The organism is Pseudomonas maumuensis (genome assembly GCF_019139675.1).
Classification (GTDB): Bacteria; Pseudomonadota; Gammaproteobacteria; order Pseudomonadales; family Pseudomonadaceae; genus Aquipseudomonas; species Aquipseudomonas maumuensis.
On sequence record NZ_CP077077.1, the window covers coordinates 5,699,131 to 5,756,801 of the forward strand.

The 57,671-nt window shown below is 58.0% G+C and carries 42 protein-coding genes and 1 pseudogene (2 of these 43 only partly in view); 6 read left to right on the forward strand and 37 right to left on the reverse strand.

What is annotated here, in order from left to right:
- Positions 1–519, forward strand: partial view of a cardiolipin synthase gene (gene cls, locus KSS90_RS25290; protein ID WP_217867722.1) — the 3' portion only. The gene continues 921 nt to the left of window position 1, outside the view; only the last 519 of its 1,440 coding nucleotides appear in the window; its start codon lies off the left edge, out of view; it ends in the stop codon at positions 517–519.
- A gap of 39 nt (positions 520–558) precedes the next feature.
- On the opposite strand, the gene cfaB is transcribed toward cls, so the two are convergent.
- Entirely contained in the window at positions 559–1,743 is a 1,185-nt protein-coding gene (cfaB, locus tag KSS90_RS25295) for a C17 cyclopropane fatty acid synthase CfaB (RefSeq protein ID WP_217867723.1), read from the reverse strand.
- A gap of 215 nt (positions 1,744–1,958) precedes the next feature.
- Between cfaB and lpdA the strand changes: the two genes are divergently transcribed.
- Entirely contained in the window at positions 1,959–3,359 is a 1,401-nt protein-coding gene (gene lpdA, locus KSS90_RS25300) for a dihydrolipoyl dehydrogenase (RefSeq protein ID WP_217867724.1), read from the forward strand.
- 35 nt (positions 3,360–3,394) lie between these two features.
- Here the strand turns inward: lpdA and hcnC are convergent, their stop codons facing one another.
- The 7 genes from hcnC to KSS90_RS25340 form a co-directional block, all read right to left on the reverse strand.
- Positions 3,395–4,645, reverse strand: a complete 1,251-nt coding sequence (gene hcnC / locus KSS90_RS25305; RefSeq protein WP_217867725.1) for a cyanide-forming glycine dehydrogenase subunit HcnC — start codon at positions 4,643–4,645, stop codon at positions 3,395–3,397.
- A gap of 2 nt (positions 4,646–4,647) precedes the next feature.
- Positions 4,648–6,042, reverse strand: a complete 1,395-nt coding sequence (gene hcnB, locus KSS90_RS25310) for a cyanide-forming glycine dehydrogenase subunit HcnB (protein ID WP_217867726.1) — start codon at positions 6,040–6,042, stop codon at positions 4,648–4,650.
- Positions 6,039–6,353, reverse strand: a complete 315-nt coding sequence (hcnA, locus tag KSS90_RS25315; RefSeq protein ID WP_217867727.1) for a cyanide-forming glycine dehydrogenase subunit HcnA — start codon at positions 6,351–6,353, stop codon at positions 6,039–6,041. Before hcnA ends, hcnB begins: the two co-directional genes overlap by 4 nt.
- A gap of 212 nt (positions 6,354–6,565) precedes the next feature.
- Entirely contained in the window at positions 6,566–9,547 is a 2,982-nt protein-coding gene (locus KSS90_RS25320) for an autotransporter serine protease (protein ID WP_225933208.1), read from the reverse strand.
- A gap of 167 nt (positions 9,548–9,714) precedes the next feature.
- On the reverse strand, positions 9,715–12,714 hold the full coding sequence (eprS, locus tag KSS90_RS25325) for an autotransporter serine peptidase EprS (RefSeq protein ID WP_217867729.1): 3,000 nt from the start codon (positions 12,712–12,714) through the stop codon (positions 9,715–9,717).
- Between the two features lie 1,097 nt (positions 12,715–13,811).
- On the reverse strand, positions 13,812–14,660 hold the full coding sequence (locus tag KSS90_RS25335; protein WP_217867730.1) for an HNH endonuclease: 849 nt from the start codon (positions 14,658–14,660) through the stop codon (positions 13,812–13,814).
- Positions 14,657–16,159 carry an AAA family ATPase gene (locus KSS90_RS25340; protein ID WP_225933112.1) on the reverse strand — a complete coding sequence of 501 codons (1,503 nt, stop codon included), beginning with the start codon at positions 16,157–16,159 and terminating at the stop codon, positions 14,657–14,659. Before KSS90_RS25340 ends, KSS90_RS25335 begins: the two co-directional genes overlap by 4 nt.
- A gap of 1,437 nt (positions 16,160–17,596) precedes the next feature.
- On the opposite strand from KSS90_RS25340, the gene KSS90_RS25345 reads away from it, so the two are divergent.
- The gene (locus tag KSS90_RS25345; RefSeq protein WP_217867731.1) at positions 17,597–18,568 is read left to right on the forward strand and encodes a hypothetical protein; all 972 of its coding nucleotides are present in this window, start codon (positions 17,597–17,599) and stop codon (positions 18,566–18,568) included.
- Positions 18,569–18,814: 246 nt separating this feature from the next.
- Here KSS90_RS25345 and KSS90_RS25350 read toward each other — a convergent pair whose 3' ends face one another.
- From KSS90_RS25350 to KSS90_RS25360, 3 genes are all read right to left on the reverse strand, one after another.
- Positions 18,815–19,588 carry a helix-turn-helix domain-containing protein gene (locus KSS90_RS25350; RefSeq protein WP_217867732.1) on the reverse strand — a complete coding sequence of 258 codons (774 nt, stop codon included), beginning with the start codon at positions 19,586–19,588 and terminating at the stop codon, positions 18,815–18,817.
- Between the two features lie 874 nt (positions 19,589–20,462).
- Complete coding sequence (locus KSS90_RS25355; protein WP_217867733.1) at positions 20,463–21,734, reverse strand: abortive infection family protein; 1,272 nt, start codon at positions 21,732–21,734, stop codon at positions 20,463–20,465.
- 124 nt (positions 21,735–21,858) lie between these two features.
- The gene (locus KSS90_RS25360; protein ID WP_217867734.1) at positions 21,859–22,182 is read right to left on the reverse strand and encodes a hypothetical protein; all 324 of its coding nucleotides are present in this window, start codon (positions 22,180–22,182) and stop codon (positions 21,859–21,861) included.
- Positions 22,183–22,443: 261 nt separating this feature from the next.
- Here KSS90_RS25360 and iteA point away from each other — a divergent pair, with 261 nt between their 5' ends.
- Together iteA and iteS are read left to right on the forward strand one after the other, a co-directional pair.
- A complete protein-coding gene (gene iteA, locus KSS90_RS25365) occupies positions 22,444–23,622 on the forward strand; it encodes an anti-phage ATPase IteA (protein WP_217867735.1) in 1,179 nt (392 codons plus the stop codon).
- A complete protein-coding gene (gene iteS, locus KSS90_RS25370; protein WP_217867736.1) occupies positions 23,573–25,846 on the forward strand; it encodes a S8 family anti-phage peptidase IteS in 2,274 nt (757 codons plus the stop codon). The genes iteA and iteS overlap by 50 nt, the downstream gene beginning before the upstream one ends.
- A gap of 191 nt (positions 25,847–26,037) precedes the next feature.
- On the opposite strand, the pseudogene KSS90_RS25375 reads toward iteS, so the two are convergent.
- The 6 genes and pseudogenes from KSS90_RS25375 to KSS90_RS25400 all read right to left on the reverse strand — a co-directional run.
- Positions 26,038–26,169, reverse strand: a pseudogene (locus tag KSS90_RS25375) (exodeoxyribonuclease III); the annotation flags it as partial.
- Between the two features lie 95 nt (positions 26,170–26,264).
- Entirely contained in the window at positions 26,265–27,890 is a 1,626-nt protein-coding gene (locus KSS90_RS25380; RefSeq protein WP_217867737.1) for a UvrD-helicase domain-containing protein, read from the reverse strand.
- The gene (locus KSS90_RS25385; RefSeq protein WP_217867738.1) at positions 27,890–29,611 is read right to left on the reverse strand and encodes an ATP-dependent nuclease; all 1,722 of its coding nucleotides are present in this window, start codon (positions 29,609–29,611) and stop codon (positions 27,890–27,892) included. Before KSS90_RS25385 ends, KSS90_RS25380 begins: the two co-directional genes overlap by 1 nt.
- Before the next feature lie 481 nt (positions 29,612–30,092).
- On the reverse strand, positions 30,093–31,436 hold the full coding sequence (locus KSS90_RS25390; RefSeq protein WP_217867739.1) for an ATP-binding protein: 1,344 nt from the start codon (positions 31,434–31,436) through the stop codon (positions 30,093–30,095).
- On the reverse strand, positions 31,433–33,442 hold the full coding sequence (locus KSS90_RS25650) for a TnsB C-terminal domain-containing protein (RefSeq protein WP_225933114.1): 2,010 nt from the start codon (positions 33,440–33,442) through the stop codon (positions 31,433–31,435). Before KSS90_RS25650 ends, KSS90_RS25390 begins: the two co-directional genes overlap by 4 nt.
- A complete protein-coding gene (locus KSS90_RS25400; RefSeq protein WP_225933115.1) occupies positions 33,439–34,398 on the reverse strand; it encodes a PDDEXK family nuclease in 960 nt (319 codons plus the stop codon). The genes KSS90_RS25650 and KSS90_RS25400 overlap by 4 nt, the downstream gene beginning before the upstream one ends.
- A 604-nt stretch (positions 34,399–35,002) precedes the next feature.
- Here KSS90_RS25400 and KSS90_RS25405 point away from each other — a divergent pair.
- The gene (locus KSS90_RS25405; protein WP_217867740.1) at positions 35,003–36,631 is read left to right on the forward strand and encodes a TnsD family Tn7-like transposition protein; all 1,629 of its coding nucleotides are present in this window, start codon (positions 35,003–35,005) and stop codon (positions 36,629–36,631) included.
- Positions 36,632–36,642: 11 nt separating this feature from the next.
- Here KSS90_RS25405 and KSS90_RS25410 read toward each other — a convergent pair whose 3' ends face one another.
- From KSS90_RS25410 to yidC, 20 genes are all read right to left on the reverse strand, one after another.
- The gene (locus KSS90_RS25410; RefSeq protein ID WP_217867741.1) at positions 36,643–37,035 is read right to left on the reverse strand and encodes an antitoxin Xre-like helix-turn-helix domain-containing protein; all 393 of its coding nucleotides are present in this window, start codon (positions 37,033–37,035) and stop codon (positions 36,643–36,645) included.
- A gap of 53 nt (positions 37,036–37,088) precedes the next feature.
- The gene (locus KSS90_RS25415; protein WP_217867742.1) at positions 37,089–38,228 is read right to left on the reverse strand and encodes a TniQ family protein; all 1,140 of its coding nucleotides are present in this window, start codon (positions 38,226–38,228) and stop codon (positions 37,089–37,091) included.
- A 154-nt stretch (positions 38,229–38,382) separates the two neighbouring features.
- Complete coding sequence (gene glmS, locus KSS90_RS25420; protein WP_217867743.1) at positions 38,383–40,218, reverse strand: glutamine--fructose-6-phosphate transaminase (isomerizing); 1,836 nt, start codon at positions 40,216–40,218, stop codon at positions 38,383–38,385.
- Between the two features lie 12 nt (positions 40,219–40,230).
- Positions 40,231–40,998 (reverse strand): DeoR/GlpR family DNA-binding transcription regulator, encoded by a 768-nt coding sequence (locus tag KSS90_RS25425; RefSeq protein ID WP_217867744.1) that lies wholly within the window; start codon positions 40,996–40,998, stop codon positions 40,231–40,233.
- A 142-nt stretch (positions 40,999–41,140) separates the two neighbouring features.
- Positions 41,141–42,508 carry a bifunctional UDP-N-acetylglucosamine diphosphorylase/glucosamine-1-phosphate N-acetyltransferase GlmU gene (gene glmU, locus KSS90_RS25430; RefSeq protein WP_217867745.1) on the reverse strand — a complete coding sequence of 456 codons (1,368 nt, stop codon included), beginning with the start codon at positions 42,506–42,508 and terminating at the stop codon, positions 41,141–41,143.
- Between the two features lie 120 nt (positions 42,509–42,628).
- Positions 42,629–43,048 (reverse strand): F0F1 ATP synthase subunit epsilon, encoded by a 420-nt coding sequence (locus KSS90_RS25435; protein ID WP_028690018.1) that lies wholly within the window; start codon positions 43,046–43,048, stop codon positions 42,629–42,631.
- Positions 43,049–43,092: 44 nt separating this feature from the next.
- Positions 43,093–44,469, reverse strand: coding sequence for a F0F1 ATP synthase subunit beta (atpD, locus tag KSS90_RS25440; RefSeq protein WP_023628563.1), 1,377 nt, complete (start codon positions 44,467–44,469; stop codon positions 43,093–43,095).
- Between the two features lie 27 nt (positions 44,470–44,496).
- Positions 44,497–45,357 carry a F0F1 ATP synthase subunit gamma gene (gene atpG / locus KSS90_RS25445; RefSeq protein WP_023628562.1) on the reverse strand — a complete coding sequence of 287 codons (861 nt, stop codon included), beginning with the start codon at positions 45,355–45,357 and terminating at the stop codon, positions 44,497–44,499.
- A 48-nt stretch (positions 45,358–45,405) separates the two neighbouring features.
- On the reverse strand, positions 45,406–46,950 hold the full coding sequence (gene atpA, locus KSS90_RS25450) for a F0F1 ATP synthase subunit alpha (RefSeq protein WP_217867746.1): 1,545 nt from the start codon (positions 46,948–46,950) through the stop codon (positions 45,406–45,408).
- A 21-nt stretch (positions 46,951–46,971) separates the two neighbouring features.
- Entirely contained in the window at positions 46,972–47,508 is a 537-nt protein-coding gene (locus KSS90_RS25455) for a F0F1 ATP synthase subunit delta (protein WP_023628561.1), read from the reverse strand.
- A gap of 12 nt (positions 47,509–47,520) precedes the next feature.
- The gene (locus KSS90_RS25460; protein ID WP_102683388.1) at positions 47,521–47,991 is read right to left on the reverse strand and encodes a F0F1 ATP synthase subunit B; all 471 of its coding nucleotides are present in this window, start codon (positions 47,989–47,991) and stop codon (positions 47,521–47,523) included.
- Positions 47,992–48,049: 58 nt separating this feature from the next.
- The gene (atpE, locus tag KSS90_RS25465; protein ID WP_003097235.1) at positions 48,050–48,307 is read right to left on the reverse strand and encodes a F0F1 ATP synthase subunit C; all 258 of its coding nucleotides are present in this window, start codon (positions 48,305–48,307) and stop codon (positions 48,050–48,052) included.
- 144 nt (positions 48,308–48,451) lie between these two features.
- Positions 48,452–49,321 carry a F0F1 ATP synthase subunit A gene (atpB, locus tag KSS90_RS25470; RefSeq protein ID WP_023628560.1) on the reverse strand — a complete coding sequence of 290 codons (870 nt, stop codon included), beginning with the start codon at positions 49,319–49,321 and terminating at the stop codon, positions 48,452–48,454.
- Positions 49,322–49,337: 16 nt separating this feature from the next.
- The gene (locus tag KSS90_RS25475) at positions 49,338–49,745 is read right to left on the reverse strand and encodes a F0F1 ATP synthase subunit I (protein ID WP_011536507.1); all 408 of its coding nucleotides are present in this window, start codon (positions 49,743–49,745) and stop codon (positions 49,338–49,340) included.
- A 149-nt stretch (positions 49,746–49,894) separates the two neighbouring features.
- Positions 49,895–50,767, reverse strand: coding sequence for a ParB/RepB/Spo0J family partition protein (locus tag KSS90_RS25480; RefSeq protein WP_023628559.1), 873 nt, complete (start codon positions 50,765–50,767; stop codon positions 49,895–49,897).
- Positions 50,768–50,776: 9 nt separating this feature from the next.
- On the reverse strand, positions 50,777–51,568 hold the full coding sequence (locus tag KSS90_RS25485) for a ParA family protein (RefSeq protein ID WP_011536509.1): 792 nt from the start codon (positions 51,566–51,568) through the stop codon (positions 50,777–50,779).
- An 18-nt stretch (positions 51,569–51,586) separates the two neighbouring features.
- Complete coding sequence (rsmG, locus tag KSS90_RS25490; RefSeq protein ID WP_217867747.1) at positions 51,587–52,237, reverse strand: 16S rRNA (guanine(527)-N(7))-methyltransferase RsmG; 651 nt, start codon at positions 52,235–52,237, stop codon at positions 51,587–51,589.
- A complete protein-coding gene (gene mnmG, locus KSS90_RS25495; protein WP_217867748.1) occupies positions 52,234–54,126 on the reverse strand; it encodes a tRNA uridine-5-carboxymethylaminomethyl(34) synthesis enzyme MnmG in 1,893 nt (630 codons plus the stop codon). Before mnmG ends, rsmG begins: the two co-directional genes overlap by 4 nt.
- A gap of 537 nt (positions 54,127–54,663) precedes the next feature.
- On the reverse strand, positions 54,664–56,037 hold the full coding sequence (gene mnmE / locus KSS90_RS25500) for a tRNA uridine-5-carboxymethylaminomethyl(34) synthesis GTPase MnmE (protein WP_217867749.1): 1,374 nt from the start codon (positions 56,035–56,037) through the stop codon (positions 54,664–54,666).
- Between the two features lie 83 nt (positions 56,038–56,120).
- On the reverse strand, positions 56,121–57,671 hold the 3' portion of the coding sequence (gene yidC / locus KSS90_RS25505) for a membrane protein insertase YidC (protein ID WP_217867750.1). It continues 132 nt past the right edge of the window; only the last 1,551 of its 1,683 coding nucleotides appear in the window; its start codon lies off the right edge, out of view; it ends in the stop codon at positions 56,121–56,123.

Below are 57,671 nucleotides of genomic sequence, written 5' to 3' on the forward strand. Positions count from 1 at the left end.
CCGGCCGACCCCCAGGAAACCTGCGCGCTGTTCTTCCTTGAGGCGATTCACTCGGCGAGCAGCCGGGTATGGATCACCAGCCCCTACTTCATTCCCGACGAAGCCATCTTCGCCGCCCTGCGCCTGGCGGTACTGAGGGGCGTCGATGTGCGCATCCTGATTCCCTCACGCCCCGACCACCGCATTGTCTACGCCGCCTCCAGCCTGTTCGCCTTCGAAGCGGTTCGCGCCGGAGTGCGCATGTTCCGCTATCAGCCAGGGTTCCTGCATCAGAAAGTCGTGCTGGTAGACGACGAGGTCAGCGCCATCGGTAGCGCCAACCTCGACAATCGTTCGTTCCGGCTGAATTTCGAGATCACCTTGCTCACGGTGGATCGTGCCTTTGCCGATCAGGTCGAGCTCATGCTGGTGAATGATTTCGAGCAGGCCAGGGAGATTACCGCTGAAGACAGCCGCGACACCCATCGTCTGCAACAGCTGGGAATGCGCATCGCACGCCTGATTTCACCGATCCTCTAGCGCACAGCGGCGTGCCGGACGAGCACGCCGCTGTACAGGTCAGCGATACAGATCCTCACGGGTCCACGGCAGGTCGTGGTGACCGTCGACGTAAGGCTTCACGGCAAGAATCTGATGGAGGTTGATCCAGCCCTTGCTGAAGGCATAGGCACAACCGGCCAGGTACAGGCGCCAGATACGCAAGGTCTTCTCCGGCACCAGCGCGGCGGCGCGATGCAGCTGGTTCTCGAGGTTCTCGCTCCAGTGGTTGAGGGTCTTGGCGTAGTGCAGGCGCAGGCTCTCGATGTCGACCACCTCCAGCCCCGCTTCGCAAATCCGCGCAGTGATCATCGAGATATGCGGCAGCTCGCCATGGGGGAACACATAACGATCGATGAAGTCGCCCGCGCCGCGGCCGACGGGGCGGCCATCGACATGCTTGGCAGTGATGCCATGGTTCATCACCAGGCCGCCTTCGCGCACCGCACCGAACAACCGTTGGCAGTACAGCTCGAGGTTGGCGTGGCCAACATGCTCGAACATGCCGACGCTGACCACCTTGTCGAAGCGACCATCCTGGGGCAGGTCACGGTAGTCGAGGATCTGCAGGTCGACCTTGTCAGCCAGGCCCTCCTCCTTGACCCGCTGGCGGCCCAGCTTCAGCTGCTCCTTGCTCAGTGTGATGCCAAACACCTTGGCGCCATACTCACGGGCGGCGAAGCGCGCCAGCCCGCCCCAGCCACAACCGACATCCAGCAGGTAATCCCCAGCCTGCAGGCGCAGCTTGCGGCACAGGTGGTCGAACTTGTCCTGCTGGGCCTGGGCCAGGGTGTTGTCCGGCTCCTTGAAGTAGGCACAGGAATAGACCATGTCCGGGTCGAGCCACAGTTGGTAGAACTCGTTGGACAGATCGTAGTGATAGGAAATGGCTTCGGCATCGGTGGACTTATCATGGGCCGTGCGTGCCGGCACAGCCTCATCTTCATCCTTGAGCAAGGCATCGCTGAGTTCGTCGCAAACCCGGATGACTTCGCCGATATCACCTTCCAGCTCCAGCTTGCCCTCGACGAAGGCTGATCCCAGCTCGTTGAGGTTGGGATGGGTGAGCTGGGTAATGAGCTGGGGCTCCTTGACCAGGATGGTGACCTGCGGGCTCGGCCCCAGATCGAACTGGTTTCCGTCCCACAGCTTGACGCGCAAAGGTAAGTGCAAGCTCTGCAACGCAGGTGGAAGTTGCGCAAGCATTCATGACCCTCCCTTTCGTTGATACGGGACGCCACGCCTTAATGTGTCGGACGTCACCGCATCAGGGTAGTTCATTCGTACGAAGTTTCCGGTAATCACGACCATAGTCTAGAACTATCTGGCTCGGCCCATTCAGCGGATTGTATACAATCCTGCTCGCTCAGATTAACCTTGTGCCCTCTTCGCTTCCTCACACTCTCGGAGTAACGAAACCCATGAAATCCTATGACGTGGTGATCATCGGCGGCGGCCCCGGCGGCTACAACGCAGCGATCCGCGCGGGCCAGCTGGGCTTGAGCGTGGCCTGTGTCGAGGGTCGCTCGACCTTGGGCGGCACCTGCCTGAACGTCGGCTGCATGCCCTCCAAGGCATTGCTGCACGCTTCCGAGCTGTATGAGGCGGCCAGTGGCGATGAGTTCGCCCACCTGGGGATCGAGGTCAAGCCGACCCTCAACCTGGGCCAGATGATGAAGCAGAAAGATGAAAGCGTGACTGGCCTGACCAAGGGCATCGAATACCTGTTCCGCAAGAACAAGGTCGACTGGATCAAAGGCTGGGGCCGCCTGGACGGGGTCGGCAAGGTGATCGTCAAGGCCGAGGACGGCAGCGAAACCACCCTGCAGGCCAAGGACATCGTCATCGCCACCGGCTCGGAGCCCACGCCGCTGCCTGGCGTGACCATCGACAACCAGCGCATCATCGACTCCACCGGTGCCCTGTCGCTGCCCCAGGTGCCCAAGCACCTGATCGTCATCGGCGCCGGGGTGATCGGCCTGGAGCTGGGTTCGGTATGGCGTCGCCTGGGTGCCGAAGTGACGGTGATCGAATACCTGGACCGCATCTGCCCTGGCACCGACGAAGAAACCGCCAAGACCCTGCAGAAAGCCTTGGCCAAGCAAGGCATGACCTTCAAGCTCGGCAGCAAGGTGACCCAGGCCACGGCCGCTGCCGACGGCGTCACACTGACCCTGGAACCCGCCGCCGGTGGTACCGCCGAAACCCTGCAGGCCGACTATGTGCTGGTAGCCATCGGCCGCCGTCCTTTTACCCAGGGCCTGAATCTGCAAAGCGCCGGGCTGCAAACCGACAAGCGCGGCATGCTCGTCAACGACCATCACCGCAGCGCGGTGCCTGGCATCTGGGTGATCGGCGATGTCACCTCTGGCCCGATGCTGGCGCACAAGGCCGAGGACGAGGCGGTGTCGTGCATCGAGCGCATCGCCGGCAAGGCCCATGAGGTCAACTACAACCTCATCCCAGGCGTTATCTACACCCGCCCGGAACTGGCCAGCGTCGGCAAGACCGAAGAGCAGCTCAAGGCCGAAGGGCGTGCCTACAAGGTCGGCAAGTTCCCCTTCAGCGCCAACAGCCGCGCCAAGATCAACCACGAGACCGAGGGCTTCGCCAAGGTCATCGCCGACGCCGTCACCGACGAGGTGCTGGGCGTCCACCTGGTTGGCCCGAGCGTGAGCGAGATGATCGGCGAGTTCTGCGTGGCGATGGAGTTCTCGGCCTCGGCCGAGGACATCGCCCTCACCTGCCACCCGCACCCGACCCGCTCCGAGGCCCTGCGCCAGGCGGCGATGAATGTGGACGGGATGGCGATGCAGATCTGACTTCTGCGGGGGCCGCTTTGCGGCCCCCGCATCCATCAACCGTGCGCCAACTGTTTATCCACACCTGCGTGGAACCGCGAAGCCAGGAATGGTGTGATATCCAACGGCAGCGCCTCATTGTGGACAACCTTGTCCAGCAGCACCCCAGTAATCGCCGAGGTCAGAATCCCGGTACGGAAATGTCCACAGGCGTTGAAGTACCCTTGGACATTATCCACAGGCCCGAGAATCGGCAGCTCGTCCGGTGACCCAGGCCGCAGGCCAGCCCAGGTGCGCTTGAGGTTCACCTGCGCCAGCTGTGGCACACAGCGGATCGCCCCTTGCACCAAGCCGTTGATCTCCGGGAAGGTATTGCTGACATCGAAGCCCTTCTCCTCGGTGGTACTGCCGATCAGGATCTCGCCGTTGTCCTTCTGCGCCATGTAGCAATCGCTGGTGGTGATGCAGCCATCGAGCAGCTTGGGCAGACGCTCGGTCAGCACGATCTGGCCTTTCACCGGCTTGACCGGAATGCTCTCCCCGGTTGCCCACTCGCTCAGTTCCGCCGCCCAGGCGCCAGCGGCATTGATCAATGTGCCGCAATGGAACTCACCGGCCTCGGCGGTTCGCACACCCTTGATCCGTGAACCTTCATGCAGCACACCGGTGATGTTCACGTTCGGGTACAGGTCGACGCCGTTCTGCCGCGCCGCCTCCATGAACGCATCGCCCAGGCGGAACGGGCTGACCTGGTGATCGCAGAGAAACTCCAGCGCGCCATTGGCCTTGAGCGTCACCGCCGGCTCCGAAGCGCGCAGCGCGTCGCGGTCGAGCCAGCGCACCTGGTCGGCCAGGTGCGGGATCTGCTTGACGATGTGCTCGGCGTACAGCTGGTCTTCTTCATCCTGGATGATGTACTTGAGCCCAGTGCGCTCGAACTTGAAATCCATGCCGTGGCGTTCGATCAGTTCCTGGTGCAGCTGTGGATAAATCGCATTGGACTGCAAGGCGAAGTCGAAGAAGCATTCCGGCAGGATATGCGGCGTGCTCGAATCGACCACCACCGCCGCGCCATTGGCCTCGCGCTTGCTGCGCGAGGACATCATGCGAAAGAAGATCACCCCGCAACCCAGACCCACCGATTCGCCGATGGCCCATAGGCCGCCGGCCGAGGCGCGGGTGGCGTTGCCCGGGCGCTTGCAGTCGATCAGGGCGATCTTCAGGTTGCGGCGCTTGGACAGCTGGTAGGCGCAGGACGCGCCGATAACCCCACCACCGGCGATGATGATGTCGTAGTGCTTGTTCATGTTCAGGCCTCCGTGCCGAGTTGTTCGAATGCGGAAAACGGGATCGGGTCCACCGGGAAGCGCGGGCGCAGCCAGCCCACGTCCTTGCGCCCGGTGGCGCTGCGCAGGCGGTCGCTGCAGTAACCGACGCACATGCGCCCCTGGCAATCGCCCATGCTCACCCGGGTGCGCATCTTCAGGCTGGCCATGTCCTGCACACCCTGCTCGAGGGCCAGGTCGATCTGGTCGCGGGTGACATGCTCGCAGCGGCAGATGACCGTGTCGGCCCGGGGCAGCTCGATCTGCGCCGCGCCGCGCGCGGTGTAGCGTTCCACCCCGGAGCGGAAGCGCTTGATCGCCGCCAGCTTGCCCAGGTAGCGCTCCCGGCGCTCGATCGCCTGCTCGGCGTCGAGCTTGCCCAACTGGTGGAGCATCGAAACCGCGGCGATGCGCCCGGTCAGCATGGCCGCCTCGCCGCCGCGGATCCCGGCCATGTCGCCCGCCAGGTGAATGTTCGGCTGGCTGCTTTGCTGCCACACGTTGCATTCGGCACGCAGGTAGCCGTCCTCGCTGAAGCCATGGGCCAGGCCCAGTTGCTGGCTGAGCTGGGTACGCGGGATGAAGCCATAGCCCACTGCCAGCGTGCGCACCTGCTCGCGCTGGACACGGCTCATGTCCGGCTGCCAGTCCTGGGTATAGGGTGCGACCTCGACTTCCTGCAACTCGCCCTCACCCGTGGCGCCCACCACGCCCCAGCCGTAATGCATGGGGATGCCGTTGAGCTTCATGTAGGCGAGCATGCTCAGGCCATCGAGGAACAGCTGCGGCTTGTTCATCAGCGCCAGGCTTTCCTTGGCGATGCGGTTGAACGAGCAGGCCTCGTACACCCCCGCCACCTTGGCACCGGCGGCGTGCAGCTGGCAGGCGACCAGTGGCAGCAAAGGCCCGGTACCCGCAATCAGGGTACTGCCCAGTGGCTTGACCACACCGCTCTTGATCTGCAGTTGCAAACCACCGAGCAGGATCACGCCCGGCAAGGTCCAGCCAGGGAACGGCACGTTGCGTTCATGGCAACCGGCGGCCAGCAGCAGGTGGGAATAGTCGATCTCGTGCAGGCGCTCGTCGCCATCGAGGACCATCAGCCGCTGGTCGTCACCGCCCACCACGCGATGGTTCAGGCGCAGGTCGATGCGCTCGGCGCAGGCGGCAAAGTCTTCGTGCAGCTTGGTCAGGGCCTTGGTGTAGCGCGGGCCCAGGTAGCCCAAGTCGACGCCGGCGCGCAACGGGCCACGATAGACCACGCCACCGGGGCGCGAGGCCTCGTCGAACAGCAGGCAATCCACGCCATGTTCGGCCAGCTCGATGGCCGCGCCCATGCCGGCCGAGCCGCCACCGACGATCACAGGACGAAGGCTCATGGATGGGCCTCCTCATGCATGCGGTTGACCTCGGTCTCGATGTGCATGCCCGGTTTGACGATGGTCTGGCAGGCGCGACGCTTGGGACGACCGTCGATCTGCACCAGGCAGCAATGGCAGATACCCATACCGCAGTAGGCACCGCTGAGCTGGCCATGATCGTTACGCGCCAGCTGGCGTAGGCCAACGGCGTTGAGCACGCTGAGTACGGTTTCGCCGGCACTGGCGACCGCAGGCAGGCCATTGACCAGGAGGGTCATTTCATCGCCTTCCAATGGCTGGATATCGTGCTTTCGTTGCAGCGTCTGCATTTCCTGTCGTCCTTGATGACTGATGGGTCGGGGGACGTTAGGGCAAACTCGGGGAGAAAACATTGATCCATGCCAGACGCTGGTTGTAGAAACGTCCTACAACGACGAACTGCTACGGATTTCACATTGCGCCGAAAATGCTTATCTGCAGAACTTAAAAGCCCCCGCTAATGCAGGGGCCTTTTTGACTACAAAGCACTGAGACCTTAGCGTTAGAACGCCCAATCCAGGGTCAAGCCGACCCCGTGGCTCTTGTCGCGACTACCCAGCAGTCCGTTGTAGTCCAGGTTGACCCGGGCCTGGCGACCCAGGGCGATCCCCACCCGCGCACCGACCACCGCCGCATCACGATCCAGTGACAGCGCCTGAACCTTGTAGGTATCGCCCTGGCCCGCGAACGCCAAATGCTGGTCGGCCCCGGTGGAATTCAGGTTGTGCTGCCAGCCCAGAGTGGCGGCAAGCTCAACCGCCTGGCCGCTGGACAACTGCAGTTGCTTGCCGGCCCGCATGCCCAAGGTCGAGAGCCAGGCATCGCGGTTATCCTGCCCGCCCTTGAGCGCGGCAGCGCCGCCATGCTCCCTGAAGCTGTCGCTGGCGATATGCACGTAGGCCAGATTGGCGAACGGCTCCAGCGCCACGCTCGGCAGTTCGACCTTCCAGGCCGCCTCGCCGAACACCTGGGTGCTCTGGGCGTCGCGCTTGCTCTTCTGGCGATCGCTGACCTCGTTGTACTGCAGTTCGCGCTTGGTCTCGATACGGTGCCAGCTGTGGCTGGCGCCCACGCTCAGGCGCAGCTGCTCCAGTTCCTTGCCGGCATAGGCACCCAAGTGGTAGCTGTCGACGCTGGCCGAGGAATGACGGCCATCGCCCATGCTCAGCGAACTGTCGCTGTAGCCAGTGAAGATGCCGACACGGGTGTCTTCACTCATCTGCCCGTCGATCCCCAGCAGCATGCCGCCAATCGAACTGCTATAGCGCGCATGTCCGGAATCACCATCGGCCTTGCCCCAGGCGCCCAGGGCCTTGACCCACAGGCCGTTGTCCTGGCCTTCCACAGCCTGCAGCCGGGTACGCTCGCCCACGGCGTCGCGCAACTGGCGGCTGTCGCTGAGCAGCAAGTTACCCACCGCCGGGTGGATTTCGCCGGACAGTTGGTCGAACGCCTGCTGGGCGCTGGCGGCATCGGCCGACAACAGCAGGCTCTCGTAGACCGGGTTGCCCGCGCCGAGCCGATCGGCCGCCGCGGCCACCGAACGCTGGTTGGCGGTCAGGCCGACACTGGCGAACGAGGTGGCATTACGCTGCACCGCCAGCCGCACCCCACTGCCGCTATACGCCAAGCCACCACCGAGGAACAGCGCGTTGGACTGCACTTGGGCAAAACTGCCTTGCACGCCGCCTGCGGCATCCACGATGTCGAACTGCCGCCCGACCAGGCTGGTGGCCTGCTGGGACTGCAGCGAAACGCCAGGGTTCTGCAGGTCCAGGGCCAGGTTGGCACCGCCCACGGCTATCTGGCCATCGCTGACCAGACGATCGCTGCCGGTGCTGTCCACCTCCACCGCATAGGTCGAGCCTGGCTGGAAGGTCACGTCGGAAGCCACGCGCAAGGTGCCGATGGAGTTGCCGGGCGCCACCACACCGCCGCGGTTGACCACCAGCGCGCCGATCCGGCCATTGCCGCCCAGCACGCCGCCGTCGTTGACCGTCACGGTCGATTGCAGCGAACCATTGACCGCCAGCCGCCCCTGGTTGACCAGCGTCGGCCCGGCATAGGTGTTGTTACCGCTGAGCACCAGGGTGCCGATGCCCTGCTTGGTCAGGCCGCCATGCCCGGAGATATCGTTGCTCCACAAATCCAGCACGCAGCTCAGATCGTTGCAGCGCCTTTCGGTAGGCCTGCCAGCATCCACCAGGGCGCCGACACCCGGCAGATCAGCGACGAACTGGCTCGGGCCGTAGCCGCCGGCGATCCGCAACTCCTCGGGAATGTCCTGCTCGGTAACCAACATGCCGGGGCCGCGGATACCCTTGTCCAGGTTGATCATGCCCCAGCCATACAAGGAATCGATGCCCGGCGCGCCCATGTCGGTGGCGGTGGTGCGCAGCACGCTGGCGATCTGCGCACCGCTCATGTACGGGAAGCGCTCCATCAGCACCGCCGCTGCGCCGGCGGCATGGGGCGCGGCCATGGAGGTACCGTTCTTGTTGGCGTAACCCTGGGTCAGGTCCGCCAGGCTGGTACCGCCAATCACCGCGCTGTAGATGCGGGTGCCGGGGGCCGATACGCAGAAGCTTGCGGTATAGCCGCAGCGCGAAGAGAACGTGCTGATCACGTACGGGTTGGCGCTGCTGGTGTCGGGGTTCTGCTGCAACGCCGCCACGGTCATCCAGTTGGGGGCGATCTCCGGTACGAAATAGCCCAGCCCGGCAATCGCATCGGGGTTGTTCAGGTTGTAGTCGTTGCCGGCGGCGAAGATCGTCAGGACCCCGCTGCGGGCAGCGGCGATGGCCCCGTCATAGGCGCCACCGGGCAAGGTGCCCAGCAACGGCTGGATCTGCGCGAACTGTGCCCGGGCATCGTCCACGGTGAAATGCGGGAAGTCCGGATTGCGCCCGCCCTTGGCGAAGCGGTCGGTGATGCCGATGCCCCAGCTGTTGTTGATGATTCGTGCGCCGCTGGCCACCAGGCTGTCCCAGCCGGCCTTGTACACCGCGCCATCGTTGCCCAGGACGATGCCATCCTCGGGGCCGGGGTCGCCGTTGTCGGCGCTGATGATCTGCGCATCGAAGGCCACGCCATGCATCTCCACGCCGTCACGGTTGCCGGCGGCGATCCCGCCGACGTGGGTGCCATGGGAGCCGAGCTTGCCATCCGAACCTACCGAAGGGCTGCCGTCGTAGCGGAAGGCATCGCCGGCTTTCACCGGAATGTAGGGGTCGGTGTATTGGCGGATGCCGCTGGTGACCAGGGTCACGATCTTGTCCTTGCCGGCGAACTCAGGGTGCGCGGCGTACACCGGCTGGTCGAAGATCCCCAGCTTCACCCCCTTGCCGCTGTAGCCGGCGGCATAGGCGCTGTCGGCGTGGATCGCCCCGAGCCCCCAGTCGGCCTTGAATTCGCTGCTGCGCCAGCTGCTGGCGTCGCCGAGGCGGCCACTCTCCACATAGGGTGCGGCCTGGGCCGTGCCCATCAACGCCACCCAGCCCACCAATACCCGCCCCAGCGGCGCCAGGGCCCAGCCCTGCCCAAGTGCGCTGTCATCCTGTCTGACTCGCTTCACTACGACCTTCCTTAGTTGTATGGATTGAATACCGCGTTGGTCGAACTCCGTATTGCAGCAACTGGCGCCACGACACCTCAGAAACGCCATTGCAGGTTGAGCCCCGCGCCATGCTGTTGTTCACGACTGGCCAGGCGCCCCTGGTAGTCCAGGCTCAGGTCCAGGTCGCGGGTCAGGCCCACCCGTGCCTGGAGCCCGACCAGCGCGGCATCGCGCAAGGCCGGCGCCGTCTCCACCCGGAACGGCAGGTCACTGCCGGCAAAGGCCAGGTGCTCGCGGTCCTGGGTTCCGCTCAGCCGGTGCTGCCAGCCCAGGCTTGCCGCCAGTTGCAGGTCCTGCTGCGGGCCCACTTGCCATTGCTGGCGCCCACGCAGGCCCAAGGTGCTCAACCAGGCATCACGTTGCTCGTCGCCCGCCTGCAACGCTGCGGCATCGCCCTTCTCATGGAAGCCATCACGGTCCAGATGCTGGTAGGTCAGGTTGGCGAACGGCTCCAGTTGCACCGCCGGCAACGCCAGGAGATAGGCCGCCTCGGCAAACAGCTGCTGGCTGCGGGCATCGATCCGCGCGCGCTGGCGGCCGGACACCTCGGCATAGGCCAAGTCGCGACGAACTTCGGCGCGGTGCCAGCTGTAGCTGCCGCCCAGGCTCAAGCGCAACTGGTCGACGTCGTGGCGGACATAGGCGCCCAGGTGGTAGCTGTCGACCGTGGCCCGGGAGTGGCTGCCGCCCATGCCCAGGGAGCTGTCGCTGTAGCCGGCGGCCAGGCCGGCGCGGGTCTGCTCGTCGAAGTCCCGGTCCAGGCCCAGCAGCATGCCGCCCAGGGAGCTGGTATAGGACTCGCTGCCCTGCACGCCCTCGATGCGCCCCCAACTGCCCAGGCCTTTGAGCCAGAGCTGGGTCGAGTCTGTCTCGCGCGCCGTCGTGCCAGGCGCATTGGCAGGCAGTGCGGCGCCTTGCACACGCTCGCCCAAGGCATCACGCAACACCGAGCCCTGGCTGAGCAGCATCGAGTCCAACGCCGGGTAGATCTCTCCGGCGAGCTGGCGCAGGCCGTCCCGGGCCTGGTCCGCCGAGGTCGAGAGCAGCAGGCTTTCATACACCGGATTGCCCGGCCCCAGGCGCTCAACGGCGGCGCCGCTGGCGAGCTGGTTGGGCGTGACAGCGATGCTGTCGAACGTCGCCGCGCTGCGCGTCACGTCCAACTGCACACCGTTGGCCGAATAGTCGAGCACGGTCCCAAGGAACAGGTAGCCGGGCTGGACCTGGGCGAAGCGCCCATCGACGCCGCCTGCCGCCTGCAGGATGTCGAACTGGCGCCCCACCAGGCTGGTGACCGGGCCACCGGCGAGCAGGTTCGGCCGGGCCTGGGGCACCAGACTGAGATTGGCGCCAGCGACGCTGGCCTGGCCATCCACCACGAGTCGGTCGCTGGCCGTGGGCGACAGCTCCACCTGATAGGTCGAACCCGGCTGCAAGTCCAGGTTGCCGGCGACATTCAAGGTGCCGATGGAGTTACCCGGGGCCACCACGCCCCCAGCGTTGGCAATCAGGGCACCGACCCGGCCATTGCCGCCCACTGTACCGCCAGCATTGACCGTCACCGCTGATTGCAGGCTGCCGTTGACCGCCAGCAACCCGCCATCGACGCGGGTCGGGCCGCGGTAGCTGCTGTCACCCGTGAGCACCAACCAGCCGGCCCCGGACTTGACCAGGCTGCCTTGGTAAACCCGCTGCGCAGCCGCTGCGTCACGGGCCATGCCCAGGGCATAGTCGCTGCGGTCCTGCTGGCTGGCGCCAGCTGCCAGGCCATGCTCCCAGCCGCGATCCTTGAGGGTCTGCTGCCAGGCCTGACGTTCCGCGACGTCCTCGGCCTGACGCTGCACCAGCGCCTGGTCGGAGATACCGTTGCTCCAGGTATCGCCCTGCCCACGCTCCAGGTTGACGTTGAACTCCCCCAACAACTGCCCTGGGCCGTGCAGGGCCCGGCCCAGGTCCGGAACGCCCCAGCCCACCCGCTCGCTGGGTGCCTGGGTCGGCGAGCCATCGAGCTGGCGCGATGTGGTCAGCAGCACTTGCAAGGCCTGCTGGTTGTTCAGATAGGGATAACGCTCCATGACCACAGCCAAGGCCCCGGTAGCATGGGGCGCGGCCATCGAGGTGCCGTTGTAGGTGGCATAGCCGCCACCGGGCACGGTACTGGTGATTGCCGCCCCGGGGGTCGCCAGGCACCAGTATTTGGCGATGCCGCACTGGTTGTATTTCTGCTGGTTGTTCTTGTCCAGGCCCGACACCGCCAGCCAGTGCCCTTCCAGTTCCGGCTGGAAGTACGGCAGCGCCGAGCGCACGCTGGCATTGGCATAACCGCTGTTGCCGGCGCTGAACACATTGATCACACCCCGACGCGCCACATCGCCAGCGGCATCGAGCCAGGTGGCCTGCTGGAAATGCTGGGCGTAGGCCGCGCGCAGGTCGCCGAGGGTCTGGTAGCTGACATCCTTGGGCTGGCTGCCCCAGCTGTTGTTGATCGCCCGCGCCCCGGCATCCACCAGGGCATCGTAGACCGCCTTGAAATACCGCGGATCGGGATCGGTGCCGAACAGGAACTTGTCATTCTTGTTGGTGTTGCCCACGTATACCTGGGCATTGAAGGCCACGCCGTGCATGCCCACGCCATCACGGGCCGCACCCATGGTGCCGGTGACATGGGTACCGTGGCTGTCGTTGGCGCCATTGAGCACCCCGGACACACTGAACGGAGTACCGTCGAGGTACTGGCCGGTTGCGGTGACCGCGTGGAAACGCCCGGGGCTGGCTTCGGGATGGGCGGGATCGAATCCCGAGTCCAGGGCGCCGATGCTGACCCCGGCACCGGTGAACCCGGCGGCATAGGCCTGGCTCGCCTGCATGCGCTCCAGGCCCCAGTCCTGCAGGTATTCGACCGACCGCCAGCTGGCAGGGTCGCCCAGGCGGCCAGTGTCCTGATAGGCCGCCGCAGCCGACAGCGGCAGGCCGGTGGCAAATGCCAGGCACAGCGTACCCGTCAGCGTCTTGAGCTGATCACATCTCACATCCATGTCGATGACTTCTCTTGTTCTTGTTGTCGGATCGCCCATCCTGGGTCGACCAGTGTGTTGCTGCATCGCTAGGCCGCAAGGCACGGCCACATTAAGCACCAGAAGGATATGACGTTTCACGCATACACGATGCGCCAGTGCTGCATATCCAATATGCGTTTTTACCTGCTCGGACAGGTTGCGGGGAGACGTTGAAAGGAAGGAAGACAGCATAAAGGGAGGGCGCCTGTGCGGCGTCCTCCTGATCTTGAAGATGAAAAACGGTCTCAATACGCCCCGGCTTTCGCGGGCTGTAGCCGTGCTTGAATAAAGCGCAAATCTGTCACAACACCCAAAAAATGGCCTTTCGGCTCCATGCTCTAAAGAATTAAAACTGTCTCAGCCAGGAGCCACGCGGCTTTGAAGCGGATTCGATGATCCTGCTCGCAGCGCATCCTGCAGGCGATAGAATCTTCTGTGAGGGAAACCGGAATACGTACACATCCTCCCCGACAGGCGGTCCCAACCTGAAGCGAGTGACAGTTGGTTGCTGGTCAAAGCGGCCTCCCCCTAAGGTGGCTTGCTACGGCGACCTCGTTAGACACCTACCACGTAATTTCACTGAGCCGAATGCCCCGATGGACGCGGCATGATCCTCTTAGTTTGAGGAGAGCCTCATCACTTCAGGCGAGGAGAAGATCCTCGTGACTGCCAGGCGGATGCTTATCCAACATGGTTTCGAAACCGCTAGCACGGCCGTCAACCCCGGAAATCATTTGCTGCCAGGGATTCTCATATTGTTGTTTGCCTCTCGGTATCGATGCGTTTCCGATACGAAATCGACAAATGCCACGGCAGCGGCTAGCACAAGCTGAGCATTCCTCGGCTGCAGTCTGCGGTGTTGGCCATCCTTACCATGCCCAGTAACCTTGACAACGACAGGACTGCTTATGGGTTAAAGACGGCTTTACGATGCTTTGCCTGGGAAAAGCGCGTGGCTATGAATTTCGGTGCGCTGTTCCAGCCTGGCACGGTCCTTAAGCGTGGGGCCGGTTCGAGTGACCGGCTACACCGGATAGGGTCCGCGTCGCGAATCTGCTCGACTGCTCCAAGCAGGTTTAGAAGACACCGAGCCAGTCCTCAAAGTTGGGATGCTGCCACATGGCCCCCATCAGCACGGCAATCCAATGATTTCTTCCATAGACCGCAGCTCGGTCCTCTGCGCGCTTCCTTAGAAAGGTTCGAACCTGCTGGCCTCCCGCCTCAAGGAACGTTTGGCAATCCGACAGGATCTCGGCTACTTCATCATTCCCGCGCTCGTCGTAGCGGTCAATTAGCTTGAGACGTCGGAAATGGGTGTCGATGAGATCCCATTGCTGATTAGGCACACCAGCGGGTCTTAGCAGCGCAAAGGCTGCACCAACGGCACTACCGGTGTGATTCTCGTGGAGCGTCACCGACACAAATTGTACATCAGGCACCTGGTCCGAGTAGGCGTGTAAGAACTGGCGTTTTCCTGCTGCGCACAACCAGTCATCGTCCTTCGTCGAGTTGCACTTTGCACAGCAGGGAACCAAATTCAGGGGATGCACAGAAAACTCGGGAAAGCTGATCGCAGGCATGTAATGATCAAAGGTGCCGGGGATTGTTGTTCCGCACATTGGGCAGTATTTCAGAAGCCGCTTGGGCTGGGCGTCTTTAATGGCCTTTTTCAGGTCCTTTAGAGGTTGCGTGGACACGTTGTAGCAAGAACGCAGAAAGTCACGGAGCTCAATCGCTTTGTCGTTTTTTGAAAGCCCACCCAAATTACCGCGGTCGATAGCCTGTGCATACGCCTCGTATCGAGCTTCAAGCAATGCATGAGCTGCCACGAGGGGGGCCTTGGTTTTTTTGTGCTTGATGTCTCGAATGGATACATACCGGTCCAAATAAGCCGGATTGTGAGGTAAGGCAGTCAGAGTTTTCATGTGTTGCTCGCCTTCTTGGCATATTGTGCTAGGAGGTAGGCTTCGGCACTGAGACTCAGTCCGTGCTCAAATCGAGCTAGAACTTCTTCAATTGACTCCCTGTTAGCCAGTTTCTTGAGTGTGCGCCGGTAGACGCTCTCAACCTCATAGGTCTCAAACACGTGCCGGGTAAGCTCGGTCACGCTTTCACCGAAGCTCTCCAACTGCAAGGGCTGGGCGATGGTCACATTCTGCTCGCGTTGGAACACAAGAACACGGTTCGCTGGAATTTCTTGAATGACAACAGGCGAATGAGTGGCGACGACTGCATAGGAGTCGAACTTACTCAAGATCTTTGACAGGACAAGGAACAAGCTGGCGACGGCGTTGGGGTGAAGGTGCGTTTCGGGCTCGTCAAACAGGACCAGCGAGTTAGGTTGAATCCACGCAAGCAGGGCCGTAACGAAGTGAGCAAGAATGGACTGGCCGGAACTCAAGACCGACAAAGCGTTAGTCGCTGTAGTCGATGTGGAGATTTCTGCTTCTAGGCTAGCCACCAGGTCGTCACTCAGATCCCCTAAGATGGTTTGCATGTAATCGACCCACTGGTCCTCCAAGCCCTGTTCGATGATACGCCTTTGATTCCGATGATAGCTCTCGATCAGCGAGGCGCGTGAGAGCCCACCTTTGTCATTCCGAATGCCGCAATAAACATAGCTGCTCGAACTGTCCGGTGCCGGACGCTTGAAGCGATCGAAGGCACTGTACGAAATGGCGATAATGCGCGTGAATAAAGGGCGCCCGTCAGGAAAGCGCTCTTCACGCTCCATCAGTTTCTCAGCTGAAGTACGGGAAATCTGTGCGAGGTCGGCGCCAAGGCTTGCAAGAAATCGCGTCTTGCCTACGGCGTTGCGGCCGATGATGCCAACGATGCGACCTGGTATTGCATCGTAACCATCGAAGGCAAAGCAAGCTTCCACGCCCACATCCGCCCCCTCGATGGAGCCTACGTACCTGAAAGCGGACTCCTCATTGACAGACTCCCCTACAGCCCACGCGGCACCAAAACGGCGGGCGCGATGTGCTCCGTTCTCCCGCATCAATGCGTTGCGAAAAGCTGTGGTTGGTTCGAAGTCTGTAGCGAGTTGAGGTAGCCATGCGATATCACCTAGTGCTTCGAGCACACCTCTGGACTTCCTGCCTAGGAGCTTGTGAAGGTCCCGGTAATATCCATCCTCTTGACCAAGCGAGATGAAATCTTCGCCTAACACGGAAAATTGGTCTGGCAATTTTGTGGTTACCGCTACCTCAATAGGTTCACCATCCGCGTTGGTTCGTTGGAGAATCTTGACCGCGCCCAAGCGACTCTCTTTGCCGTCTTCATCGACACAGCTGAGATGGAACTGAACTTTGTTTCCATAGTCATCCCAGTTATCGGTTCTGAGGACGAAAAAAGGACGAATCGAAGAGGGAATACTCTGGCGGTAGGCGAGAACATAAAAATTGTATTTAGATGGCAAACCACATCTCCTTTTTTGACCGGGTAAAGAGCAATGGTCGATTCCCGACCGCAACTATAAAAGCACATAAGTACTGTGAGCCGCATACAAAACGTGCATCCGTAAGCGAGATCCATTTCCACTGATAGCTTGCAGAGTGGCACACTCATAGTAGTCGATCAGATGATGGTCAACCACGAGCAGGTGAGCGACAGCGTTGTGAAGGCCAATATGCCCTGCCGCCGCGCTGAAGGAGATCGCCGAGGGCATCGATGTCATTTCTGAGATGAACATCCAGATCGGCAGCGCTAGAAAGAAACAAGCGTGGTCTCCGAGGAGACCAACTTGAACATCACTTCCATTCGTTTATGTCACTGGACACTTTGCTGATCAGGCGAATGAATCGGCACAGGGCAGCGAATCGCTCATCCGTCTGGCCCATGCTCAGCAACCGCCCAGAGGAAGTCTCTGTGCCTGAATGTTTGTTCTTGGGCGAAAACAGTCGCTCACGAACGTCCGCTTATGGCCGATTTCTGCCCTTCGTGAAGGGCAGCTTCGGGTCGATAGCTGCCTTAGGGCTGGGCGTCCGCATCACGAATTGGCTTGAGCACTATGCTCCCGCCTATCAATTCTATGGTCAGGGAATCACCAATGTGGAGCCCCATGCATTCGAGGATATCGTCGGGGAGGTCAATGATGACATCTCCAGAACCATCACCTGGGTCTTGGCATTTTACGGTTGTCCGCACGGATTCACTCATAAGGGGCGGCTCCTTTTTGGGTTGCTGGGGGAGCCTCCATCCTACACCCACATGCCCCCCTGACAGCATCGACCCACGGCGAACGCTTGATGTTCGCGCCTCCGGCTGGCGGAGAAGGTGCTGAAAACTGAGCTTTGGGCTGTGTCTGCTTTGGGTCGAGCGCTTCCACCGCGGGTAAAGCCGTCATCTGATCCAAGCGATTTAAGACCCTGAGCTACAATCCAGCCAGATGCTTCATTATGCTTGACTCGAGGTCATTAACATTTATATAAAGGGTTACACAAATTAATACCATTAATGTCAAAGCCTAAAAACAAACTCAAAAAAACCATTCCTGTTCTAAAACTCATCACGAGACATCTTTTTTACGTAGTACTGCGTGAGTACACACCCCAGCTCATAGACGCATTCGTGTCGACGATCAGTCAGTTGATGTAGCTTACGCCCGCTCGGAGCCGGCGTGTGCTACCTGGCGAAAGACCCCTATCGGTCCAAAGGCAGATGCCTCTAGCCTGGATCCGGCCATTGCAAATGCAACCGAATGTGAGGCTAGCGCGGAATGAGTTGTGTTCCTATCCTGTAACCGACTAGCCACATCGACCAATCCTTCTTATCCTATTTTCTCAATCCGGAACAGACCAACGATCTGTCTTGGTGTGCGGATTGAGTAATTTTTTCTTGACCTAATAGGTGCCGAATGGATAACGAAGCAGGAAAAAGAACTCAGCTGTTTGTAGGGGTTAGAAAAACCAACGGCCAGATTGGTTACCTATCAGAAAGCCTCTCAATTCCTGAGTTTTTCGAGCTGGTGCGGCCCCGGGATCATCATGCGCCGGTTCTGGTTGATTTTTCACCGGTGATTGAGGCGCTCCACTCGTTGCACAATAACGCCGGTGATGAGGAAGTTATTACCAAATATAAGGCTATGTATAGCTACTGGCATGACTCCATTTCATACAGCAACATTCAGATCAGAGCACCTAAATGTGAATCCCTATCTAAAGCTGCCAACGAGCTACTGATAACTCTCGAAAGCAGGATATTAAATTATAGCAATGCCTATAGACATCGCAGGACAGGCGACTCCAGTAAAAATCTTACAATCATCCTGGCATTAGAGAAGGAAGTAAACATTGCTGTTGACACCCTGCTTTGCTTTATTCATTCCAAGGCATCTCTAGAAATATCGTCATTCAAGAAGGACATGGTGCTCGGTGAGTACTGCAGCCGGCTACTCAAAGTACTGGGCAGCTTGTTTAACGAAGTGCTTGAATACAAAACATACAACAATCAATTTCAGCTGGGACGCGACTCTTTACTGTTCTACCTTGCAATGACCAATATCCGCGTCGTAGACAGCTATAGTCAACTGCTACCACATTATGAGAACAATCAAGATCTACGTCTAGGTGTGCTGCACCGCGGCGAGCGAAATAATGCTTGGGACGGGTACGATAATTACGAGGAAATTATGACTCGCTATCGCGTCCCAAATGATAACGAACTTAAAATGGCTGAAGTGCTCAGGGATTTGTGTTACAAGGTCCGATCAGTGAACAGTTTAATCAACACACTTAAGGATGAGTTTGTCGAATGGGAATCGTCTGAAAATTCGATTGAGGAGCTGAAGAGCTTGATTAGTTTCGCTCCGCCGACAGTCAACTCCTAATAGCATTGAGCGGGTGAGGACATGACGCACCTGTAGAAAATCAACTTATAGCGGGCAAAGTAGGTCGCCCCCTCTAGTGACCTGCGCGGTTAATTTTTTTATCTAATTAATATCTTCGCCCAGTGACTTCGGGGATTTTAGATGAACAAACTAACCGAACGGGACACTAGGATGCGGGGCTCGAAAATCTCACTGACCGCACACAGGTGGCAGGTACGTAAGTCGTAAAGGATTGTCGAAAGACGGTCATCTCGCAACAAAATTTCGGGCTGCGGCAATTTTTGCTTTGCTCGGTTTATTTGATTTACCAGACAAACGATCAGGATTGAACGCAGGCCATCTATCTCCTAGCCCACGGACGAGATAACGATTGGTTCGATCTTGCTCGGTGTTTCCAGGCTCGTAATAGTCGGCCTGCTTATAGGAAATGAGCTCCAGGTGATACAAGCGATTTATCGACATTGGGATCTGGTGAATGGGTACCCCCGCCAAGCGAGCAATGGTTTTATAGTTGATGGTCGCAATGTTGTAGTTTCTCCTGTCTCTAAATGCACAGATGACGAGAAACACCTTCAGCGCATAGAGGCTCAGCGCGCTGAACTCAAAATTCTGAAGTACGAGTAACTGATCTCTGCTGCCATCGTACAGTCGGGTTTTCGGCAGCTTTCCATGGAACTGCTCTTCCCACCCAGCCAACTGCAGGATGGAGCCCTCACGGATAGGCTTCCCGGACTTTTTCAGCAATCCCTCCTCTTCTAGCCTCCTGAGCGCCCTTGCAACGATCGGTCTAGATAACCCCGATAGGGCTATGAGCTGAGGGTAGGTCGTTTTCACTTGCCCGGTGTAGTAGTCAGCAAGCACGCACAAGCTGACGAACAGACGCAGTGCCGCGATGCTGGAATTCTGCTGCGCCCGGTTCCGAGGCTCATCTCCGACACGACTATCGAAAACAGCCACACGACCAGACTGAATCCACTTGATTGGCAACCGGGCAAAATCTGCCCTTGTCGTAATGCTCATAGCTAGCTCCGCCTCCAAGCGATGGCCACGATGGCGACTGACAGCGTGATAACTGCACACAGCGCAAGGTTAAGTGGCTCAGCCGTTAGCGCAGAAGTAAAGAAACTAAGGAAAGAGTCCATGGTTAAGTGCTCCAAAACTAATTTTCGGAGCCACTATCTCTTGCCCCCCCACCAGCATCTAGATGGTCGATGATTCAAAAATAAAGCTCAAGGCCGCATAGGGCAAGGCTTGAAGGCTAAAAACATTAGTTAATTCCAGCGCCCCTTGAAAGTGAAAATATGCCATCAAAACTGCTATTCTGATTCAAAAATACACTTCTGATGGTGGTGGGATGCTAGGATTTATTGAGCAGGATTTGCACGCTCGACTCAGGATATCGGATGCCGTTCCCTACGCTCGCCGTACTCGAGCTGGTCGGTACGTTTTGGAGATAGCTGCTCCGGAGGGTGTCTACGTTCTGCAGAAACAACGTGGAGGTGCCAGAGAGTTCAAGACTTTCGAAGCCCTACTGAAATTGATGGCTTGCCATGCAGTGGTAGAATTCGCCGTCATTCTGGACGACGCGACGGTTTCCGCTCGCGGTCATGTTGCCCCTTGGAATCGCCCGACTCAGAAAGAAGGCACGTCCAGTGCCTCCTGGAGGCATGACTTCGGTGTTCCATTCTGAGTTTTGGCTGGATGCTAGTCAGGGAACCATCGGGCCCACGCCCTACAGGCACATACCCAATAAAACAGGTGTGTCGTTGCGTGAGCGTTTCCGCCAGTGAGGGCCAGACCGCCAGGGTCGAGGTGACCGCGGTTACAGTGTGCAGACAATGACCGAGGTCGCCAGGTCGGCGAAGCATCTAGCTTGAAACTGATCGGGTCGAAGCTAACACTTTATTTCTGGTTGCTTAGCCTCTCTGTATCGATGCGTTTCCGATACGAAATCGACAAATGCCACGGCAGCGGCTACCGCAAGTCGAGCATGCCTCGGTTGCAGTCCGCGGTGTTGGCCATCCTTCCCATGCCCCGTACCGTACAACCCTCTTAATTGCGTGAGATTGCTGGTTAACTGGGTAAGGTTGCGGAGTACATTCTTGATGTTTTCAGCCCCCTTGGCTGCATCACTTACGCCATCGGGAACCAGCTGTAAGGCTTTGGTCACCTTCTTCGCTAGGTTGCCAAGGTCATCGGCCTTGGTGAACGGAATTTCTCGAATCTTGAGGATGGATTTGCAGCAGCTTTCGATAAGCTCTTTAGCCGTCCCGATCGCCAATTCTGGGTCTGACTCGACGGCATATTCCATGCGCTCAATCTGCTTCGCCATCCATCCGGCGCTCAGAGCCTCGACAACGACTTTCGCTCGCATGACAGACCTGCCTGCGTTTGCCTCCGCCGAATCGCTGCTGATCAGTCGGTAGGAAAAGCGTGGGCGACCGGCGATCTGCTGCTCTTGGTACAACTCCCAGCCAGCGTCATGCAGCTGATCGTTGAAATGCTCAACAAGCTTGATTGCCTCTTCTCGTTGTGGACGAACGACTGGGTGCACCATTTCACAGAGGAATCGGAGAAACGCCTCAGCACTCCCGTCAAAGAGGTTGAATCGGGAGTCGCTGAAGATCCATTCATCCTCCCAATCGTCGTTGTTATAGCGGTGCTGCCAAATGTCGCCGGCGGCGTCTTTGTAGCGACTATCGGTGGACGGGAGATTTTCAAGCTCGTACAGCCGACTGAGAAACTCAACATCGTTGAGCTCCCCATGCCACTTAACATTCTCCAGACGTAGACCATCTGCAATGTTCTGCCGCACTGATTTCGGCAGACTGGAAGATTTCCCGGATCGCCAATCAGCATGGAATTCACGGGCGGGGATGATCAGCGCCGAATATGCAACGTCTTGCTCGTGCTCAGTCACCATCCTCAGCGCAGTCGTGATTTGTTCCTGGAGTGAGGCCCGCTTGAGCCCGAGCTTGGCGTACTCCAATGCAGGAATGGTGAAGTGGATGTCCCAGTAGTTGGTCCCACCATTCCAGTTGTCGTTGCCAGTCAGTTCTGCAGTCGCAGGATGACCGCGGACAATTTCAGCCGCCTCATCAGCACCCTCTGCCCGCAAAACGGCGTACACCGTCGCCAAAAGCGGCTCGATTTCGGTTTGCTTCATACGGCTTCCAATCCAGATACCTGAGATTCATCGTAGCTAGCACTACGGGCTATCTGCCATCAAAAATAGAGGCGTCGGTGAAAAGGCGAGCCCCGATTCACCGCGAACCTGAATTGCATGTCGCTCACTCTGATTCTGGAGCCATACCCGATTGGAAGGTCTCCTTGATCGTATCCCGTGCGAACACTTCGATCATCTCAATCAGCTCGGCATGTTTCGGGAACTCCCGTTTCAGCCAGCTGCTGGGCACGTAGTGATGGTCCAGGTGAACTGCTGTGCTCTGGCCCTCGCTACTCGCGCACAGCATCACGTTCATCTCTGTCTCATCACCGGCCATTGCGGCAGGTACGAAAACGATTCCCGCCTCGTCGATGCCGAATGAGCGGCGCCACTCAGGGAAGCGATTGCCGTCAGGGTTGGACGCTGCGAACCATCGGATATCGTTCATTCATACTTCTCATTGGCAATCAACGTGGGGGCAGCAGCGCCGAGCTCCGCAGCCACTGGCGGTGCTAGTTCCAGGAGCTGCACCGGTTCATTCAGCGCACCGATGATGCCATACCGCCAGCAGATGGGTGTAGGCGACATGATAGTCACTCAGGCACCGATGACAGTGAATCACTAACGTACAAAAGCGTAACGATATTTGGTTTATGCGCTACACTCTCGCGCATTTCCGAAACAGTTTACCTTTTGAGCGAATCAATCCGTGGAATACCTCTCTGAAATCCTGAAGATCCTGGATGGGGCTCTAAAGGCGAATGCCAGCATGGCTTCGAACTATGCGGGCCTTCTCGCTGACAAGCTGGAGAGCGACGGCGACAAGCGCCAAGCGCGCATGATTCGCGAGCGCCTTGCGCGTGCACCTGCAGCACTCGCCAGTGCCCAAGATGCCGCCAATGGCTTCAGCTTTTCCAACCTGCCCACCGATGGCGAAAGCCACCTGCACACCGTTGACGTCAGTCGGCCTGAGCTGGAGAAAGAGTCTCTGCTGCTCTCAAGTGCAGTGGCAGGGCGAGTCCACGAGTTCCTGGCCAACATTCGCCGGTACGATGACCTGGCCCGTGTAGGTGCTGCCATGTCCAGCCGTCTCCTGACCTATGGTCCTCCCGGTACCGGGAAAACCAGGCTAGCGCGGTATGTAGCTGCGCATCTCGAACTGCCCTTGCTGACCGTGCGCTGCGACACCTTGGTCAGTAGCTTGTTGGGTCAAACCAGCCGAAATCTGCGCCGCGTGTTCGAGTTCTCGCAACAGCAGCCGTGCGTCCTGTTCCTAGACGAGTTTGATGCCTTGGCTGGAGCGCGCGGCAACGAGCGAGATGTCGGTGAGTTGCAGCGTGTTGTCATCGCGCTGCTGCAGAACATCGATGCGGTACCAGAGAGCACCATCATCGTGGCCGCGACGAACCACGATCAGTTGCTCGATCCGGCAATCTGGCGACGCTTCAGCTTCCGCATCCCCATGGCAGAACCCGACCTGGACCTTCGCAAGCTCCTCTGGGAGCAGTACCTGCAGCCCTTTAACGCGGATGGGCTGGACTTGGACAACTTGGCGAAGATCTCGAAAGGCATCACAGGAGCCAACATCGAGCAGGTGTGCTTGGACACGAAACGCGCGGTGGTACTCTCCAATGCAACCGCGATTGATGAAGACCAACTTTTGCGGCGACTCGGTTTGAATCTTGCGCTGACTGCTGGCCGAGTGCTATCTACTGTTGAATCTGAAATACGGTGGCTGAATGGATGGGCGCCCAGGTACTTCTCCCTGAGAACATTGGGAAGACTGTACGACCTGTCGACAAGGCAAATAACAAAGATCCTCAAGGAGGAGATCGACAGTGGCAGGCAAGAAGTTACCGCAACGGGAGTCGCTGAATGCGAGGGTTGAAAACCCGTTTATCCACATCCCTTTTCAGTCGAAGGACTTGTCGTCGATCGAGCGCAATGGCGGCGGCGGTGGCAAAGAACTCACCGTCGTAGACACAGCGTACCGGGCTGCTCTTTCCAAGACGCTGATCGAGGCAAGCCAAGCCCTGTCGCACGAGCGAATGCTCCATCCCCAAGCTTTCACCCACCTGGTGCTCAAGCTGCGCGAAACCGGAATTGCCAAAAGTCATCGCCCCATCACGCTAGCGGAAGAAGCCAACCTTGAGCCGGCCGGTCACTCCAGAATTGACGAGATGTTGGTGGGGGCCTCCGCCAGCAGCTTGAACACGTTCAACAACGTAATTTTGCAGCGCAACACCGGGAAAATTCGCTGCAACTTGAGTGCGATAGAATCGATCCAGCCGTGGGACCGTCGGCGCCGAAATCCCCAAGGCACGGACCGCCTGCTGGATCACGGTCGGGCGGTGATGCGGCTGTTCCAGTATCAGCACGCGAGTTTCAACAAGCTCAACTACGAGACGGTGCTGGCCACCTTAAAGTCTCTGTCACTGCCCTTCATCGAAATCCAGTTGGGGCGCGGCCTCCCGATCATCGGTATCCAAGACCTGGATGGGATCAAAGACGATGGCCTTGATCAGCTCTTGGACTTTCCCGGCATCCGAACAATCTACGCAGAACCTGTGTATCGCCCACGCAACTCGGTGGTAGTTCCACAGAGTGGCACGAGTGCCGAGCAAGCAGCAGCCCAAGCGGTGACTTTACCAACGGTTGCGGTGTTCGACACCGGGGTGAGCAGAGAAGCCTCGCCCATCGCCCACTTCGTGAAGTCTCAGGACGTCTACGTCCTGCCTCCCGACACCAACTACGAACACGGAACGGCAGTAGCGTCACTGGTTGCAGCCGGCGCGTTTTACAACGACAAGCATGCCTGGATTCCCACAACACCAGCATTCATCCACGACGTCTGCGCCCTCGAAGTGACAGGTTCGCCCATGAGCGACCTGGAATTGAGGCTGCGTGAGGCTGTGCGCCGCCGGCCGGACGTGAAGATCTGGAACCTTTCCGTCGGGGGTGACCCGTGCGATGAGAGTGTCTTTAGTGATCTGTCGATGACACTCGACGAGCTAAGTGAAAAATACCAAGTGCTTTTCGTGGTCGCCGCAGGAAATTACAACGATCTGCCGCGCCGTAACTGGCCGACACCTGCTTCGCTCACCGACCGTATTTCAACCCCTGGCGAGTCAGTTCTCTCGCTTACGGTAGCTTCGGTTTCCCACATTGACGCAGCTGACGCCCTCACTGCCGCAGGGCATCCAGCTCCGTATTCTCGATGCGGACCGGGACCAGTGTTCACGCCGAAGCCCGATCTCACGCATGTGGGAGGTGGTGTCCATGCGCCCTGGGCCGCTGGCTTGTCCAGTCTCAAGGTTCTGGCCCCCAAGGGGCATCTCTACCATTCGTTCGGTACTAGTTACGCCGCGCCGCTGGCCTCCTGTATGGCCGCCCATGCTTGGCAGTCGCTAGCAGGCGGCCCCAACCATAGCCCCTCGCCGGCGTTGGTCAAGGCAGTGATGATTCATGCGGCGCAGCTGGCCTCGCCCGAATATGACGCCTACCAGCGAAGATTCTTTGGAGCAGGACGTCCTGATGATGTGTTGAGGGCTCTGTACGACTCTGACGACAGCTTCACCTTGGTGTTCCAAGCCAACTTGGTGCCTGGAAATATGCGCTGGCGGAAGACGCCATATCCGATGCCAGATGTACTGATGCAGGACGGGAAGTTCCGCGGCGAAATCATCATGACGGCTGTGTATGCGCCACCCCTGGATTCGAACGCAGGCAGCGAGTACGTGCGCGCAAACGTAGAGCTGAGTTTTGGCCTCATCGAAGGCAACACCATCACAGGCAAGGTCCCGATGGAGAGCGACGAAGGTCAGAGCGGGTACGAGATCGCCCAGATCGCCAACGGCAGTAAGTGGTCGCCGGTCAAGGTCCATCGCAAAGCTTTCCCGCGCGGGATAAGCGGCACCAACTGGGGCGTGCAAGCCACCGCACTGCTCAGGGCTTACGAACCCGACCTTACCGAACCGTTGCCAGTCCACATCATCGTCACCGTTCGGTCGCTGGATGGCGACACTCTGGTACGGGCAGCGGGCATGCGCGCACTTGCGCAACGAAACTGGGTGCAAACACCACTACCTGTGCATGTACCTATCCGTGTTTGAGGAGGGGTAGTCAGCTAAGGGGATACCCCCGAGTCAGTTGCTGACGTACGAGACGAGCGATTCGTCGGGTTGGGATTTGGAGAGGCATGGATGAGCGCCGACACAGCGAGGAGCTCATCCAGATCTGGGACGACTCCCGTAGGCCGACCTGTAGCTACTACACACGCTCATTAAAGTTTATTCGAAATGTCCTAGCGTCGCCGGCGGTGCCCACCCAGCTCAATCCAGACCGGTGCATGATCGCTGGCCTTGGCTTCATTGCGCACCCAGGCATCCACGCCTGCGCGCTTCAGGTAAGGCGCCGGGTCCGGGTTAAGCAGCAGGTCCGGCGGCGCCCATGGCCCACATTGCATTCTTCAAAGCTTCAGAACCGCAACTCCAGTAGATCCCACAATAATTTCAGATCGTAGAGACTGATTTACCAAGTGAGTTGTATCGCGCTTGTTCCATTTCTGCCAATGAACTGAGATGGTGCGCCCTGCTTTACCTCCCCTCCCTTGTTCAAGCGAAGAGTTGATGTCATCAACACACAAGCTTTGATCGCACGAGTGATCCCTACGTAGTGTAGATTTAGGCATTGAATTTCATCCTGGAACATAACCTGGTATACCCCAGGCTTATAAGTACGCGTCGGGATGACATGATCGTAAAGATCCGCATGAAAAACCAAGTCGAATTCCAAGCCTTTGGCTTTGTGCAGCGTCATGATCTGAATGGCTGCATCATCGGATTGTTGAAACCATCGGAGTTTGCTGGCATCCCCACAAATAGCCTCAAGCTCCATGACACCATCCGCTGATGGCTGATACCCCAACAGGCATGTGGCAGCATGCACTACGGTCTGAACAAGGTGGCACTCAAGACAAGACCTACAACTCAGTATTGCTCTACGAACTGCACGCCGTTCGTGGGTGGCTAGCTTGGGAAAATTCGCTCGATCAATCAACGCTTCGGCGGTCATCTGAGGGTCGTAACGCAGCCGCAATAAGTCCGAGAAAAGGCTTGTCTCAGCAGCCAGTGCAGTCTTGAAAGGGCTATCCTCGATGAGGCGGTGCGTGAGCTCTAGATTGTCAGCAATCAAGCGCGCTGAGTGCTGATGCCGACACAAAATTGCGACCTTGTCCGCCGAAGCAACCTGGTAGTGCTGCATGAGGTGGGGAATAGCAGTTCTCAACCAAATCCCAATCGCGCGTTGATCACCTACAACTGTCTTAATAAACACCCGCTTATCATCTGTCAGAGCGATAGGGTGGTTCGCATCTAACAATCGAAGTGCGAAATCGTTAATCGAGGGGTGGCTGCGAAAATTTGTGGTAATGGCAAAAGGAGCAAAGCCACTGCCGTCAGCCGTTAGCTCAAGCAGGTAACGAGGGTCCTTATACGCGAACCTATAGATCGACTGATCGCTATCGCCGACCGCAACAGCCATTAACCCCAAAGCCTTGAGCCTCAAAAACAACTGATGCTGGAAATGTCCGCTGTCCTGATATTCGTCGATGTACACCGCGCGATACCGCGCGGTGAGATATTTCTGGCAAGCCGGTGACTGTTCGACTATGTAGCGGGCCAGCATGCCCACAGCTTCAAGCGGGACGAACCCCTGCGCCAGTGCCTCATATAGGAAAGGCAGAAAATCATCGGTGTTGGCAACGGTCGCATCATGGACAGGAATCGCCGGCAGCATTCGCGTCACCGCTTCAGGCAGTTCCCGGAGCTTTGCCGTCTGTACGTTTGTGGCGACAGGCATCAACTGCCGCGCGAACGGAAAGACGACCTCGCGCAGACAGAAGTCATCGATCGTGCCAAAAAAAGAGCTTTTCACATCAAATGCGTCGGCTTTGCAGCGGCGCTCCAGCTCATCGCTTGCTTTATTCGTGAACGAAATGGCGATGATGCCTTGATAGGGACGCAGCTCGGCTACGAGGCAACGCACCTTGCGGGAAAGCACACTGGTTTTACCACTGCCAGGACGTGCCACGACAACCATGTCGCCCACAAACTCAATGGCCTGCTCTTGTTCCGGGCTGGGCTTGAAGATAGTCATCACCAGGCCTGCTCTGCAGCGTTGAGGCAGTACATCAGCGGCTTCAACAAATCCCCCTGAACTGGTGCGATGAGCTGATCCCCGCAGTGTTCAAGAAACTCCTGCATGCGGATAGCCTTCTTGCCCTGTAGGTAATTAACAGCTTGAGCCAGGGTACCGCCTTTAAATCCTACCATTAGCGCAGGTAGCTCAACGGCGATGTCGTTCTCTAGATCGACTTTCGAGAGATAAATACCAAAAGTGGCGACAGCAGCACTCACCGCCTGCCAATTGCCATCAGCTAAGCAGGCGGCATGGTCATATGGCACTGGTCGGTGAGGCTGAGAAGGCATCCCCGCTAACGAAAGAGCACGATTGATACCCGCCACATGACGATAAACAACCTGCGCTCCCTGAGGACCTAGCCAGATATTGGAGATGTCATTGTCGGTTCGCATGGCCCATGGGATTTCCAAGGCGTCCAACACACGTTTGTAGACTTGGAACGCCACGCCATCGACAGACAAAAGCGATATGTTACGGTGATCGAGATCGATCTGATGAGCTCGTGCCAGTGCGGAGTAAAACAGCATTTCAGACGGCCCCTCGACCAGCATGACCGCCGAGGCAAAAAATGCCTCCGCCGGAAGTATACTGATTCGGTAGCCAAGCCCCGTCCAGGCATCGTCAATGCAGGCGGAGCAGCCCTTACTAGCAGCTCGGGACGCGCCGTTGTCCCGTAGCAGCCGGACAATAGAGTCGGGCCGATAGCTTGCCGCGATTTGTGAAGAGTGCGAGGTGACAATGGTCTGACCGGGAAGCGCACTGATGAGATAGCTCGCCAATTTACGCTGCTGATGAGGATGCAGATGCGCTTCAGGCTCTTCAACGCAATAGATCACTACCTCGCTATTTTGATCGTGCTCAAGCACGCTTTTGGCTTTCCACAAGGCGAGCAAAATCTGGTTATTACGACCGTCGCCACCGAGCATCACCCGCGAACCGTTGGTGCTTGCCCCCAACTCCAGCTGTTCGATGAATTGTTCGATGCCGATCGCCCCGGTATCTAGAGATACGTTGTACCCAGCATGATGGTGGGAGAGCGCCTTCAATTCATCGTTAAGGTCTTTCGTCGCCTCCGCGACGTAGTGCAGGCTCCTAACTCCATCGTTTACAGACTTCAGTAGCTCGCTTAGCGCCTGCAATTGCTTGGTGTCGGCCTCTGTCTCTGGCTGGCCGCGGGCGGCCTGGGCGAGGCGCAGCAAATGTCGTTTTTCCGAGCGGATGTATCGCACAAGGTCGCGCTGAGAATGGATGTACTTCAGATGCAGGTACTTCAGATAAAAGCGGCTGGGAATAACTTCCAAGGCATCAGCATCATGACCGGCAGCGATCTCATAGCGGTAATCTTGACTGTATCCTCGAAACTCAAGGAAGAAACATCCATTGGCACTTACATGCCCTTTGAGCTGAGAGAGCACTGCATCTTGAGTCACTTCGGAAAAGGCAATTCGGATAGAAAACGAGTCAGCCTGCGTGCCATCTTGAGCGCAATGGAAGTCATGCGTCGACGGTTCGATGTCGGCGTCCGACAAGCTCTTGTCCAGCAGAAGCCGCAACGCGTGGATCATGTTCGTTTTGCCGACGTCGTTGCTTCCAATCACCAAGCTGTTTTTGGTCAGATTGATGTGAGCGTCAGCAAAGTTTCGGTACCGCTTCAGTTCGACGTAATCAATTTTCATAAGTGCCGGAGAGCTTCCTGCTACCGTTGCTATGGGGCTGCCAGCGACGGAATCTTGTTATTTGGATGGCCACTATCTGCGGCATGTAGTTCGCGAAATCATGCTAGCCTGCGATGTATCAAAGAGCCAGCTGTGTCTACCCAAAAAGCACCCGCCATTTTGGCCAGCTCCGCTCCCGCAGCGAGCAAGCGGTTGCCTTTCTCAGACGCACGAGAGATTACCCTCTAGGCCCGTACAGCGGCTTAATCGCCTGAAGGGCGAGTCTTGACCACTCTGCCAGCCCTCTAATCAAAGGTTAGGGATGATGAGTACCCAATTGGGAAAGGTGATCATCTTATCCAGCATCGACATGGTGCCTTCGATTGCGTCTGTACCGCCCCAGATTTCCTATGCACACCAGACCAACTTTCGGGGACCGGTGGCGTGCAGGAAATCTTGAGCGATTCACAGTCTCGCCTGGTAAGCACTTGCTCCGTAAGAATCAGGTCGGCTTCTTGGGCGTGCCGGACTGAGTTACGAGGTCGAGACGATCGAAGAAGGCCTTGGCTTCATCGTCTTTGCTGAGCGCCTTCGCCGCCGGCCGCCGAGAAGGCTTTTTCACAACGATCTCAGCAGCCTCCTCAAGATGCTTCTTCGCTGACCGTTCAGACTCAGTCAACGAAGAGTCGAACACCTTCGCGATTACACGCTGTTCCCTTTCTGCCCTAGCGAACTCCAAGACGTTGGTCCTGTAGGCGGCCGGAAGCTCGAAGGGGCATTTCAAATCAAGCCGTAGCTTAGACTGCCGACTCCCCAGCGCCTGAGTCTGAAGTTCCTCTACCTCGCGAGCGTTGCTTGTGTACGCTGCAGAGCGATAAGCGCTGCAGAGGTCCCGAAGCTCAATCCAATGCCGACGGTCGTTGCGACACTCGATGTAGGCCTGCTTCAACAGCTGAACCGCCAATCGCTTGATACCGAAGGTGCAGCGATAGAGCTCCGCTGCAAAATCAGCCGAACCAGGGCGTACGGCGTCGCCACTGACTCTCACGCATTCATCGACATAATCAGTCCAATCTTTGCTCCCTGGCAGGTCTGGAAGCATGATCAGGGGTTGGGATAACAATCGTTGTTTGTCCTCGCTGTTCCGACCGAAGAGTTTATGGGCGAGGCTGTAATTACACACATAGACCGCAGGCGGGCCGATGGATGCCAAAGTGAGAAGAATATCAGTAATCTTCGCCACTCCTAAACCTGTATTGATAAATTGCGTTTCGTCCAGCAAAACCAGTGAAACACCGTCTCTAATGGCCCGCCTGCGAGCCTCTTCTAGAAATTTTCTCTGATTTCCACTCAAAATTTTCGCATCAGGAAAAATAAATTCCGACAATAAACTTTTACCACTTATTTTTTCTCTCGCACTTGCGCACCAATAAGAAACCAGCGTTACCTGTCCCGCGAAATGATCTGAATAAAACTCAACTGGCTCAGGCATTACTTTGCATAGTGCCCTCAGCAGGCAACTTTTGCCAACCCCAGCTAGACCGGTAAGGCAGACAGGCGTGACCTCAACTTGGATGGGAGTATAAATTCTGGATCTATTCTCAACTTCGCCGCTAAAAATCTCGGCAAAATGCAGACGCGCCCGACCTACCATCTCACCTATAAACTTAAGCGAAAACTGATTGGGCAGATAAATACGATTCCACGCATCGGCTAGTATCTCCGCGCCAATGGCAGGCTGTATATCTTTCGACAGAGAAACAGGTTCTGGTCTTACTGTTACGATCCTTCGGATGCATTCGACGTCCAAATTATTACCGAAGCGCTTTTCGATGACGTCGTTCATTTTCGCTTCCCTTGAAGTCGTTCGTAGTCGTCGGTGTCGCGCCTATGCGCTTCGTTCTTTGCGAATCGTCCTACTATCCGTTCTTCCTCATCCCAATCTTTACCAGTTTGTTTTTTTAACCGATCACGCGTGTGCTGCACGGTAGCCGGTCGCGCATCACGGTGAGCCCCTATGCTTTCGCGCCGAAGCTTATCTAGGTGTTCCAAATCCCAAAGTGATATATCAATATCACCATCAAGGGTGCGTTGAGTTCGTACCATCCCAAGCTGATAAAGTACTCCGGAAACCTCGATCCAAATATAGCGCATGCACATCGTAAGCACATAAACTTCGATAGGGATAACACCCGATTTAGCCACACGATCAAACACGCCGGTCGCCACCAGGTCAGCCGATCTATATTTTCTTCCGTATAGGTAAACGGCGTCCTGTCGAATTTTACCAGGGAGTTTCAATAAGAAATTCTTTACAGCGTCGTCAAACAACATGCCTATCGATGAATCTCGACCTCGGCTACTCCAGTAGTTCCACACACCGAGCGGCGAAGGCACGACCCCTGCTGCATACATTCTTTCTTCCATGCGCCCACTTGCGTCGGAAACCTTGTTGTCCTCAACGACTTGGAATATTTCCCGCTTGCACATCTCCACAAAATTCAAACCGCTCTTGGCGGATGTTGGCTGATCGAGTGTTTTCTTGTCTCGGGGATGCGAAGACTCGACCGAGGCCTTGGACTGACCGGAAAAGGTCGGAGTCATCTCAAAGGTGCCGAGCCAATGGATTTCAGGCTCAACGTCCCAGGCAGCTCCAGGGCCGCGGTCAAATACAATTCCTCCAGAAAGCCCCTCGCATGGCCAGTCTTCCGGCTGGATGTCGACCCCGAACAATTTACAGAATCTGACCTTATTTTGTGCCATAGAGAAAAGGCACATCCGGTATGCAGCCAAGTTTTCTTTACCTTCGGAAAATCCAATGCCAACGATGGCTCCTGATAAAACGCATACCGCACGGACTACACAAAAGCTATCAACCGCGCTGCCCTCAGTGAGGCCGGTAAGCTTTTGTGAAATATTGTATCCATCGAATTCAATCCTCTGATTCACATTGAGCAATTTCTCGGAAAAGCTTCCTTCATCTGCTAATCGAGCTCGCGTCTTGTGCTCGCCTCTTACCCCTATTGAGCGAGTCCTTTCGTCATATGTTTTTTTTACCCAATAGCTCACCTGCGATAATGACGGATAAGGATTTCCTTTGGGGTGTCGAAATTCGACTGAACTGCCTTTCTCTGTAGCGATACAACCAAATACTTCCGTGAGAATATTGCGATAGACCTTTTCCTTTGTCTTGAAGGAAGATTTGAACTTGACATAGCCAGCTATGATTTTCTCGCGCATCGCCGGATCACATCGATAACCTGAATATTTTCCTTTCGAGGATGGACGTCCCATCTTTCGTTTGTAACAAGGCGCGTCTCTATCCCAACCTCCTATGTCGTGAAACCTTGGCATCAGCGTCCACTTATTTCGACCAAACGTGATGTAGGTGTAAAACCACAGACGCAAACGAGCTGGATTTTGTTTGGGTGACTGCGCTTTGGCATCTGCATTGATTATGGCGTCAGGGTCATCGCTAGCCAGAATTTCCGGCATACGAGAGACAAGGTCAGCGATTTTTAGAAATCGACGATTAACCTTTTGGTCATAGGTTTCTTTATCTGATCTTCGGCAATTTTCAAGGTGGGATACCTCTACACCTTTGATGGGTTCTAGCCAAGGCGGATAGATATCTACAGAGCGCACCTCTTCGATCAAGCCAGCCTCAAGACCCTCTTCAAATTCGAAAGTCGTCATAGTGACTAAGGAAGGTTTGATTTGTCGGCCCTGATGGTTGAATTCAACTAGTCTTGCTCGATTATGAGCAGGATCATTCAAGAGGAAATAATAAGTGATGCCCTTTGAGAGACTGAGATAGCCCTCAGGTGCAATCAACTGTGCACCGGTAATCACGAGTCATGCTCCTCAAAGAAAGCGCCGTAGATCACCAGCAAATCGCCGCCATCGGTGTCCAGGGGATGATCGATGAGAATTGGCTTGAAGAAATTAACTAACAGCCGGCGCTCCCAGATGTCCTGGTAGATCCGAGCGATAAACTGATTTGCGAAACCCCAGCGACGACCGTATTCCAAAGCGATATATGCTACGGGGTTGCCATCGCGAACAGCGAGCTGCACATCAGCGCTGAAATCCTCCAGCAGGTTTGCTGAATGAGAGAGCTCCAAGCCATGCATAGGAAATAGAACATCCAGATTGGCTTGGACCGCTGTACTGATCTGGTCCAGTGAGAGCTGCAGCGTCCTGATCCCTGCGCTCGCGTAATAGGCCCTCTCGAGTTCAGCACGTCGCTGCGCGTGCTCCTGATCTAGTCTCTGTTGCGCTGGAGTCTTGGGGGTGGACAGACGACGCTCATAAAATGCCGCCTTGCGGTCCTTGATGCTCCAATTCACCGCATAAGGCACGCCATCACGGCCCAGAAGGTATAGAAGCAAATCTCCCTGATAGGGTGACGGGATTCTTTGGCGGACACCGTTAGTGCAGACGGTGACCTTGTAGTGCTTGAGACCTATCTCTTCAGCGATTTCCAGAGTTCCGCGAATCGGCGGAGGGAACATTCCCTTCATGAGAGGGTGTCCCTTGAGCGGATGAGATGCACCGTACGGCCACAGCATTTTCTGCTCATGGATATCAAGCAGATTGGGGTGGTACAGAGCGAGCTGAGTAAAGACCTTCTCGGGTGTGGATAGGGCGTGAAGAGTTCGGCCCAGCTTTCGGCTATTGAGCCGGGCAGGGCGAGACCCTTTGGGCGCTTCCCGCGGGACCGCCAGAGTTGAAGGGATGTAGCTGTCCCCCCACTGGAACCGTGCCTGACGGCTCATGATGAGGTCGTGTTTCTGCTGCTGGTCCATCCAAACATTCCAATTTTAATTGGCTACTTCTGCCAGTCATCCGCTGGGGATAAAACGCTAGGCGCCTGGCAAACCCTTACCTGACGGGCAGGCCGCTGCTTCCGGCGTTGTGGATAACGCTCGGCTTCTTGTGGATGAGCGAAGTCGTGCAGGACTTGACGTCCCACATGCAAGGGATAGACAATGAAATGGTCAGCTCGGTAATCTGACTTATCCACAGGAGCCCAAGGTCGCACTTGGGCTTTTGTCTACCTGACTTCTAGAGCTCTACATCGGTTAGAGTTCTGTCACTGGTCTCTCCTGATTTTCTAGGGTATTGTTCTGTTAATTAGAACAAGTTGCTCTTAGTTGTTCCTCATCGGTCAACCCATAATGTTACAGCTGCTAATTAGCTGATGACAATGGAAAAAATACGCTCTCGAAACCAATTTTTCGGCACCTTGGGCACAAGGCCAGGCTGCTCCTCTCCGAGCCAATCGAGCAGCTGAGTCGTCGACCAACTCGTATCAAAAATTCTATAAAAAGATTTTTAATTACCTTTTCAAATTAGTTTTTCAGCTACTACCGCTAGAATTACATTGATATTTTCTTCGGTATTACGTCGATGCGCTCTCGTAGCGATGGACCACTTTCGGACTTTACTCTCCACTGGCTAGAGGATGAGATTTTCTTCAGTATCTGCGCTCGCCAGCATCTCTATCTTGGGAACATGAAGCCGGCGTCGACGCTCACCTGGTTATTCGGATCTCCTAAGGCGGGTACCAATCATGACTTCCCTTTTAATCTTGATGCCCTAAATGAGAAAGCGAGGCTTACCTGGGGTGATTCAACGTCCATTATCTTTCGGCATACAATTCTACCTTTCTTCTTTCCATTTCAGTCCCCACAGCATGTGGCGCAAGCTGTCGCGATGCTCAAAGGCTCGACACTAGGATCGCTCAAGTACCGCCTAGGTTTACTGACTGGTCGATTTGGTGCGGAGCATCCATTAAAGGCATGCAGTGAGTGCATGATCTCAGATCGCATATCAAGCGGCGTTGCCTACTGGCATTTGATGCACCAATATCCAGGCGTTGTGCTTTGTCCAAAGCATCACCTACATTTGAGAGAATGTTCTAGAAACCGACAATGGTCTGGCCGTTTCCAGTGGTGTTTACCCGATGACGAGATACTGTCGCCGGAGCAACATAATGACTGGCCAGCTGATGAACTACGAAGGCTCGATACGCTTTCACGCGCAATTCATCAACTGGCGAAATACGGCAACGAAGCTAGTTTTCATCCAGACATCATTTGCAAAACCTACAGAACTGCCCTGGCTGAGTTCAGCGCCGGTAGTGCATCGGTAGAGGGCGCCGCGGTTTCGCTCGTACGCTACATAGCGCCGCTACGGGCCTACACGCCGTTTAGCTCTCTGCCCGCAACCACAGATGGGGCTGCGGGGCTGCTGGGGCAGCTTACCCGCCGCCCGCGTGGGCACTGCCACCCCCTCAAACACTTGATCTTCATCCAGTGGCTATTCGGCTCCCTAGATGGCTTCGTTGAGGCCTATAATCGAATGTCGATCTCGGAGCGGGTCCAAAAAGAAAACCACAATATCCACGATATTGATCGATCGACTGATTATCAACAAAGTCACCTCTCCAGCACCGGCAAAAATATTGTCCGCCGACCGAAAATACTCAAAGAACCTTTGCGATCAAACATTCTAAGTAAACTAGCTAGCGGCGATGACAAAATAGCAGTTTGCATATCTTTCAAAATTACAATATCAACAGTTAATAAACTGTTGCGTTCAGAGCCGTACATTCGAGATCAGTGGATTACCAAGAGCAAACTACGTAATACACGTGCGTATAGGCTGGCATGGCTATCGGCGCGCAAATCTAATCCCGGCTGTGGCGTTAAATTCTTACGCTTGTGTATTCCGCACGTTTATATCTGGCTCTATCGCAATGACAAGCCATGGTTTAATTCACAAATAAATCAACTACCCAAAGATCGGCGAGGAAATAATTCGAACATAGACTGGTTGAAGCGGGACGCTGAGCTGGCCGATTCAATTCTTAGCTTTACAAAATCTAAGTTTGGCGAGAACGCTGATATCAACAGAGAGGCGTTGTATTTTCGCTTTCCGCAATTAGCAAAATGTCTTGAACAGGATAATCACTACCCGGTGACTAAGAAACTGGTGCGCCGGCTTATTGGTAGACTTAGGAGTGGCCATAATTGACCCCCTATCAGTCACCCCTCGCCAACGTGTTTGAGCTGATCGATACGCTTGTAGGTCTCATACAGCGAGATCAGGTCTCCTTGCGCCATGACGTCCAAGGGCGGGCGACCGTCGAAAAATGCGTTGTCGTTTGGAAGACCTGGAAAACTTGTGACGTTCGCCTGATTGGCAAAAACCGTGCGTAGGGACGCGTGGATGCCCAGGATAAGCCCGATCCGTTGTAATTGATCGACATCTAAGCTGAAGGGGGTGCGCTTATCCTCCTCGGCACGGCGGAGGGTAGAACGAGAAATTCGCAAGATCTTACAGGCTTGTCCAGGCGAAGCTTGCCAGCCGCGGATTATGCGAACAGCAGTCTTGAGTCCTACCGTAGCCTGCTCTTGGGTTAGCTGCTGCATGCTCATCACACTCTCCATTCAAGGTCTGTGGTCAAGTCTATCCCTGGCTTCCCCAGCTGTCAGAGGCAGCTCAGGTCTGCAGCCCTCACCATCGGAATTCCGGGGAGTGGTTCGACTTTGAGCGGCCTCAGGTCATACAGCCGGCCTGTTGGATGCGGGAGGTTGCAGCACGGGTAGATTTTGGGGCGACGTCGGTGGTAACTGTCAGCGCTGCTCTGTTCGTCCGAATGCGGACTGGGGTTTGGACAGGACCAATACCCCACGCCTTGCTCATAATTTTCATCGACAAAGTGGGCTGACTCACTGCCGCCTGACTGGTAGGTGCTCCACAGCGAATCAGTAACCCGACCTCGCTGTGCCAATGAGCGGATGTCCGCTTCAAAGTCATCACAGCTCTCATACACTCCCACCACCGCATCGCAGATCCGGGCATTCATATTGGCCATAGTTTGGCCTTGGCCACCGATACGCGCGGTCTCCAGCGCTTTGCGTAAAATCCCGAGCTCGCCGTGCAGTAACTCCATCCTTGCAGCTGCTGCGCCTTGCAGATTAGGGATGAGTGCAGCTGCTCTTTCCCAAGCAGCGCTAGCAGCGTGCAAATCGGAAATGTAGTGGGTTGACGTGCAAAGCTGGTGATAGATTTTTGCGCGACGCAACGCAGTGGGATCCTCATTGGGCACCATGGGCGCGTCAGCGAGGTGTCGGCCGCGGCACATTCGCCACATGACATCCAGGTTATGCCCCACACCGTTGAAAGGCTTATCACAGAATGGGCAGAGATTATGAAGGACTGCGTTGTGCTTGAAGCATACGGTCACATAAGGCGCGACGTACCGCCGCCAGTAGGAGAAGCCGCGGTTCTTCAAATCTTCACGGACACATTCTGGACAGAACGAGGAATCCCACACACTGAAGCGTTCACCCTCGGAAATGTACTGCTTTCCTGAGTAGGCGTGGTCCCAGCGGGCTTTGAAGACGTGAGTCGACGCCATCATGGTGTGGCCGTGAACTAGCCGATTGAAGCCGTAGCATCCTGGCCACCCCATCGCCTCCGCAAGCCGCTTTACCTCAATCGTCTTCAGCACGTGACGGGTGCCGAGCTGATGGAAGGTCAGAGGAACGTCGATGTGCCAGCTGAGGTGCAAGTTACGCCGCACGTATGATGCGAGCGATTCGTCGGGCTGAATGGGCAATGGCATTGAGGGCGCCGAAGCAGGTTACGTGAAAGGAAACGGAAGAAAGGAAGGCCGTCTACAGAGAGGGAGCCAGGGGCGGCTCCCTCTCTGTGACAGTTTTTAATCTCAGAAACAGTTTTTAATCTCCGAGATCACTCCCTTTGCAACAGCAGTAGCGTTACTCCACCGTCACCGACTTGGCCAGGTTGCGCGGCTGGTCGACGTCGGTGCCCTTGAGCACGGCGACGTAGTACGACAGCAGCTGCAGCGGGATGGTGTAGAGGATCGGCGCCAGCGCATCGTTGATGTGCGGCACGTTGATCACGTGGGTGCCCTCGCCATTGCTCATGCCGGCATTCTCGTCAGCAAAGACCACCAGCTCACCACCACGGGCGCGAACTTCCTGCAGATTCGACTTGAGCTTTTCCAGCAGCTCATTGTTAGGAGCCACGGTCACCACGGGCATATCGTTGTCCACCAACGCCAGAGGACCATGCTTGAGCTCACCGGCCGGATAGGCTTCGGCGTGGATATAGGAGATTTCCTTGAGCTTGAGCGCACCTTCCATGGCCACCGGGTACTGAGCACCGCGGCCAAGGAACAGGGTGTGGTGCTTGTCGGCGAACAGCTCGGCGATCTTCTCGACCACGCCATCCATCGCCAGCGCTTCGCTCAGGCGTGCCGGCAGGCGGCGCAGCTCGTCCACCAGCTCGGCTTCGACACCGGCCTCGAGGGTACCGCGCACTTGGCCGAGGGACAGGGTCAGCAGCATCAGCGAGACCAGTTGGGTGGTGAAGGCCTTGGTCGAGGCGACACCGATTTCCGGCCCGGCCAGGGTCAGCAGGGTCAGGTCGGATTCGCGCACCAGCGAGCTGATGCCCTTGTTGCAGATGGCAAGGCTGCCGAGGAAACCCAGCTCCTTGGCATAGCGCAGGGCCGCCAGGGTGTCGGCGGTCTCGCCGGATTGCGAGATCGAGACGAACAGAGTGTCCGGCTGCACCACCACCTTGCGGTAGCGGAACTCACTGGCGACTTCCACCTGGCAAGGGATACCGGCGAGGCTTTCGAGCCAGTAACGAGCGACCATGCCGGCGTGGTAACTGGTACCGCAGGCGACGATCTGCACATTGCGCACTTTGCCGAACAGCTCGGCGGCCTGTGGACCGAAGGCCTGCACCATCACATGGTTATTGCCCAGGCGACCTTCCAGCGTACGCTGCACCACGCCGGGTTGCTCGTGGATCTCCTTGAGCATGAAGTGGCGGTAGTTGCCCTTCTCGGCGGCTTCCGCTCCTTCGTGATACTGCACCGTCTCACGCTGGACCGGCTGACCGGCCTGGTCCCAGATCTGCACTTGAGTGCGACGAATCTCGGCGATATCGCCCTCTTCCAGGTACATGAAGCGGTCGGTGACCTGGCGTAGGGCCAGTTGATCCGAGGCCAGGAAGTTTTCACCGAGGCCCAGGCCGATCACCAGCGGGCTGCCGCTGCGGGCAGCCACCAGGCGGTCTGGTTGGCTGGCGCTGATCACGGCCAGACCATAGGCGCCATGCAGGCGCTTGACCGCAGCCTTGAGCGCGTCGGTAAGGTCAGGGATGGTCTGGAGCAAGTGATGGATGAGGTGGACGATCACCTCGGTGTCGGTCTGCGAGACAAAGGCATAGCCCAGGCCCTTGAGCTCTTCACGCAGTTCCTCGTGGTTCTCGATGATGCCGTTGTGTACCACCGCCACGTCGTGTCCGGAGAAATGCGGGTGGGCATTGTTTTCGGTCGGCGCGCCATGGGTGGCCCAACGGGTGTGGGCGATGCCCAGCTGGCCAGCCAGCGGGTCGGCGGCAACCGCGCCTTCCAGTTCGCTGACCTTGCCGATGCGGCGACGACGCTCGAGCGCGCCTTGCTGGGTCAGGACAGCCAGGCCGGCGCTGTCATAACCACGGTATTCCAGACGCTTGAGGCCTTCGATGAGAATGGCTGTGATGTTGCGCTCAGCAACGGCACCGACGATTCCACACATAAGATGTTGCTCCTAGCTGATAGCGGCGCAGATAAGGGTGATGCCGCGGGCTTGAATCCGGTCGCGTGCCTCGGCGGGCAGGCGATCATCAGTAATCAGGGTGTTCACGCTGCCCCAGGGCAGCTCGAGGTTGGGGATCTTGCGACCGACCTTGTCCGACTCGACCATGACGATCACCTCGCGGGCCACTTCGGCCATGACCCGGCTCAACCCCAGCAGTTCGTTGAAGGTGGTGGTGCCACGCTCCAGGTCGATGCCGTCGGCGCCGATGAACAGCTGGTCGAAGTCGTATGAGCGTAGTACCTGCTCGGCCACCTGGCCCTGGAAGGACTCCGAGTGCGGGTCCCAGGTACCACCGGTCATCAGCAGGACGGGTTCATGCTCTTGTTCGCTGATAGCCCGGGCTACATTGAGCGAGTTGGTCATCACCACCAGGCCTGGCTGGCGCCCGAGCTGCGGGATCATTGCCGCCGTGGTGCTGCCGCTGTCGATGATGATGCGCGCGTGTTCGCGAATGCGCTCGACTGCCGCACGGGCTATGGCCTGCTTGTAGAGGGACACCGGTTGGACCGTGTCGCCCAGCAGCTCCTGGGGCATGGTCACCGCGCCACCGTAACGGCGCAGCAGCAGGCCGTTGGCCTCCAGGGCGGCGAGATCCTTGCGGATGGTCACTTCGGAGGTTTCGAAACGCTTGGCCAAGGCGTCGACACTGACCTCGCCCTGCTCGTTGAGCAAGGCCAGGATATTGTGGCGCCGTTGTGGTGTATTTCGTTTCGACATGTCGATTTAAGTTTCGGTTCGAAAGATAAGTGTTGCAATCAAAACCTAAGTCGATCGATTCGTCAAGTCGGGCATTAACCGGCAAATAAAAAGGCCGACTTATTCACATAAGCCGGCCCTGTGCAAAAGCGCTGTGGATAACTCAGCTTTTCTTGATTTTCTCCGGCCGCTTCCAGCCTTCGATATTGCGCTGGCGCGCACGGGCAACGCCCAACTGCCCGGCGTCAACCGTCTGGGTAATGGTCGAGCCCGCTGCGGTAGTGGCCCCGGCCTGGATTTCCACAGGGGCAACCAGGGAGTTGTTGGAGCCAATGAACACGTCCTCACCCATCACCGTGCGGAACTTGTTGGCGCCGTCGTAATTGCAGGTGATGGTGCCAGCGCCGATGTTGCTACGGGCGCCGATCTCGGCATCGCCCAGGTAGGTCAGGTGGCCGGCCTTGGCGCCCTCACCCAGGTGGGCGTTCTTCAGCTCGACGAAGTTACCCACATGCGCCTTGGCCTCCAGCACGCTGCCTGGACGCAAGCGGGCGAACGGTCCGGCATCGCTGCCCTCGCCCATCACCGCGCCTTCGATATGGCTGTTGGCCTTGATGACCACGCCCTTGCGCAGGGTGCTGTCCTTGATCACGCAGTTCGGGCCGATCTGCACGTCGTCCTCGATGACGACCTTGCCCTCGAGGATGACATTGATGTCGATAAGAACATCGCGGCCCACTGTCACCTCACCCCGCACGTCGAAACGCGCCGGATCGCGCAGAGTCACACCTTGTGCCATCAGGCGACGGCCTTCGCGTAGCTGGTAGTGACGCTCGAGTTCCGACAGCTGGCGGCGGTCGTTGGCGCCCTGCACTTCCATCGTGTCGTGAGGCTGCTCGGTAGCGACCACCAGGCCATCGTCCACGGCCATGGCGATCACGTCGGTGAGGTAGTACTCACCCTGGGCATTGTTGTTGGACAGGCGGCCCATCCAGTCGGCCAGGCGTGCGGCCGGCATGGCGAGGATACCGGTGTTGCCTTCCTTGATCGCCTTCTGCGCTTCGCTGGCGTCCTTGTGCTCGACGATAGCGGTCACTTTGCCTGCGCCATCACGCACGATGCGACCGTAGCCGGTCGGATCTTGCAAGGTTACGGTCAGCAGGCCCAACTGTTGTTCGCTGACCTTGGCCAGCAAGCGCTGCAGGGTCTCGACCTCGATCAACGGCACATCGCCGTAGAGCACCAGCACGGTGTCGGCGGTGATCGCCGGCAACGCCTGGGCCACGGCATGGCCAGTGCCCAGTTGCTTGTCCTGCATGACGAAGTTCAGATCGTCGGCCGCCAGGCGTTCGCGCACCAGCTCCGCACCGTGGCCGATCACCACGTGAATACCTTTTGGCTGCAACTGGCGAGCGCTGTGGATAACGTGGCCGAGCATGGAGTTGCCGGCAACCGGATGCAGTACCTTGGGCAGCGCGGAGCGCATGCGGGTGCCTTGGCCTGCGGCGAGAATGACGATATCGAGGGACATTACTGGCTACCAATCCTGGGCGGTCAGGGACGTGACCAAAGGGGAAATTCAGAAAAGAAAAAGGGTAGCCGAGGCTACCCTTTAACTCAATCGCATTGGAAGTGACCGGCCAAAGCCAGGTTACTTGCCCTTGCGCAATTGCTGGACAGTACGCAGCTGAGCTGCAGCTTCGGCCAGACGTGCGGCAGCAGCACCGTAGTCGAAGTCCGAGCCTTTCGTGTTCAGAGCGTTCTCGGCAGCCTTGAGGGCTTCCTGAGCTTGAGCTTCGTCCAGGTCGGCAGCGCGCTGCACGGTGTCGGCAAGAACCTTGACCATGTTCGGCTGCACTTCGAGGAAGCCACCGGAGATGTAGTACACCTCCTGAGTGCCACCCTGCTTGGTCAGCGTGATCGGACCAGGCTTGAGATTGGTGATCAGCGGCGCGTGGCCCGGAGCGATACCAAGATCACCCAGGTTACCGTGCGCAACTACCATCTCGACCAGGCCGGAGAAGATTTCTCCTTCCGCGCTGACGATATCGCAATGGACTGTCATAGCCATCTGCTTGCCTCAACCTGATTAGCGCCCCTTGCGGGGCGCCGGGATTACAGTTTCTTGGCTTTCTCGATCGCTTCGTCGATGCTGCCGACCATGTAGAACGCTTGTTCTGGCAGGTGGTCGTAGTCACCTTTGAGGATGCCGCTGAAGCCAGCGATGGTGTCCTTGAGCGAAACGTACTTGCCTGGCGAGCCGGTGAAGACTTCGGCCACGAAGAACGGCTGCGACAGGAAGCGCTGGATCTTACGAGCGCGGGCAACCAGTTGCTTGTCGGCTTCGGACAGTTCGTCCATACCCAGGATCGCGATGATGTCCTTCAGCTCTTTGTAGCGCTGCAGAACATACTGAACGCCACGAGCGGTGTCGTAGTGCTCGGTGCCGATCACGTTCGGGTCCAGCTGGCGCGAAGTCGAGTCCAGTGGGTCGACCGCTGGGTAGATACCCAGGGAAGCGATGTCACGGGACAGAACGACGGTGGCGTCCAAGTGGGCGAAGGTGGTCGCTGGCGACGGGTCGGTCAGGTCGTCCGCAGGTACGTATACGGCCTGGACGGAGGTGATCGAACCTTCCTTGGTCGAAGTGATACGCTCTTGCAGAACGCCCATCTCTTCGGCCAGGGTCGGCTGGTAGCCTACTGCCGAAGGCATACGGCCCAGCAGTGCGGATACTTCGGTACCGGCCAGGGTGTAACGATAGATGTTGTCGACGAACAGCAGAACGTCGTTACCTTCGTCACGGAACTTCTCAGCCATGGTCAGGCCGGTCAGCGCTACGCGCAGACGGTTTCCTGGTGGCTCGTTCATCTGACCGTAGACCAGCGCTACCTTGTCGAGAACGTTGGAGTCCTTCATCTCGTGGTAGAAGTCGTTACCCTCACGAGTACGCTCACCCACACCAGCGAACACGGAGTAACCGCTGTGTTCCATGGCGATGTTACGGATCAGTTCCATCATGTTGACGGTCTTGCCGACGCCGGCACCACCGAACAGACCAACCTTACCACCCTTGGCGAACGGGCAGACCAGGTCGATAACCTTGATGCCGGTTTCCAGCAGGTCGTTGCCGCCTGCCTGGTCAGCGAACGAAGGCGCTGGCTGGTGGATACCGCGACGCTCTTCTTCGCCGATCGGGCCAGCTTCGTCGATCGGGTTGCCCAGGACGTCCATGATACGGCCCAGGGTTGCCTTGCCGACGGGTACCGAGATGGCAGCCTTGGTGTCGACGACATCCAGACCACGCTTCAGACCTTCGGTCGAGCCCATCGCAATGGTACGAACCACGCCGTCGCCCAGCTGCTGCTGAACTTCCAGGGTGGTTTCCGCGCCTTGTACTTTCAGCGCGTTGTAAACACTCGGCACGGCATCACGTGGGAATTCCACGTCGATGACGGCGCCGATGATTTGAACGATACGTCCGCTACTCATAGCTGGATCCTCTGAATTTTTGAACCGTTAAACCGCGGCAGCGCCGCCGACGATTTCCGAGATCTCCTGGGTGATCGCAGCCTGACGCGCCTTGTTGTAGATCAACTGAAGCTCTTTGATCAAATCACCGGCGTTGTCTGTGGCGTTCTTCATGGCGATCATCCGGGCCGCTTGTTCAGCAGCGTTGTTCTCGACCACCGCCTGGTAAACCTGCGACTCCACGTAACGCACCATCAAGCCGTCCAGCAGCTCTTTTGCGTCGGGTTCGTACAGGTAGTCCCAGTGGTGCTTGAGTTCCTGATCCGGGGTTGCCACCAACGGTACCAACTGCTCGACCGTCGGTTTTTGGGTCATGGTGTTGATGAACTTGTTCGAAACCACCGAGAGGCGATCGATACGGCCGTCGAGGTAGGCGTCCAGCATCACTTTGACGGAGCCGATCAGATCGTTGATCGATGGCTCTTCGCCCAGGTGGCTGATCGCGGCTACGACGTTGCCGCCAAAGATGCGGAAGAAAGTCGCACCCTTGCTGCCGATCACGCACAGGTCGATTTCAACGCCCTGTTCGCGGTTTTCGCCCATGTCCTTGACCAGGGCCTTGAACAGGTTGGTGTTCAAGCCACCGCACAGACCACGGTCACTGCTCACCACGATATAACCGGCGCGCTTTACAGGGCGCTCGATCATGAACGGGTGGCGGTACTCCGGGTTGGCGTTGGCCAGATGACCGATCACCTGGCGGATACGCTCCGCGTAAGGACGGCTAGCAGCCATGCGCATTTGTGCCTTGCGCATCTTGCTGACCGCCACTTTCTCCATGGCGCTGGTAATTTTTTGCGTGCTTTTGATGCTCGCAATCTTACTGCGAATCTCTTTTGCGCCTGCCATGTATCACCTATCAGGTTAGCAAGCGGGGGCCGGGGCCCCCGCTGCGGCTTACCAGGTCTGGGTGGCCTTGAACTTCTCGATACCGGCTTTCATGCCAGCGTCGATTTCGTCGTTGAAGTCACCCTTCACGTTGATCTTCGCCATCAGCTCGGCGTGATCACGGTTGAAGTAGGCGATCAGAGCTTGCTCGAAGCTACCGACCTTGGCGACTTCTACGTCGGTCAGGAAACCACGCTCAGCGGCGTACAGCGACAGGGCCATGTCGGCGATCGACATTGGCGCGTACTGCTTCTGCTTCATCAGCTCGGTAACGCGCTGACCATGCTCCAGCTGCTTGCGGGTAGCCTCGTCCAGGTCCGAAGCGAACTGGGCGAAGGCCGCCAGTTCACGGTACTGGGCCAGGGCGGTACGAATACCACCGGACAGCTTCTTGATGATCTTGGTCTGGGCGGCACCACCAACACGGGATACCGACACACCGGCGTTAACGGCAGGACGGATGCCTGCGTTGAACATGGCCGATTCCAGGAAGATCTGACCGTCGGTGATCGAGATCACGTTGGTCGGAACGAACGCGGAAACGTCGCCAGCCTGGGTTTCGATGATCGGCAGAGCGGTCAGCGAGCCAGTCTTGCCAGTTACGGCACCGTTGGTGAACTTCTCTACGTACTCTTCGGAAACGCGCGATGCACGCTCCAGCAGACGGGAGTGGAGATAGAACACGTCGCCTGGGTACGCTTCACGTCCTGGTGGACGGCGCAGCAGCAGGGAGATCTGACGGTAGGCAACGGCCTGCTTGGACAGGTCATCGTAAACGATCAGGGCGTCTTCACCGCGGTCACGGAAGAACTCGCCCATGGTGCAGCCGGCGTAAGGCGCCAGGAACTGCAGTGCGGCGGATTCCGAAGCACTGGCAACGACCACGATGGTGTTGGCCAGGGCGCCGGCTTCTTCCAGTTTGCGAACGATGTTGGCAACGGTGGAACGCTTCTGGCCGACTGCAACATAAACGCAGAAAATACCGGAGTCTTTCTGGTTGATGATGGCGTCGATGGCCATGGCGGTCTTGCCGATCTGACGGTCACCGATGATCAGCTCGCGCTGGCCACGGCCAACCGGGATCATGGCGTCGACGGACTTGTAGCCAGTCTGTACAGGCTGGTCTACCGACTTACGCCAGATCACGCCTGGAGCTACTTTCTCGACCGCGTCGGTCTGGGTGTTGCCCAGAGGACCTTTGCCGTCGATCGGGTTACCCAGTGCGTCGACGACGCGACCCAGCAGTTCCTTACCAACCGGAACTTCCAGGATGCGGCCAGTGCACTTGGCGCTCATGCCTTCGGCGAGGGTGTCATAGGCACCCAGGATCACTGCACCTACGGAGTCTTGCTCCAGGTTCAGGGCCATGCCGAATACGCTGCCAGGGAACTCGATCATTTCGCCGTACATGACGTCGGCCAGACCGTGGATCCGCACGATACCGTCGGAAACCGAAACGACGGTACCTTCGTTACGGGCTTGGGAGCCGATATCGAGGTTGTCGATGCGGCCCTTGATGATTTCACTAATTTCGGAAGGATTGAGTTGCTGCATTGCTCTGCTGCCCCTTCAAACTCAAGATTTCAAGGCTTCGGCCAGTTTCGCGATTTTCCCGCGAACCGAACCGTCGATTACCAGGTCGCCAGCGCGGATGACGACGCCGCCGATCAGGCTGGCATCCTCCGACGCGTGCAGGCGCACTTCCTGGCCTAACCGTGCACTGAGAACCTTGGCGAGTTTGTCTTGCTGTTCTTGGTTCAACGCAAAAGCACTGGTGACTTCCACGTCCACGGACTTCTCTTGCTCGGCCTTGTACAGGTCGAACAGAGTCGAAATCTCCGGCAGAAGCAGGAGACGTTCGTTTTCCGCGGCAACATGAATGAAATTCTGTGCCTTGGCGTCAAACTTGTCACCGCACACTTCAATGAATGCGGCGGCCTTTTCTGCGCTAGTCAGTTGCGGGGCCTTGAGCAGGCGCTGCATGGTGTCGTCTTGCGACACCGCAGCAGCCAGGCCGAGCATGGCTGACCAATTGGCCAGTTGCTGATGGGCCTGGGCATGCTCGAAGGCAGCCTTAGCGTAAGGTCGGGCCAACGTGGTCAGTTCTGCCATGATCGCCCTCGCTTAAATTTCAGCGGCCAGTTTGTTAACCAGCTCCGCATGCGCGTTTTGATCGATTGTGGCGCCAAGGATCTTTTCAGCACCGCCAACAGCCAGGGCACCCACTTGGGCACGCAGGGCGTCTTTGACGCTGTTCAGTTCCTGTTCGATCTCGGCTTGAGCCTGAGCCTTCACACGGTCAGCTTCGACGCGGGCCTGTTCACGGGCTTCCTCGACAAGCTGAGCAGCGCGTTTCTTGCTTTGCTCAATGATTTCGGCTGCCTGTGCCTTCGCTTCACGCAGTTGCTGACCCACTTTCTCTTGGGCCAGCTCCAGGTCGCGAGCAGCGCGATTGGCAGCGTCCAGGCCGTCAGCAATCTTCTTCTGGCGCTCTTGCAGAGCAGTGATGACCGGAGGCCATACGTACTTCATGCAGAAGAGCACAAAAATCAGGAAAGCAACGGATTGGCCAATCAGGGTTGCATTAATGTTCACGCCAACACCTCGCTCGGTCTTTGTTCATCACAGCCTTTCACTCGTTGGAAACGAGTGATTAGCCGGCGATCTGACCAACGAAGGGGTTTGCGAAGGTGAAGAACAGAGCGATACCAACACCGATCATGGTTACGGCGTCGAGCAGACCGGCAACGATGAACATCTTGACCTGCAGCATTGGAACCATTTCTGGCTGGCGAGCAGCGCCTTCCAGGAACTTGCCGCCCAGCAGGCCGAAACCAATGGCGGTACCCAGAGCACCCAGGCCGATCAGCAGAGCAACAGCGATAGCGGTCAGACCAACTACAGTTTCCATCTTTCCTCCCGACTTTTACGTCGTATTGGTTAGGTTTTTAGTTTGAAGCGGTAAAACAAATCGTTTGATACAGCATGCCCTTGCGGACTTTTTAAGCCCTCCCCCCATACGGGCGGGGAAGGCTATCAGACACGCCAGGCGGTCTTAATGGTTATCTTCGTGAGCCATCGACAGGTAGACGATGGTCAGCATCATGAAGATGAAAGCTTGCAGGGTGATGATCAGGATGTGGAACACAGCCCACGCCCACTGCAGCACCACACCCAGGCCGCTGAGCCAGAGGATGCCGGCGCCGAACATCACCGCGATCAGGATGAACACCAGCTCGCCGGCGTACATGTTGCCGAACAGACGCAGTGCCAACGAGATCGGCTTGGCGATCAGGGTGACGAACTCGAGCAGGAAGTTCACCGGGATCAGCAGGATCTGCACGAAGATGTTCTTGCTGCCGAACGGGTGCAGGGTGAGCTCGCCGATGAAGCCGCCGATACCCTTGACCTTGATGCTGTAGAAGATGATCAGCGCGAACACGCTCAGGGCCATGCCCAGGGTGGCGTTCGGGTCGGTGGTCGACACCGCGCGGAACGGGATGTGCGGATCACCGGAGATCAGGATGGCCAGCTGAGGAATCCAGTCGACCGGTACCAGGTCGATGGCGTTCATCAGGAATACCCAGACGAAGATGGTCAGCGCCAGCGGGGCGATCACCGGGCTGCGGCCGTGGAAGGAATCCTTCACGCTGCCGTGGACGAAGTCCACCAGCACTTCGACGAAGTTCTGCAGGGCGCCAGGCTGGCCGGAAGTGGCCTTTTTAGCCGCCATGCGGAAGATGAACAGGAAGATCAGACCCAGCGCAACGGACCAGCCCAGGGTGTCCAGGTGGAACGCCCAGAAGCCCATTGCCTTGGCTTCTGCAGCCGAATGGGCCAAGCCCCAGCTGCCGTCTGGTAGTTGACCGTAGGTCAGGTTCTGCAAGTGGTGCTGGATATAGCCCGAAGCGGTTTCTGCTGCCATGGTTGCCTCAAACGCCCTAAGGTCTCGAAAGTCTTTTATTCATCAGCAGGGGCGCGAACCAGCTGACCAAAAGGGTCAGCACGAAGACGCCGAATACTGCCAACGGCGCCAATGGCTTCACTCCTGCGAAGGTCAGTGCAAACAGCACTGCCGTCAAAATCATCTTGCCTGCCTCGCCCGCGTAAAACGACTTGACGATGGCCTGCGCCGCCCGGGCTCCGCTGAAGCGAAAAGCCTTCCAGGCGAAATACACATTGGGCAGCCAGGCAATCAAACCTCCGCAAAGGCCTGAATATCCACTGACCACCCCTTTCCACTGCCACAACACCAGCGTTGCCAGCAGCAGTACGACAAATTGAGCCAGCAGTACCGGAAAAACCGCCCAGCGATGGAAAGGCAGGCGGTTTGGCGTGCGGATTTCCATCACAACTGCTCCTCGAAAGTCGACCGCCTCGTCAACAATGACTTGGCATAATTTGTGCCGACAAAATGCGCGCAGAGTATAGGGGTGGATTAACCCCTATTCAACTCTTCGGTAGTGATTTCCGACTGCGCGCTACAACAGGAATTGTTTCAGCGGATGTGAGCAAGCACGCCTTGCAACTCGTCAAGAGAGTTGTAGCGAATAACCAACTGGCCTTTGCCCTTGTTGCCATGGCGAATTTGTACCGCCGAGCCCAGGCGCTCTGCCAGACGCTGTTCAAGACGCGTGATATCCGGATCAGGTTTGCTCGCCTCGACCGGCTCAGGTTTGCCACTGAGCCACTGACGCACCAGTGCCTCGGTTTGGCGCACGGTGAGGCCGCGTGCGACAACATGACGCGCCCCTTCTTCCTGGCGATCTTCCTCGAGGCCGAGCAAGGCGCGGGCGTGGCCCATCTCCAGGTCGCCATGAGCGAGCATGGTCTTGATCGCCTCGGGCAGCGAGATCAGGCGCAGCAGGTTGGCCACGGTCACCCGCGACTTGCCCACGGCATCGGCGACCTGCTGCTGGGTCAGTTCGAATTCCTGCTGCAGACGCTGCAGGGCGAGCGCCTCTTCCAGCGGGTTGAGGTCCTCGCGCTGGATGTTCTCGATCAGCGCCATGGCGATGGCGGCTTCGTCGGGTACCTCGCGGACCATGGCCGGAACGGTATCCAGGCCTGCCTGCTGGGTGGCGCGCCAGCGGCGCTCACCGGCGATGATCTCGTAGCGGTTGTCGCCGATCGGGCGAACCACGATCGGTTGCATGACGCCATGGGTGCGGATCGAGTGCGCCAGTTCTTCCAGCGCCTCGGGATCCATGTCGCGACGCGGTTGGTACTTGCCGCGCTGGATCAGCTCGACCGGCAGATGTTGCAGTTCCTTCTGGTCGATCTTGACAGCCTGCGCTTCGAGCGCGCTGACGGAAGGACCACTGAGCAGTGCATCCAACCCACGTCCGAGACCGCGTTTCTTGATGGCCATGCGGATTCCTTAAGTTGTTTGTGCAATGCGTGATGGACGGCGCTGGCGGCGGACCAGTTCCCCGGCCAGCGCCAGATAGGCAAGCGCGCCACGGGATTGCTTGTCGTAGGCCAGTGCCGGCATGCCGAAGCTCGGCGCCTCGGCAAGGCGGATGTTACGTGGGATCACGGTGTCGTACAGCTGATCACCGAAGTGTTCCTTGAGCTGCGCCGAAACATCGTTGTTCAGGCTCAGGCGCGGGTCGTACATGGTCCGCAGCAAACCTTCGATCTTCAGCTCCGGGTTCAGCCGGGCGGCGATACGCTTGATGTTATCCACAAGGTCGCTCAAACCTTCCAGCGCGTAGTACTCGCACTGCATGGGGATGATCACGCCATCGGAGGCGACCAAGGCGTTGAGCGTCAGCATCGACAACGACGGCGGGCAGTCGATGAGGATGTAGTCGTAATTCTCGCGGATCGGCGCCAGCGCATTGCGCAGACGGCTCTCCTTCATCTGCATCTCGAGCAGGACCACCTCGGCGGCGGTCAAGTCGCGGTTGGCCGGCAACAGCTGGTAACCACCGTGCTCGGAGTAGTGCATCGCCTGGGCCAGGTCGCACTCCCCGATCAGCAGGTCGTACACCGAATGCTCGAGCTCGTGTTTATCCACACCACTGCCCATGGTGGCGTTGCCCTGTGGATCGAGGTCGATCAGCAGCACGCGACGCTTGGTCGCAGCCAGCGATGCGGCGAGATTGATGCAGGTGGTGGTCTTGCCCACACCACCCTTCTGGTTCGCGATTGCGAATACCTTAGCCATTGTTGCGTGTGTTCCCAGTCATGCCTTGCGGCGCAGTATCAGCAGATGGCGCTGGCCCTGGCAACCTGGAACGGTCAGGGCCTGCTCGCTTTCCACTGTGAAGTCTGCGGGCAATGCTACCAGTTCATCGGCAGGATGCAGCCCCTTCATTGCAAGCCATTGCGTGCGGGCGTCACCCAGGTGGCGGGTCCAGTTGGTGAAATTCTCCATGCTGCTGAAGGCCCGGGAAATGATCCCGCAGAACGGCTGCTCGGGCTGGACCTCTTCCACCCGGCTGTGGATAACCGTGAGGTTGTCCAGTTTCAGCTCCATCTTCACCTGGGTGAGGAAGCGCGTTTTCTTGCCGTTGCTGTCGAGCACCGTCACCTGCTTGTGCGGGTGCAGGATGGCCAGCGGAATGCCTGGCATGCCGCCGCCGCTGCCGACATCCAGCCAGCGCTGGGTGTCATTGTGGATAAACGGCATGACGCTGAGGCTGTCGAGCAAGTGACGCGAGACCATCTCGTCGGGGTCGCGCACGGCAGTCAGGTTGTACGCCTTGTTCCATTTGATCAACAGGGCCAGGTAGCCCAGCAGCAGTTCGTGCTGCTGCGCGGTCAGCTCGACACCAAGCTGACGCGCACCTGTGGACAACTCTTCGGCATGTTGCGGGGTGACCGGGGAACTCAAGCGCTTTGCTCCAATTCGCGGCCTGCGCCGCGTTTTTTCAAGTGAATCAGCAACAGGGAAATCGCCGCCGGGGTAACGCCAGGAATACGCGAAGCCTGGCCCAGGGTCTCTGGCCGGGTGTCGCCGAGCTTGCCCTGGATCTCCTTGGACAGCCCGGAAATGGTCGTGTAGTCGATATCCACAGGCAGACGCGTGTCTTCACTGGCGCGCAGGCGGGCAATCTCTTCCTGCTGACGGTCGATGTAGCCGGCGTACTTGGTCCTGATCTCGACCTGCTCGGCGACCTGTGGATCGATGTTCTCGCCGCCGGTTGCCTCGATCAGGCCAGCGTAGTCGATTTCAGGGCGGGCAAGCAGGTTGAGCAGGCTGTACTCGTGCGCCAATGGCGTGCCGAACTTATCCACAATGGCTTGGCCTTGCGGCGTGTTCGGGCGCACCCATGTGCTCTTCAGGCGCTGCTCTTCACGCTCGATGCCTTCGCGCTTGGCGCTGAACGCCGCCCAGCGCTCATCGTCGATCAAGCCGAGTTCGCGGCCTTTCTCGGTCAGGCGCAGGTCGGCGTTGTCTTCGCGCAGGATCAGCCGGTACTCGGCTCGCGAAGTGAACATGCGGTACGGCTCTTGGGTGCCGAGGGTGATCAGGTCGTCGACCAGCACACCGATATACGCCTCGTCGCGGCGCGGGCACCAGCTTTCACGGCCCTGGGCGCGCAGCGCCGCGTTGGTCCCGGCCAGCAGGCCTTGGGCACCGGCTTCTTCGTAGCCGGTGGTGCCGTTGATCTGGCCTGCGAAGAACAGGCCGCCGATGACCTTGGTCTCGAGGCTGTACTTCAGATCGCGTGGATCGAAGTAGTCGTACTCGATGGCATAGCCCGGGCGCACGATGTGCGCGTTCTCCATGCCGCGGATCGAGCGGACGATCTCGAGCTGCACGTCGAACGGCAACGATGTGGAAATACCGTTGGGATACAGCTCATGGGTGGTCAGGCCTTCCGGCTCGATGAACACCTGGTGGCTTTCCTTGTCGGCGAAGCGGTGGATCTTGTCCTCGATCGACGGGCAGTAGCGTGGGCCGATGCCTTCGATTACGCCCGAGTACATCGGCGAACGGTCGAGGTTCGAGGCGATGATCTCGTGGGTACGCGCATTGGTATGGGTAATGAAGCAGCTGACCTGACGCGGGTGCATCTGCGCATTGCCCATGAACGACATCACTGGGATTGGCGTGTCGCCCGGTTGCTCGGTCATCACTGAGAAATCCACCGAGCGGCCATCGATGCGTGGCGGGGTACCAGTTTTCAGCCGGCCGACACGCAGCGGCAATTCACGCATGCGGTTGGCCAGGGCGTTGGCGGGCGGATCGCCCGCGCGGCCACCGGAATAGTTCTGCAAACCAATGTGGATAAGTCCACCGAGGAAAGTCCCGCTGGTCAGTACCACGGAGTCGGCGAAGAATCGCAGGCCCATTTGCGTGACCACGCCCTTGACCTGGTCTTGTTCGACGATCAGGTCGTCGCAGGACTGCTGGAATATCCACAGGTTGGGCTGGTTTTCCAGGATTTCACGTACCACGGCCTTGTAGATGGCGCGGTCCGCCTGTGCACGGGTGGCGCGTACCGCCGGACCCTTGCGGTTGTTCAGAACGCGGAACTGGATGCCGCTCTTGTCGGTGGCCAGTGCCATCGCACCGCCAAGCGCATCGATTTCCTTGACCAGGTGGCTCTTGCCAATGCCACCGATAGCCGGGTTGCAACTCATGTGACCGAGGGTTTCCACGTTATGGGTCAGCAGCAGGGTTTTCACACCCATGCGTGCGGACGCAAGCGCAGCCTCGGTACCGGCATGGCCGCCGCCGATGACGATCACTTCAAAACGGGAAGGGAAATCCACCACGCACCTCGTGCCTGTTTTTGCGAATAGAGAAGGTAAGCGGACAAGTATAGGGACTTCCCACCCTCCAAAGAAACCTTCTGAGCAAAATTTGACCAGGCTGTGGATGAGTGGCAGGTAAAAGAAAACAAAGAGGAAAAATTTAAAAAAGCTTTGTTTTTATGTTTATGTTTAGGCACCCACCTGTCTGTGCATAAGTCTCTACACACCATATTTTTCAATGTGTACAGAGAATCATAACCCTGTGTCCAGGTAGCCCTGGGGGCTCTGGATACCGCTGTTTAACCTGTGGATGAATCGCGCTGTTACCCACAGGCAGGTTTGTCCTCAGAAAAAAAGCCTGGTTATCAACGGAGCTGAGGTCGAGTTTTCCACAGAGCTTAGCCAGGCGTGCGGAACGCTGTTGATGAAATATTTTCCGCAGCGCTTGTCGTCCGTGGTCGCTGGCCTGCTTGCAATGACCCGTACCGACACGAATCGCAGGCAAAAAAAAGCCGCTCCAGAGAGCGGCTTTGTTGCGAATCGAACCCTGTGGGATCACTTGCCAATGCAGAAGCTGGAGAAGATCCGCCCCAGCAGGTCATCCGAGCTGAATGCTCCGGTAATTTCACCCAGCACTTGCTGTGCCTGGCGCAGATCCTCTGCCAGCAACTCACCGGCACCGGCGAGGGTCAGCTGCGCACGGCCATGCTCGAGGTGTGTACTGGCCTGGCGTAGCGCCTCCAGGTGCCGGCGACGAGCGCTGAAGCTGCTTTCGGCGGTTTGTTCATAGCCCATGCAAGCCTTGAGATGCTCACGCAGCAGATCCAGGCCCATGTCGTTGTCCCGGGCGCTGAGGGTGATGGTGACGTGCCCATCGTCGCTCTGCTCCAGGCCCACGATCTCACCACTGAGATCCGCCTTGTTGCGAATGAGGGTGACCTTGGCTACGTCGGGGCGCTGATCGAGAAACTCTGGCCACAAGGCAAACGGATCACTGGCTTCCGGTGCCGTCGAATCGACCACCAGGAGCACACGGTCGGCCTCACCGATGGCCTTGAGCGCCCGTTCCACACCAATCTTTTCCACATGGTCATCGGTGTCACGCAAGCCTGCGGTGTCGACCACATGCAGCGGCATGCCGTCGATGTGGATATGTTCGCGCAGGATATCCCGGGTGGTGCCGGCGATATCGGTGACGATTGCCGCTTCACGCCCGGCCAACTGGTTGAGCAGGCTCGATTTACCGGCATTCGGTCGGCCTGCGATGACCACTGTCATGCCGTCACGAAGCAATGCGCCTTGCCCTGCTTCGCGCTGAACTGTGGATAACGTGTCACGTACTTCATCGAGCATGCGCAGCACATGGCCATCGGCGAGAAAATCGATCTCTTCCTCCGGGAAGTCGATGGCGGCTTCGACATAGATACGCAGGGCGATCAGTGCTTCGGTGAGCCCATGCACACGCTTGGAGAAAGCCCCCTGCAGGGAACGCAGGGCGTTGCGCGCAGCCTGCGTGGAGCTGGCTTCGATCAGGTCGGCGATTGCCTCGGCTTGGGCCAGGTCGAGCTTGTCGTTGAGGAACGCTCGCTCGCTGAATTCACCTGGACGTGCCAGCCGGCAACCGAGCTGCAAGCAACGTTGCAGCAGCATGTCCATGACTACCGGACCGCCATGGCCCTGCAGCTCCAGCACATCTTCGCCTGTGAACGAGTTCGGCCCGGGGAAGAACAGCGCGATCCCTTCATCCAGCACCAGGCCATCGTCATCGCGGAACGGGCCGTAATGGGCATGCCGCGGGGTCAGCGTATTGCGCCCGGTGATGACTTGCCCGGCCTGGCGGGCCAGCGGGCCGGACAATCTGACGATGCCTACCCCGCCACGGCCCTGGGCGGTGGCGATGGCGGCAATGGTTTCACGCACTGTGTTCATGCTCGAACCTCTACAACGAATACGACAGATAGCAAAAACGCCCCAGGGGGGCGTTTTTGTTCACAGGCTAGCGTAGCAGCCCGTCAAGCGGCTGCGTTCTTGGTCGCTGCCTCGATACGACGAGTGATGTACCACTGCTGTCCGATCGACAGGCAGTTGTTCACAACCCAGTACAGCACCAGACCAGCCGGGAACCACAGGAAGAAGAAGGTGAAGATGATCGGCATCATTTTCATTACCTTCGCCTGCATCGGATCGGGCGGGGTCGGGTTCAGACGCTGCTGGATGAACATGGTGGCGCCCATGATGATCGGCAGGATGAAGAACGGATCCTTGATCGACAGGTCGGTGATCCACAGCATCCACGGGGCCTGGCGCATCTCGACGCTTTCCAGCAGTACCCAGTACAGGGCCAGGAACACCGGCATCTGCACCAGGATCGGCAGGCAGCCGCCCAGCGGGTTGATCTTCTCTTTCTTGTACAGCTCCATCATCGCCTGGGACATCTTCTGGCGATCGTCACCGAAGCGTTCCTTGAGCTGGGCCAGTTTTGGCGCCACGGCACGCATGCGCGCCATCGAGCGGTAGCTGGCGGCCGACAGGGGGAAGAACAGGCCCTTGATCAACATGGTCAGGACGATGATCGACCAGCCCCAGTTGCCCAACAGGCTGTGGATATGTTGCAGCAGCCAGAAGATCGGCTGGGCGATGAACCACAGGAAGCCGTAGTCGACGGTCAGTTCCAGGCCTGGGGACAACTCCTTGAGCTTGGACTGGATCTTCGGGCCGGCATACAGCATGGCGCTGGTTTCGACCTTGCCGCCGGCAGGGACGTTAAGCGCCGGGCCGGTATAGCCGATGATGTAGTTGCCCTGGCTGTCCTTGCGGGTCTGGACGGCGTTGTTGTCCGAGTGGGTCGGAATCCAGGCGGTCACGAAGTAGTGCTGCAGCCAGGCGACCCAGCCGCCGGTCACATTTTCTTTCAAACTACCTTTGTCGATGTCTTTCATCGACACTTTCTTGTACGGCTCGGAAGCTGTCCACAGGGCCGCGCCCAGGTAGGTGGCGGTACCGGTGGCGGTGCTCGACGACGGGTCGGAGCTGGCGTCACGCTTGAGCTGGGCAAACATGTTGCCGGTCCAGGCCTGGCTGCTCTGGTTGTCGATCAGGTAGCTGACGGTCAGGTCATACTCACCGCGCTTGAAGCTGAAGCGCTTGATGTAGTTGACGCCGTTCTCGCTGAACTTCAGGTCGACCGACAGTTGGTCCTGGCCGTCGGCCAGTTGGAAGCTCTTCTGCTCTGCGGCGTACAGCGGGCGGCCAGTGGAACGGGCGTCCGGACCGTTGGCGCCGGTCAGGCCACTCTGCGCCAGGTATACACGTTCGCCACCGTTATCGAACAGCTGGAACGGAATATCCGGATGGTCCTGGCGACGAGGGTACTTCGGCAGGGTCAGTTGGACGATGTCACCACCGACCGGGTCGATAGCCAGGTCCAGGACGTCGGTCTTGATCCGGATCAAGTCCTTGCTGAGCGCCACCGGCGCCAGTTCGGCTGGGCTGGATTCAGCATTGGCGCTTGGCACATCGGCGCTTGCACCGGCGTTGCCGGCCGGCACGGTGTCCGGCAAGGC

Bases quoted from the DNA above. Each gene is read 5' to 3' on its own strand.
- cfaB (WP_217867723.1), bottom strand. From the start codon at position 1,743: ATGCTTGCGCAACTTCCACCTGCGTTGCAGAGCTTGCACTTACCTTTG.
- lpdA (WP_217867724.1), top strand. From the start codon at position 1,959: ATGAAATCCTATGACGTGGTGATCATCGGCGGCGGCCCCGGCGGCTAC.
- hcnC (WP_217867725.1), bottom strand. From the start codon at position 4,645: ATGAACAAGCACTACGACATCATCATCGCCGGTGGTGGGGTTATCGGC.
- hcnB (WP_217867726.1), bottom strand. From the start codon at position 6,042: ATGAGCCTTCGTCCTGTGATCGTCGGTGGCGGCTCGGCCGGCATGGGC.
- hcnA (WP_217867727.1), bottom strand. From the start codon at position 6,353: ATGCAGACGCTGCAACGAAAGCACGATATCCAGCCATTGGAAGGCGAT.
- KSS90_RS25320 (WP_225933208.1), bottom strand. From the start codon at position 9,547: ATGGGCACGGCCCAGGCCGCACCCTATGTGGAGAGTGGCCGCCTCGGC.
- eprS (WP_217867729.1), bottom strand. From the start codon at position 12,714: ATGGATGTGAGATGTGATCAGCTCAAGACGCTGACGGGTACGCTGTGC.
- KSS90_RS25335 (WP_217867730.1), bottom strand. From the start codon at position 14,660: ATGAAAACTCTGACTGCCTTACCTCACAATCCGGCTTATTTGGACCGG.
- KSS90_RS25345 (WP_217867731.1), top strand. From the start codon at position 17,597: ATGGATAACGAAGCAGGAAAAAGAACTCAGCTGTTTGTAGGGGTTAGA.
- KSS90_RS25350 (WP_217867732.1), bottom strand. From the start codon at position 19,588: ATGAGCATTACGACAAGGGCAGATTTTGCCCGGTTGCCAATCAAGTGG.
- KSS90_RS25355 (WP_217867733.1), bottom strand. From the start codon at position 21,734: ATGAAGCAAACCGAAATCGAGCCGCTTTTGGCGACGGTGTACGCCGTT.
- KSS90_RS25360 (WP_217867734.1), bottom strand. From the start codon at position 22,182: ATGAACGATATCCGATGGTTCGCAGCGTCCAACCCTGACGGCAATCGC.
- KSS90_RS25380 (WP_217867737.1), bottom strand. From the start codon at position 27,890: ATGACTATCTTCAAGCCCAGCCCGGAACAAGAGCAGGCCATTGAGTTT.
- KSS90_RS25385 (WP_217867738.1), bottom strand. From the start codon at position 29,611: ATGAAAATTGATTACGTCGAACTGAAGCGGTACCGAAACTTTGCTGAC.
- KSS90_RS25390 (WP_217867739.1), bottom strand. From the start codon at position 31,436: ATGAACGACGTCATCGAAAAGCGCTTCGGTAATAATTTGGACGTCGAA.
- KSS90_RS25400 (WP_225933115.1), bottom strand. From the start codon at position 34,398: ATGGACCAGCAGCAGAAACACGACCTCATCATGAGCCGTCAGGCACGG.
- KSS90_RS25405 (WP_217867740.1), top strand. From the start codon at position 35,003: ATGCGCTCTCGTAGCGATGGACCACTTTCGGACTTTACTCTCCACTGG.
- KSS90_RS25410 (WP_217867741.1), bottom strand. From the start codon at position 37,035: ATGAGCATGCAGCAGCTAACCCAAGAGCAGGCTACGGTAGGACTCAAG.
- KSS90_RS25415 (WP_217867742.1), bottom strand. From the start codon at position 38,228: ATGCCATTGCCCATTCAGCCCGACGAATCGCTCGCATCATACGTGCGG.
- glmS (WP_217867743.1), bottom strand. From the start codon at position 40,218: ATGTGTGGAATCGTCGGTGCCGTTGCTGAGCGCAACATCACAGCCATT.
- KSS90_RS25425 (WP_217867744.1), bottom strand. From the start codon at position 40,998: ATGTCGAAACGAAATACACCACAACGGCGCCACAATATCCTGGCCTTG.
- glmU (WP_217867745.1), bottom strand. From the start codon at position 42,508: ATGTCCCTCGATATCGTCATTCTCGCCGCAGGCCAAGGCACCCGCATG.
- KSS90_RS25435 (WP_028690018.1), bottom strand. From the start codon at position 43,048: ATGGCTATGACAGTCCATTGCGATATCGTCAGCGCGGAAGGAGAAATC.
- atpD (WP_023628563.1), bottom strand. From the start codon at position 44,469: ATGAGTAGCGGACGTATCGTTCAAATCATCGGCGCCGTCATCGACGTG.
- atpG (WP_023628562.1), bottom strand. From the start codon at position 45,357: ATGGCAGGCGCAAAAGAGATTCGCAGTAAGATTGCGAGCATCAAAAGC.
- atpA (WP_217867746.1), bottom strand. From the start codon at position 46,950: ATGCAGCAACTCAATCCTTCCGAAATTAGTGAAATCATCAAGGGCCGC.
- KSS90_RS25455 (WP_023628561.1), bottom strand. From the start codon at position 47,508: ATGGCAGAACTGACCACGTTGGCCCGACCTTACGCTAAGGCTGCCTTC.
- atpE (WP_003097235.1), bottom strand. From the start codon at position 48,307: ATGGAAACTGTAGTTGGTCTGACCGCTATCGCTGTTGCTCTGCTGATC.
- atpB (WP_023628560.1), bottom strand. From the start codon at position 49,321: ATGGCAGCAGAAACCGCTTCGGGCTATATCCAGCACCACTTGCAGAAC.
- KSS90_RS25475 (WP_011536507.1), bottom strand. From the start codon at position 49,745: ATGGAAATCCGCACGCCAAACCGCCTGCCTTTCCATCGCTGGGCGGTT.
- KSS90_RS25480 (WP_023628559.1), bottom strand. From the start codon at position 50,767: ATGGCCATCAAGAAACGCGGTCTCGGACGTGGGTTGGATGCACTGCTC.
- KSS90_RS25485 (WP_011536509.1), bottom strand. From the start codon at position 51,568: ATGGCTAAGGTATTCGCAATCGCGAACCAGAAGGGTGGTGTGGGCAAG.
- mnmE (WP_217867749.1), bottom strand. From the start codon at position 56,037: ATGAACACAGTGCGTGAAACCATTGCCGCCATCGCCACCGCCCAGGGC.